This window comes from Spirulina sp. CCNP1310 (assembly GCF_034932185.1).
Lineage (GTDB): Bacteria > Cyanobacteriota > Cyanobacteriia > Cyanobacteriales > Spirulinaceae > Spirulina.
The window spans coordinates 1-52,811 of the sequence record NZ_JAYGHW010000097.1 but is presented as its reverse complement, the minus strand read 5'-3'; the positions used below and the strand labels follow the sequence as shown (position 1 = coordinate 52,811).

The window sequence follows — 52,811 nt, the reverse complement described above, 5'->3', positions numbered from 1 at the left end:
GGATGGCTTTGTTTCGGATAAACTGGACTGTTCTCACCGCCTCGTCTATGGCGCTGAATTGCTGGGGCTTTCCGTAGGCTTTAAACTCTAGTACAATCATGGCTATATCCTAGCACACAATATAAGCTGCCCTGCAAGGACGGCGACTAAAGTCGCCGTGTCGTCTTTCATCCCCGCGCTAAAGCAACGGGGCTTTCAGACTCCCGCACTATTTTCGTAAGGATAACGGAAAGGAGCCGTGTCGGTAATCATAATTCCCTGATATCCCTGTTGCCAAAAAGACCATTGATCAGACCAGCCCACACCCGGAATCCAAGCGGGTAAACATGCACCTTCCGAGGGAAATTGAGTATGACGGCGAAAAGATGCAATGGATTTGCGGATCAAGTCTCTGGATTTTAAATTGCCCACAAATGTAATAAAGTTACCCTGGTTGGGATAAAACCAATTCAGAATCGAAGGATATTGTTGGCTACCGGGTACGTCTGAAAAATAACCCATCGTTTCCAGACTGAGCATGGCCACAACCTTTTCCTGTTGCGGATCAATTTGTTTAGCATAAACCAAGCTGCCCATATTCTCTGTCCAAAAGAAAGGCGGTTCCTCATTGGTAAATTCAACAAAGCGAACGGTACGCTTGGGGGATTTTTGCGCGAATATCTTCGCTAGCTCCAATGTAGCGGCTACCCCTGTACCATTATCATTAGCACCAACACTCGCAAACACTGAGTCATAATGAGCACCAACGATAATCACTTCATTAGGTAACTCAGTCCCTTTTTTTTCAACTGCTAGATTGTAATAGGTCTTGTCATCAATTGTGTAGGCTTGCTCAGTGACTTGATAACCGGATTGCCCTAAAGCCGTTTCTAAAAATGCCTTAGTTGCATTGAGTTGATCGTATTGGTTGGCATTTCTGGGGCCAATTTCAACCGCAATTTTTTGAATATCCTGTTGTAATAAATTTTCCAGCGTTATTTCTGCTGGCTGTAACGGGGGCAACGGCCCTTGATAACTGGCTCCAGGCATCCACAAAACCGTTGACCAGAGCCAAAGCAATCCCATCATTAAGATCGCCAAAAGGATTGCCAGGCGAATCATGGCAGCTTTGCTAGCCAACCGGATGCTCACTTTTTTCCTGTTCAGAGATTCACCCATGACTGACAGACTTTATGGATAACATCGCCTATCTAACACATAAATATGGCAGTGTCAAACTTTGATCAAGGCTTGGATTCAAACCCGTAGGCATCCCGGACAAAATAGAGGGGGCGGGCTTTCACTTCTTCATAGACGCGGCCCAAGTACTCGCCAATCACCCCTAAGGTAATCAGTTGAATGCCGCCAAAAAATAACGTTGTTACCATTAATGACGCATAGCCCGGCAAATCTACCCCAAAAATTAGCGTCCGCAGGATTAAGAACCCTGCATAGAGCAATGCCAACACAGAAATAAATAGGCCCAAATAAGTCCAAACTTTCAGAGGTAACGTACTAAACGAGGTAATTCCATCGAGGGCGAAATTCCATAACTTCCAATAGTTCCAAGTGGTTTGCCCCATCAGACGGGGATCGCGATCAAAGGGGATGGCAATTTGGCGATAGCCCACCCAGGCAAACATCCCTTTCATAAACCGATTCCGCTCCGGCATTTGCTTTAATGCTTCCACCACCCGCCGATCCAAGAGGCGAAAATCTCCGGTATTGGGGGGAATATACACCGGACTCATGGAGTCGATGGTTTGATAAAAGGCGTTGGCGGTGAACTTTTTCAGCCAGGTTTCCCCTTGGCGCGATCGCCGCGTCGCATAGACCACATCGTACCCCTCCCGCCATTTTTCCACCAAGATCCCGATTAATTCTGGGGGATCCTGGAGATCCGCATCAATGGGAATCACCGCTGCACCTGTGGCGTAGTCAATTCCCGCAGTGAGGGCGATTTCTTTGCCGAAATTGCGGGAAAGATTCACCACCTTAATCGCTGGGTTGCGCTGATGATAGGCGATTAAGGCCGCGAGGGACTGATCTTTGCTGCCATCATTGACACAGACCAACTCATAGGTGAACTGTAAGGGCTTCAACACCTGCTCTAAACGTTGAAACAGTGTGTCGAGGTTGTCTTGTTCGTTGTAAATCGGGATGACAATCGAAAGCTCAACATTCATAGTTTTTGAGCGAAGGAGTGAGGAGTGAGAAGTGAGGGGGAAATCTCAATTTCACTCCATCCTCTTTTCTCTATCCTCTTTTCTTCCTAAAAGATCAACCTGTGCAACTGATGAGTTGCCCTAAGCTTGCCATGGCCCGGTGGGTAATGGGCAAACTATCAATCACCATCCCCGTACACAACAGCATCATATACAGGATGGAGTATTTAAACGTTGCTTTGGCTAAGGGTAAATCTGTGGGGTTGCGGTATAGTTGCCAGACTTTTTTGAGGAAGCTGAGGCCGAGGAAGGTGGCGATCGCCCCATACAATGCCCCCAACACCCCCAAAGGATAGATCAACAAAAACGTACAGGGAACCACCAACAGCGTATAGAGCAAAATCTGCTTCACCGTCTCCGCTTCCCCCGCCACCACCGGCAACATCGGTACATTCACCTGGGCATAATCTTCCCGAATCATCAAGGCCAACGCCCAAAAATGGGGGGGAGTCCAGAGAAAGATAATCGCAAACAATAGCCAAGCAGACCAACTCAGATCCCCCGTCACCGCTGCCCAACCGACAAGGGGAGGAATCGCCCCCGCTGCGCCGCCAATGACGATATTTTGGGGACTATTGCGCTTGAGAATATGGGTATAGATCACCATATAAAAGGCAATGCCGGCCATGGCCAGTAAGGCACTGAGGAGATTCACCCATACGGCTAAGAGGATGAAGGAGGCTAACCCTAGGGCGATCGCAAAAATCAAGGCATGGCGGGGCTGCACCCGGCCCGAAGGAATCGGTCGCTTCCGGGTGCGCACCATATCGTAATCAATATCTTGGTCGTAAATACAATTGAGGGTTTGGGCCGAAGCTGCCGCCAATGTGCCTCCCAGCAATGTCACCAACAGCAGTAGCGGGTCAACGCTGCCCTCTGAGGCAATCCACATGGCCGCTGCGGTGGTGATCAGTAAAAGGGGAATAATCCGAGGCTTGGTGAGTTGAAAATAACTTTTCAAAACAGCGTGCCAGTTCTCGTGTTTCGGGGTGTAGCTTGTCCCAATCATGAAATTCTGTCCTTACGTGGTTGTATTGAATTGAGGGGGAGGAGTTGGTGCAAGCCGGGAGTTAAGGGGCGGGGGTCAGATCCCGCCAAGCAAAAACAGTGAACAGAACGATCGCCCCTAACAATGCTGCGCCAACGGCTTGATGGGTGACGGTGAGGGGTTCTACTTGCAGATGGAGGCGATAGGTTCCTAAGCCCACAAGGGCTTGCACCGCAACGAGTATCCCGGCGGTCGTGGCCAGTTTTCGCAGGCGGGGATGGAGGGCGGGGGTGCGCAGGGCCAAAATGACGATCAGCACCGTGATCACGGTGGCAGGAATTACGCCTAAAAGGTGACTATTCATCACGCCGCACCGTTGGGCCCCATTGAGGCATTGGTGAAGGGCCCATTGGGAGGCCACTAAACCGCCGAGCAGGCTCTGGCCATAGATTAACCCCGTGGCCACGATGCCCAAGCTGCGAAGTTTGTGGGCAGTTCCCATCGGTTGATAGGGTTGGAGGGCGGCCCCAATCACCAATAGTGTGCAGAAAAGGAGAAGGGCAGTGCCTAGATGGGCGGTGACGATATCAAAGCGGAGCATTTGGGTGACGGTGAGGCCCCCTAAAACCCCTTGGAAAAGGATTAACCCCAGGGCGAAGGCACTGGCCCAGGGGAGCCAGGTGGGGAGATCCCGCCGCCACCAAACAGACATCCCCAGGAGGGCGATCGCGCTTAAACCCACCAGGGCCGCATCGAGGCGATGGAACCATTCTAAAAAGACTTGCAGGTTCATCTGTTGGGTGGGAATCAGTTGCCCGTAACACAGGGGCCAATCGGGGCAGGCAAGACCGGCGTTCATGACCCTGGTGGCACTGCCAATGGCCATCAGCAGGAAAACGGCGATCGCCATTTTCCAGACAAAACGCCGTATCCACACTTGAGGACTGGCACGCTCCGGATCGGGCGTTAACGCAGGGGCGGCTTGAAAAACAGAATCCGTCATGTCGGCAGAATGTAACAGTGCGTTTACAAACTATAGAGTTTGGACTCAGCAATTACCGATACATTGACTACGGTCAAATGGTCGGGGCTGAGGGAGGTTCAACCCTTGGAGGGGTTGATTTCCTTAACACTGTAACGAGGTTCTTTAATTTGGGCGCAGGTTTTAACAAAATTTGCGGGAATGGGGGATGCTCAGGGGCGATCGCCTAACCATGGAAATGATCGGTGCGAAAATGCTGGAGAGCTTGGGTATCGCTGAGATCGTATTGCAGCGGGGTGATCGTGATGTAGCGATCGCGGATCGCCTCGACATCGGTGGGAATATCGGGATCAACGCCACAATGGGGGGGTTGCTCCACATCCTCCACCACCTCCCCCGCTAACCAGTAATAGCCTTTCCCACGGGGATCATAGCGTTGTTCAAACTGCTCAATATAGCGGCGCAATCCCTGGCGCGTCACTCGCACCCCGGCAATCTCTGCCTTGGGAACGGGGGGAATATTAACGTTTAATAACATTGGGTGAGGCAGGGGATCAGCTTGGAGTTGGGCCAAGAATTCCACGGCAAAATCCGCAGCGACGGCAAAATCCTGATGGGCAAAGCTGCATAAACTGAAGGCCAAGCTAGGAATCCCTTCAATGGCCCCCTCCATGGCCGCCGAAACCGTCCCAGAATACAATACATCGGTTCCTAAATTCGCCCCCTGATTAATCCCCGACAGGACAAAATCCGGCGGCTGGGGCAAGAGGGCGCTGAGGCCCAACTTCACACAATCGGAGGGTGTGCCAGAACAGGCCCAAGCTTGGATCGAGGGATGGTAAACATCGGCTACGGGGTCAACGCGGATCGGTTGATGGATGGTTAAGCCGTGGCCGGTGGCGGATCGTTCGCGATCGGGGCAAACCACGGTGATGGTATAGCCTGCATCGGCCAACCGATTGGCGAGGGTACGCACCCCCAGGGCCAAGATGCCATCATCATTGCTAATTAGAATGCGACAATTTTCCTGCATGATTTTCTTCCCGTTCCGGCTTCACGAACTGATTCTTAGGATAACGGGCGATCGCCCTTGGGCCATGGCCATTCTTCATTCCCCCGTTGTTTCGGCCCCGCCAATCGCTACACTAGAGGGCGGGCCACCTTGAATTCATTTATCCATCCTCCATAATGTCTGGTTTAGAAACGCAATTACAAGCCTTAGCCACCGAAGCCACCGCCGCGATCGCCGCCGTCAGCGAGTTAGACGAACTCGAACAGCAACGGGTGGCCTATTTGGGCAAAAAGGGGAAACTCTCGGAAATCCTGCGGGGGATGGGGAAGCTCTCCCCTGAGGAGCGGCCCAAAATTGGGGCGATCGCCAATGATGTTAAAAACACCATTCAAACGGATTTAGACCAGAAGCGCGATCGCCTCGAACAGGCCCACATTGCCGCCCAACTGGCCGCCGAAACCCTCGATGTCACGATGCCCGGCGTAGCCGCCCCCCTGGGTAGGATCCACCCCCTCAACAGCATCATCGACCGGGTGATCGAAATCTTCGTCGGCATGGGCTACACCGTCGCCGAAGGCTACGAAATGGAGAGCGACTACTACAACTTTGAAGCCCTCAACACCCCCCCCGACCACCCAGCGCGGGATATGCAAGACACGTTCTATCTCCCCGACGGCAACCTATTGCGGACTCATACCTCCTCAGTCCAAATCCGCCACATGGAAAACCATGAACCCCCCTTGCGGATCATCGCCCCCGGCCGCGTCTACCGTCGCGATACCGTCGATGCCACCCATTCCGCCGTTTTCCATCAGGTGGAAATTCTCGCCGTGGATAAAGGGTTAACGTTCACGGATTTAAAAGGGACGCTCAAGGAATTTGTGCGCCAAATGTTTGGGGAGGAATTGGCAATGTTATTCCGGGCCAGTTATTTCCCGTTTACGGAGCCTTCCGCTGAAGTAGATGTGCAATGGGAGGGAAAATGGTTGGAGGTGTTGGGCTGTGGGATGGTTGATCCCAATGTGTTAAAAGCGGTGGGCTATGACCCGGAAATTTATAGCGGATTTGCCGCCGGTTTAGGCGTGGAGCGATTCGCGATGGTGTTGCACCACATCGACGATATCCGCCGCCTCTACAGCAGCGATCTCCGCTTTTTGCGCCAATTCTAATGGGATTAATGCAAATCTCCGCCCCAAATATCGCGAACGCGGTAGATGGGGCGGCCTTGGGATTCGTGGTAGGTACGCATGAGCAATTCTCCTAATAGGCCGATGCTGAAGAATTGCACGCCGATGGAAATGAGGATAACAACGAGGATCAGGAGGGGGCGATCGCCTATCTGTTGGCCCAAGCCAAATTTTAAAACTGTTAAATAGAGGCCCAAAGCAATCCCTAAAAACGTCGTAATAATTCCCGCAAAGCCAAAAACGTGCATCGGCCGCGTTAAAAACCGTTTCATAAAAAAGATCGTCATTAAATCCAACACGACCCGAAACGTTCGCCCCAACCCGTATTTACTTTTGCCATAGCGTCGTGCTTCATGATGTACGGGTAATTCGGCAATTCTCGCCCCTTCGATAAAGGCCAAAGCGGGTAAAAAGCGGTGTAATTCTCCATATAAATTCAAATCCGCCACCAATTCCGTCCGATAAGCTTTGAGGGAGCAGCCATAGTCATGCACCCGCACGCCGGTAATCCGGCCAATCAGCCAATTGGCAATTTTTGAGGGTAAAAGCCGGGTGAGGGCAGCATCTTGGCGGTTTTTGCGCCAACCGCTGACCAAATCATAGCCTTCTTCTAATTTGGCTAAGAGCAGGGGGATATCTTGGGGATCATTTTGTAAATCACCATCTAAGGTGACAATCGTTAGCCCCTGAGCATAGTTGAAACCGGCGGCCATGGCGGCGGTTTGGCCATAGTTGCGGCGCAGGACGATCGCCCTTAGGTAGGGATGGGTTTGGGTCAGTTCCCGCAAGCGTTCAGTGGAGCCATCGGTGGAGCCGTCATCAATACAGAGGATTTCATAGCGGAGGCTGGTGGCTTCGAGGCTGGAGGCGATCGCCCTGATCAACATCGGCAAGCTCTCGACTTCGTTATAAATCGGCACAACGACGGAAACATCAGGGGCTAAGGGGGAAACAGGCATGGCAATGATCACAGGGGCCGCTCTCTACTGTACTCCATCGTTAGTCTGGGGATACCATAGGGGGGAAGTTGATCAAAATTTTAGGATAGGCGTGGGGAGGGCAGAGAATTTTTGTGCCTCCGGCAGGCTTACGCCAATGCCCCTACGGGGGTTTTGACGTTGAAAGTTTTGGAAATGAGGAAAAATCATGATTGCTGCTAAGGAAAATTTGCCCATATTCACCCCGGAAGAATATTTTGCTTGGGAAGAAAAGCAGTTAGAAAAGCATGAATTGATTGATGGTCGTGTTTATCTCCTGGGTCAAGTGGATGCGATGACGGGGGGCAGCGTTAACCATAGCCGGATCGCTGTTCGATTAACAACAATATTTGATCGCCATGTCGATCCAAGTGGTTGCATAACAGGTAATTCAGATCTACGGATTAATCTTCTGGGTACGAATGATTATACCTATCCCGATGTCAGTGTCACTTGTGATGATCGAGATCAAACCACAACCCAATATATTCGCTATCCTTGCTTAATTGTTGAAGTTCTCTCGCCTAGCACGGAAGCCTACGACCGAGGCGGCAAATTTCGCAGATATCGCCAAAACCCAGCCCTCATCGATTACCTATTAGTGAGTTCCACAAGCGTTGCCATTGATCTTTATCACAAAAATGATGGGGGTGACTGGTTGATTCTCAATTACAAAGCGGGGGATATGATCGCACTCAAAAGCATTAATCTCAGTTTCCCCATTGAGCAAATTTATCGCGGCCTGAATTTAACAGAAATGCTGCCCGTTGACTGATGATCTGTGGCGGGGGCGAAAAATTTTTCGCCCCTACCGATGTAAGGTTTGGATGAGCCAAGCTAACCCCGCGCCTAGGGCTTCGGCTAGGGTATTGCTGAGGCGAAATAGACCAATGGGGAGCAAAAATTGGGGCGATAATAGCCCCACCGCCACTGATTCAAACACCCCTAACCCCCCCGGCGCACCGGGCAACACCAACCCCAACACCCAAGCCACGGCAAACCCACTGATCACCTGGGGAATTTCCGCCCCCTTGAGCGGGATCAGGGCTAGAATCGTACAGAGAAAACCGAGCGATCGCCCCCCCACAAATACCAACTCCCCCGCCAACGGCCCCCAAGGATAAGCCCGGATTTGCAACGGTTGAGGACTGAGGCGACCTAACACCCAATTGAGGGGGCGGGGGTGGAGCGTGGAGAGGAGAGTGATGAGGAGGGGGATTTGCCAGAAGCCCAGACCCCCCGGCCAAGTGAGCAGCGCGAGGAGCAACGCCGCCGCCGCCATCAGCAAGGGTTCTGTTAACGTGGCCACCGTTGCCCCGGCTAATGGTACGCCTTGGCCTTGGGCCGCCTGGATGCGGCCGTAGAACTGCCAAACATTGCCGGGGATGTATTTGGCGATCGTTGTCGTTAGATAGGTGCGAATCGCCCAAAAGGGGGAAAGGGGCGCAGGAGTAAAAGGGGCGAGCAGCCAGGCCCAGACCCAACCGGCCCAGGCATGGCTCAATAAGGTCAGTGTAAAGCCCAGGGCCAACCAAGGCCAACGCAGATCCGAGAGGGAGAGAGAGGCGATCGCCCCTCCATGGCGGCGCACTGTGGCCACCAGGAAAAAAAGCGCCACCCCCAAAATTAGCCCTCGAATCAGCCCCTTAGCCCAACCCTTCACCTAGGCTAAAGAAGCCTTATAAGCGGCCCAACTACCGAACTCGGAGACATCGGGGAATTGCTGCTCCTCAATCAGGGCTTGGGGGTAAAGCATGGCGATCGCCTCCGTACCATCCTCCAACGTCACCGGCCCCGGATAAAGGTTTGGCGGTTCATTGGCCAGCAGATGGTCATACTGGGCCGGGGTCATGGCGTAGAGTTCCCCTGCCAAGGCAATGCCCCCGGTTTCGACGGCGTAGACCCCCGGATGCTGATCATTCACGGAATGGAGACGGTAAAGGGGTTGAGTTTTGATCGGTTGGAGAAATTCGGTATCGGCGATCGTGCCGTGATCCGGCTGACCCCGCAGGGCCGAGCCGCAAATAAATACCCGGATGATCTCAGAATCGCTCATGGTGCATTGGTGAAAAGATTTCTCCAGATTAGCGAAAAAGCGGCATAGAGCCGACCCCTAAACCACCTGAAGCGCAATTTTTCCCATTGCCGATCCCCCTTCCAGCACCCGATGGGCCGCAGCGGCTTCACTGAGGGGAAAGGTTTGGGCTAAATGGATTTTTAAATCCCCCTGATCAAACCACAGCGCACATTGCCGCAGGATTTCCCCTTGATGGCATTGGGCTTCGAGATCCCCCGACATCATCGGTGTGAGCATTAATTCCAAACTAATCCGCAGATTGCGCTGGCGAGCCGCCTTCAACGTCCCTGCTTCTAAATTTGGTTCTAAAATCGTCACCAAATCCCCATAGGGCCGCACCGCCGCCACCGTCTCAAAAAACGTTTTGCCCCCCACCGTATCAAAGGCCACATCCACGCCGCGCTCCTCTGTCCAAGCCATTACCGCCGCCGTCACATCGGTTTGGGGATAGAGGATCGTTTCATCGGCCCCCAGTTGGCGGGCGAGGCGGGCCTTATCCGGTGTGCTGACGGTGGTGCAAACCTTGGCCCCCTTGAGTTTCGCCAATTGGATCGCGACATGGCCCACACCACCGGCCCCGGCTTGTACCAGTACCGTTTGACTCCCTTGCAAGCAGGCGCGATCATACAGAGCCTCCCAAGCCGTGATTAAGACCAAAGGGGCCGCCGCTGCTTCGGCAAAGGTTAACGACTGGGGTTTAGGGGCGGCAAAATGGGCAGGAACGATCGCATATTCAGCATAATTCCCACTGTTCCCCATCCCTATACCGCCATAGCAATAGTAAACCGCATCACCGGGGCGAAAGTCCGTCACTGCTTCCCCCACTGCTTCCACGATTCCTGCCCCATCACAGCCTAAAACAGCGGGCATTTGATCGGGGTAAAATGTGCCTCGTTGCCGCAATTTTGTATCAATGGGATTCACCCCAGCGGCGTGGATTTTGACGAGCAATTGATCCGGTGCAGTAATTGCCGGTTTGGGTATGTTGTCAGCGTAGAGGACATCAGGGCTACCGGGTTGATTAAAGAGGATGGCTTGCATATTGGGGAAGGAGAGAGAAGTGAGTAAAGAGTATAGTGCAAAGTTGTAGTCCTGTAGGGGCGAAAAATTTTTCGCCCTTTCGCCCCTACGCAGATCAACTCCCCACTCCCCACTTCTCACTTCCCACTTCCCACTTCTCACTTCCCACTTCCCACTTCTCACTTCCCACTTCCCACTTCTCACTTCCCACTTCCCACTTCTCACTTCCCACTTCTCACTTCTCACTTCCCACTTCTCACTCCTCACTTCCCCCCCCACCAGCCGATCAAAAAAAGAGCCTGAGTTTGTCGCCAGAAAATCATCCGGGTTTGGGGAATGAATGCCCCCGCTACATAGGCGGCGATAATTTGGGCGATGACGGTGGCGATCGCCGCCCCCGCTCCCCCATAATTCGGAATCAAGAGCAAATTTAACCCCACATTCACCGCCGCCCCCAACGCCGTCATCACCGCTGAAAGCGTCATCAATCCCTCAGTGGTGAGCCAAGTTTCCCGCGCCACACCGGAGGACACAAACACCCCCGCCCAAATATGGATGGTTAACACCGTAGCCGCTGCGCCATAGTTGGGGCCATAGAGGAGATTAACCACCCAAGGGGAGAGTAATGTAATCGGAATGGCGACGGCATAACTGATCACCGCCATCAGGTTAAACATTTTTTGAATGCGCCGCAAATATACCGTTTGCCCCTCGGTTTTGCCCTGGACGACGGCGGGAAAAATTGAGTTAATGATCGAAATGGGAATGAAATACCACAGTTCGGAAATTTTCACCGCAGCGGAATAAATCCCCACGGATTCCGCCCCCTGCATTTGTGCCAACATGACCTGATCAATGCGCATATAAATAATGATCACAATCCCGGATAAAATCAGCGGCCAGCTATCTTTTAATAACTGTTTAGCCCGTTGCCCCCGTAATCGCCATTGTTGTAACCCTTCGCCACTGCGTTGATAGGCGATCGCCAACCCGATGCCGGTCAATGCCTGCTCTAGGGCGAGAATGATCATAAAGGCGATCAGGGGTGCTCCGGTCTGAATCATCACCACTTTCAACAGCGTAATCGTCAGATAGACAGCGTTACGAGTCCACACCACATATTTCGAGGCAATTTGGGATTGAAACCAATATTCCACCACATCCATGGCCCGAAAAGCAGAACCCAAGGCATAGATTCCCACCAAAATTTGAGTTTGCTGCTCTTCAGGTTTAAGGAAGAAGACGACAGCGACAACCAGGATTGTGGCGAGGGAGGAGGCAATGGCTTTTAAAACGAAACCCGTCCCTAAAATTTCCCCTTTTTGCTCACTATCCTGGGCTAAATCCCGAACCATAATATTATCCAGTCCCAATTTTGCCAGAGGTGCAAATAAACCCACCATCGCTAAAACATAGTTATACAGCCCAAAATCCGCCGGCCCCAAATACCGCGCCACCCACACCCCAACGAGTAACCCCAACACCATTTGCAGAATTTTTTCACTAAAGAGCCAGGCGGTATTACCAAGAATTTTTTGAACGTAGGGGCTAAAGGATTTAAGCATTAAAGTTTTTGGGTAAACATCAATAAAATGCTATATTTTGGATTCTATTTTACTGGTTTTTTCGATAACTGGGTTCCGAGAAGAGCAAACAGGAGCAGGAGCCGGGAAGCTGGGAAGGTGGGGCGATCCGGCTGTGGGGTGTTGTGGAGTGGGGTGATCGGATGGATGGGTGTAGGGGCGAAAAATTTTTCGCCCTTCTTTGCTCTCTTGGGATAAAATCAGATCATCGCGTTCTCTGTGTCCTATGCGTCAATGTCTTAATCCTACCTGTTATCATCCAAATCCTGAAGATTACCAGTTTTGTCACCAGTGCGGGAATCCGTTGTTACTGCGGGGCCGGTATTGGGCCAAGGGTATTATTGGTCAGGGAGGGTTTGGGCGAACTTTTTTAGCGGTGGATGAGGATAAGCCCTCGAAGCCTTTTTGTGTGATTAAGCAGTTTTTTCCTGAAAATATTGATCCGGATACGCTGGAAAAGGCAATAGAATTGGTTCAGCAGGAAGCGCAGCAGTTGGAACTGTTGGGAAAACATCCACAAATTCCGGAGTTATTGGCTTTTTTTGAGGAAAATCATCAGCAGTATTTGATTCAAGAGTTTATTGATGGGGTGACGCTGAAGCAAGAGTTAGCGGCTCAAGGGGTTTTCTCGGAACCACAAATTCGCTCGTTGTTGGTGGAGTTGTTGGTGATTTTGGAGTTTATCCATGGGCAGAATGTGATTCATCGGGATATTAAACCAGAAAATATTATCCGTCGGCAGGGGGATCAAAAGTTAGTTTTGGTGGATTTTGGGGCGGTGAAGGTGTTGAATCGGGAGGAGGGAACAACGACGGGAACGAAGATCGGGTCGGCGGAGTTTTGTGCGCCGGAGCAGGCGATGGGTAAGCCGCGATTGAATAGTGATCTTTATAGTTTGGGGCTAACCTGTTTGTATGTTTTAACACAACAGATGCCTTCTGATTTGTATGATGCGGTTGAGGGGGAGTTGTGTTGGCGGGATCATTTGGTGGGGAATTTGGTGAGTGATGATTTGGGGAAGGTGTTGGATAAGTTGATCGAAACGAGTGCGAAAAGGCGTTATCAATCAGCATCAGAGGTGTTAAAAGATTTGCATGGTTTGGATGCTGTGGTTGATTCACCGATTGATCAGGCGTTGGCGATGTTATTAAATCGCAAGGTTGTTGATGTTCAACCGCAAGCTGTGTCTACACCGCAAGTTTCTGCACCTCCTGCTAGTGTGTCTCAGTCTAAAGTTGTTGCAAAAATTGACGAGTCTTTACCTAACAACAAAATTTATCACTACGAGATTATTACGCTCAATGAGGAAGGGGAAATCGCGGAGCGGCGTAAGGGTGAAAATTATGGTTATCTTGAAACAACCGCAGGCTTAAATATAGAAATGGTGCGAATTCCTGCCGGGGAATTTATTTTCGGATTACCTGATAATGGAGATGTCAACACATACACGGGCGGCCCTCGATATCGCGTGACAGTACCTGAATTTTGGATGAGCCGCACCGCGATCACCCAAGCACAATGGCAAATTGTTGCAAAAATGCCTGAAGTCGTACATGATCTTAAGCCTAATCCTGCTTATTTTTCACGCAAAAACAATCCTGTAGAGCAGGTGAGTTGGGAAGACTGTATTGAATTTTGTTTGCGTTTAAATCGAGCTAGCCATAAGCCTTACCGTCTTCCTAGTGAAGCTGAATGGGAATATGCTTGTCGTGCCGGAACAACTACCGCTTTTTACTTTGGCCTTACCCTGTCTTCTCGATGGGCAAATTATCATGGATTGGCAAACTATAGTAGCAATAATAATAAAAGAAAACATGAAGAATATCGGAATAAAACAACTCCTGTCGGTAGCTTAAATGCACCTAATGCCTGGGGACTCCACGATATGCACGGGAATATCTGGGAGTTTTGTTTAGATGATTATCATCAGGAAGGTATTCCAACAGATGGAACAGCCTGGATAGACAATGAAAATCATTGTCTCAATAGTATAGATTGGTTGAAAGGTTTATTAAAGAAAAACTCAACAAGTAAACTACGACGTGGTGGCTCTTGGTGTAATAGTATGACAGACTGCCGATCTGCTAATCGAAGTGCTTGCAGCCGTGATGGTAAGTACCAAGAAACTGGTTTTCGGGTTGTTGTTGCTAAAATTCTTTAAGCTAGGCTATTGTAGGGGTGCAACGCTTGCACCCCTCTCTAGGGAATTGGGGGGATGCGATCCGCCCCTACAGTTGGGGAAAAGAAACCGGGTTTCTGTTAGGTTTTCCCTCGTTACTTGGCTCTGCCCAGTAATGCCCTCCCGGAGGCTCCGCCTCCAGGCGGCAGAGCCGCCCAATGCCCGCGCCACGGCAGAGCCATGGCACGAGAAGCGAGAGGTAGACTATTTTTGCGATCGCATCTACCGACAACCTACGATAAATCCAGCGTGTTACGAGTTAAAAACACCACATAGAAGCAAAAAATACTCGTCACCCCAATTAACCCCGTTTCCGTTAAATTGGTCAAAATTGTATAGGTTAATAAAATTAACGGTAAACCCGCATAGGGCATCTTTTCTTGACCCAATAAAATAATCGCCTTAATCAACGCATTCACCATTGATGCCAAAAATAAAAATAATCCAACATAACCTAAATCTACCACCAAATCCATAAACCCATTGTGAGAATGGGGCGGCGCAAACTGCGTTTTTGCGACAATGATATCCCGCGAAGGATTATCAATCCCATTCCAAGGCTGCCAAAATCCATCAATGCCATAACCCAATAGTGGCCGTTGATTGATTTTACGGATAATCAACGGCCAAAAATCTGTTCTTCCCGTTAACGTTAAATCTTTATTGAGTGTATCTACCACAATAAATTCTAGATTTTCAGTCACCAAAATTACTAAACAAATACTGACAATCAAAAATAAAACTACTGAAGTAAATGCCCATTGGGTTGGTAAGGTTTTTAACGTTCCCAAATAAAACCACAATGCCATTAAACACACCACAATTACCTTACTCGCACCACTGCCTCCCTGTTCCATCGCAATTAGGGCTAAAAAAGTCATAAATGCTGAAAAATATCGCTGTTTAGACTGATAGATACTGTTCACAAACCAGAGAATTGTACTCAATGCCATTAAAAAACAGAAATGATTTTTATGGCCGTTAATGCCAATCCAAGCCCCATCTAAATCACGCCCCACCGAGGGCTGACCAATGCCATAGACAAAGGCTAAAATCACTAAGGCTCCGGTAAACCATTTGAGGATGCTGAATAAATCAGGCCAGGTGAAACGATAACCAATGTACATGGCAATGATGGCAGTTTCGACAATGACTAAACTGGTGCGCAACGTTGTGATTGGGTCATTCGACCAGGTGGCAGAGAGGAGAATCCAGAGTAAAAAGAGATGCAAAAAAGGAGCTTTGATCAATAAAATACTCCAAGCTTGCAGGCTTTTTTTGAGTGTATATTGCAAAATAGGCGCAAGTAGGAGGAGGGCGATCGCATAGGCCCCCACCTGAGCAATCATCGTCGGCGGCGTAACGTAAACATTGCTTAAAACACGGGGATGGAACTTATCCAGGGGGCTGATTGTAATCCCCGTTGCGCCGGAGATGATGATTAAAAAAAATACCACCGCTGCTTTTTCCGCAGCTAAGGTGTAGCGGAGTTGCTGGCTAAATGTGTGAAAGGCGATCGCCCCAAATATCCCCGCCATCATCGCCAACAGCAACAAAACCAGCGGATCAGTGAGGATTGCTTTCATGGGAGGAGTGAGGAGTGAGGAGTGAGGAGTGAGGAGTGAGGAGTTGAGAGCTTGCGCTTTCTTTGCTCTTTCTTACCCTACATTTGCCAATGCTGAATGACATCCTTTTGCCATTGCTGCTCTAGCTCTGGCTCACTAACGTGATCCCGCTGTAACAGCACCACCCCTTCTTGATAGCGGATTAACCCGTAATTTGTTGCCATCCGCTCCTGCAACCAAGGGATATATTGGGCGAGGCGATCGCGATCGTCCACAAAAGCCCCTTGATACTGAGCCAATTGCTGGAGATCGACGACGATATAGTCCACATCAATCACCACATCCTGATCATTTTTCACTTGCCAAAAGGGCAACCCCAACATTTCCCGACGGTTGGAGAGGTGGGGAATGAGGATATTGGAGGCGGTGACGCTGGCATTGGGGGGAATTGCTTTGAGGGTTTCGTTCAACACCGCAGCATGGGGCCACTGCGTCCAAGGGGGGGCGGCGACCCAAGGCGTGACGGAATCGGGGATGAAAAACGAGAGGGCGCGGTGGGGATTGGCACTGATCGTGAACACAATCGAGAGGGCAATACACCCCTGCCAAGCCCGTTGGATCCATCGCTTTTTCGCCCAATGGGGATGGGCATCCCACCAGAGAATCGCGCCGTACCAAAGGCCGGGGACAACCGCCAAGGCATAGCGCATATGCACCGCCAAGCCCCAAGGGTCATCCCGTAGGAAAATGACGCTCAGGGGGCAGAGGATTAAAATCCAGGTGGTGGGGGCGAGGAAGGGGAGGAGGGCGAGGGGTAGCCCTTGGGTGAGGAGATAGTTAAAGGTGAGATCGAAGGGGGTGAGGAGTTGCTGGAGAAGCCGGACGGGATTGCGGAGGATCCTGATCAGGAGTTCAAGGCTAGAGGTGCGATCGCCCTCCACGAAAGAAGCAAAATGAATCACCAGGAACCGCTGGGCCACATCATCGGAAAACAGGGGCATGATGTAGGTGGTGACAATCACCGCATAGCTAAAACTGACGAGGCAGGCGATCGCCCCCACCCACACCTGCCGCCGACTGACGAGCAAATACAACCCCACGGAAAACACCACAATCGCCGCATCTTCCCGCACCGCCAACACCAACCCCCCCCACAGAGCAAACCAACCCCAAGCCCGCTTTTCCAACGCCCAAAATAGCCCAAACATAAACAGCGGCAACTGGCAAAGGTCTTGAAAATTCCCTAAGGTTGGCCCCGCTACCGCCCGGCTCGTGTAGAAGCCAATCATTAACAACAGGGCAAGATGGGGGGGCAGCCGCAACCGGGCCAGTTGGTAGAGCATCAACCCCCCAGCGGTGATGATGCCTACAGCTAAGATCAGCAAAATTGTAGAATTGCGGGCGATCGCATAGATCGGCAGCCACAACAGCAGCGCGGGGGTAAAATGTTGCCCCAAACGGCGATAAGCCACCTCTGGCATCGGGTGAGAAATGGATTCAATGGCAGAGAGGGAGCTTTGAAACCAGCGGCCCTGAAGGCTGTTCCAAAAGACCTGGTTAAAAATCCCTTGGTCAAAGGAGGTATAGGAGGGCAAATAGCTATGGTGGCGATGGAGCACCAACACCGCCATAATCGTAAAAAATAGGCCCGCTGCCGCCAAACTACCGCGACTAAAAGCGTGATCAAACCGTGGAAACCTCAATAGCTCTGCCCTCATACGACTCAATTCCCCATTAAACCAACTCAATTTCGATTTGGGGAACTCGCCAGATCTCCGGACTAGAATGCCATGGGATGGCCATACCTATGCAAAAATGGGGACTGAGCCAAGGAAAACTGTCATCATTCTGGCGGCTGATTCATCCTAGGGAGGAGCAATAAAAAGTTTATGAACGTTGGCGATCGCATCCGTGTCAAAACATCTGTCGTGGTTTATCATCACCCAGAACATAAAAAAGAGGCCTTTGATATTCAAGGGTTAGAGGGGGAAGTGATTGCCCTCGTAACAGAATGGCAAGGGCGGCCCGTCAGTGCCAACTTTCCTGTTTTAGTGAAGTTTGGTCAAAAATTTCGGGCCCACCTCCGGGAAGATGAGTTTGAAGTCCTTTAGGGATCGCTGATGGAGGGGCGAAAAATTTTTCGCCCCTACGCCGATCATTGTGATTGAGCATTTAGTCCGCTCCCCTCCGCACAAACCACCCAAACAAATTCACATCCCGCCGCAATCGCTGTAATTCCGCTTGGTGTGCTTGAGCGGTTGCTCGATACCATTGGCAATGGGCCTGAAAATCTTGGCGATATTCCACCTCGCGGCGAAATTCCTGAGCGAGGGCATGGGGGGCAAAAAAACCCACAGCCGGCGGTGGGGTGGGCAAAATAAAGTGAAAGGGATCAGCCATATCGCACCACGGTGAACTGATTCCATCTAAGCACATTGACCCAGTTGATGTCGGAGCAAAAGGTTTAATTTTTGCGCCCCAAAGCCCACTGTTCCCCGTTCCCCGTTCCCCGTTCCCCATTCCCCATTCCCCATTCCCTCAACTCAAAATTGTCGGCAACACCTCCTCCGATGTCCCGTTGGGTTGTGCCGGAATCGAAAAATAAAAGGAACTGCCCTGCCCGACGGTACTTGTCACCCAAATATCACCACCGTGGCGCTGGACAATTTCTCGACAAATGGACAGCCCTAGACCTGTTCCCCCTTTTTCCCGCGAATCGGAAGCATCCACCTGTTGAAACCGGCCAAAAATGGCCTCACATTTATCCGCTGGAATCCCCCGGCCTTGGTCATGGACGGAAAAAATCACTTGATCTTCATCGGGGGTGACATTGAGCCAAATGCTGCGATCGCGCTCGGAAAATTTAATCGCATTGCTGATTAAGTTCGTCAGCGTCTGCAAAATTTGATCCGGGTCAACCCAAACATAGATCGAGAAAGGCGGTTGGCCCGCCACCGTCCCCTCCGGCAAGGGATAGGTGGCAAACCGTTGGCGATCGCATTCTAAACAGAGGGTAATTTGGTTCTGCTCCGCCATCGAAACCATCGCCTGGGCCGCCTGCTGGATCAGTTCCAAACCATCACAGCGGCGTTTAAGGATTTTAATCCGCCCCGATTCAATCCGCTCTAGATCCAGAATGTCATTGAGGAGCCGCGTCAGGCGATCGGTATTATTCACCGCAATATCGAGCATTTGCTGCCCCTTATCCGACAGTTGCCCCAGGCGGCCCGTCGCCAGTAGCCCCAGGGAACCGCGAATGGAGGTTAACGGCGTGCGCAGTTCATGGCTAGCAATGGAGATGAATTCATCTTTCATCTGTTCAATGGCTTTCCGTTCGGTAATATCCATCAGGGAGAGCAAATAGGCCCGTTTGCCATACCAATTGATCGCCACCGATCGCATCTCCACAATACATTGCCGCCCCTGAGGATGAACCAGACAAATTTCCGTGGGATCGCCGTGGGCCGTCGGAGCAGCCAGATCCTCGCGATTCCAAACCCGTTCACCACTGGGAATCGGAATGCCCAAATCAAAATCCAGTAATTCCTGAGCCGAACGCCCGAACAATTCCGCCGCCGCCGTATTCGCAAAGTCAATGCGTCCCAGATGGTTGCAAACCACAATCCCATAGGCATTACTTTGAATCACCCGATGGAGTTGGGCCTCACTTTCCCGCAGGGCGGTTTCCGCTTTGGTGCGCTCGGCAATTTCCTGTTGGAGTTCAGCGGTGCGCTCCACTACTCGTTCCTCTAAATGGTGCAATAACTGGGCTTGGGCGACGGCAATCCCCAATTGATCCGCCAGGGCGGTGAGTAACTTGATTTCATCCTGTTGCCAGTAGTGGGGGTCGTGGCATTGTTGCACCAAAATACTGCCCCAAAGGTTTTGCTGGATGAAAATGGGGACGAGGAGTTGCGATCGCACCGGAAACCCCCCAAAGGTCAGCACCGGCTGAACATCCCCCACTGCTGGTGTTGCGGTGTCATGGATGGCAACATAGGGGTTGACTGCCAAGATCTGACAGGGAATGGTGGCGGATTGCAATCCCACCGGATGAATTCCCGTTAAGACGGATTCTTTAATCACCCTACCCCATTGCTCCGATTCACATTGCAGAATCGCCACCCGATCTGTTTGGAGAATTTGCTGCACTTCCCAAACAACGGTTTGCAGGATTTCATCCAAATCCAAAGATTGGCGGACTTTGAGGGTGAGTTCGGAAAGCAATTGCGATCGCTCATAGGCCCGTTTCAATTTCGTTTCCGCCTCAATGCGGGCGGTGATATCAATGCCCACGGAAACCGCCGCTTGATTTTCCTGATACTTCTGGGCCACCACCAAATAATGGCGGGTTTGATCGCGAATTTGCACATCCACCACCTGCGATCGCATCCGATCCGGCCCTTCAAACAAATTTTGTAACAACTCTTCAAACTGTGAGCCTAAATTCAAAAAGCCCAACCGCTGCCCCATAAAAGCCTGGGGTTCCACATCAAAGGCGCTGGCTAATTGGTGATTCACCCCGAGATAGTAAAGTTCTTGGGACTGTTCTGAATCCATTTCTTCAAAACGACCAATCCAAGACACAAACCCCGGCACGGCATCCAACACCGCTTGCAGTTGTTCCTTGGCCTGCCAGATCACCCGCTCCGACCGTTGCTGCTCAGTAATATCGAGGGCAATGCCTAAAATTTGCTCAATGTCCCCCTCCTCATTCAACAGCGGCACATAGGTAATCATAAACATCAGATGCCCTTGGCGCGGCACAGCAAACGTACATTGCCCCGATTGAATCGACCGCTCCGCCACCGCTTTTTCCAACAGGGGAACGTAGGCTTGGGTGATCGGGTCGGGGAAGAGTTCCCGATCAGTGTGGCCGATCATGGCATCCCGTTGAAAGCCGAGGGTTTTTAAGGCTTGGTGATTGACAAACCGATAGCGGAGATGGCGATCGTAGATCACGAACATATTGGGGATGTTATCCACCGCCAGACGGAACCGAGCCTCGGAGCGGCCTAATTCCGCTTCTGCTTGGATGCGATCGCTAATTTCCGCCCGCAGATTTTCATTCACCCGCCGCAGTTGCGCCGTCCGCTCAATCACCCGCTCCTCCAGTTCGGCCGCCAGGGTTTGTAACTCTAATTCCGCCTCAATCCGCGCACTAATATCCCGCGCCACCCAGATCACGCAATCATTAGGCAAGGGGGAAATATTCGCCGCAAACCACACCGATCCCGTTACCAGTTGGAGGCGATATTCAAACGTCAGCGTCAGTTGATTGCTTAAAACCTGTTGGATCGGCTCCCAAAAGGTATTGACTTCATGGGTTTGGGGGAAAAATTGCTCAAAGGTTGCTTCAATCACCGCATTGCTATTTTCAAACAACCGGCCGTAATTGGTGGGCATCACCTGCACCTCCTGACGGTGGGCATCCACCACCAGGACTAAATCCGTCATCGCTTCAAAAATGCCGCGAATTTCCTGCTCACTGTGGCGGAGTTTTTGGGCAATCAGCCGGTCTTCCGTTACATCCCGGGCCACCCACACCACCCGATCCGCCGACAGGGGGGATAGACGAGCATCAAACCACACCAGATCCTGCTGTTCATGGCGTTGGTATTCCACCTTAGTGGTTTTTTGTTCATCTAAGGTATGGGCGATCGCCCCCTGTAACTGTGCCGCCACATCCGGCATTAATTCCTGTAGCGTTTTCCCCAAAAGTTCACTGGGGGACAACTGCGCCGCTGCTTGGGTGGGGGCAATTTTTAAACAGCGGCCCTGGCGATCGCGAATCACAACCAAATCCGTCATCGCCTGAAAAATTGCCCGCATCTCCTGCTCCGAAGCCGCCAAAGCCTCCTGGGCCCGCTTCTGATTGTCGATATTCTCCACCATGCCAAAGACAAACTGCACCACCCCATCCTGCATCGCCCCACAGAGGATCAGCCGCCCCCACACCTGCCGGCCATCCGCCCGCAGATATTCCTGCTCCACCTGATAATGATTAATCTCCCCCCGACCAATAGCCGCTAACTGTTGGAGAATCCGCGACTGATCCGCTGCCCCCAAACAATTGGTGCAGAGGGTTTGATAGAGTTCTGACCCCTCATAGCCGAGGAACTGTTGAAAAGCCCGATTCGTTTTTAAAATCCGGCCATCGGGTTGGGCGACAAAAATCCCCAAACCGGCATTTTCAAAAATGAGCCGAAACCGCGTTTCACTGGCCCGCAACGCATCCTGGGCCCGCCGTAGACTGAGATGATGGCTCACACGCAACAGCACCTCTTCCCGATGAAACGGCTTGGGAATATAATCAATGCCCCCCACCCCAAAGGCCCGCGCCTTATCCGCAGGATGATCCAGCGCTGAGATGAAAATCACCGGAATATGGCGGGTGTGGGGATCCGCTTTTAACTGTTCACACACCGTAAAGCCATCCATCTCCGGCATCATGATATCCAGCAAAATCAAGTCCGGTTGTTTCGCCTGCACCGCCGCTAAGGCGGCTTGGCCACTGCGGGCGGCTCGCACTTGATAACCATGCTTGACTAAAATTTCCGTCAGTAATCGGAGATTAGCGGGTGTGTCATCGGTAACGAGAATATCCCCAGTAGCATGGGTCGCAACGGATAGGGCCATAGATTTCACTAAATCGCAAGCAGAACTGGAATCCTGAAGACATTAACCCCCCAATATAACGATTCGCTTGGGTATATCCTGACTCACATCCTGACGATAAGCCTTGCTCATCAGGAGGGTCGGGGCGAAAAATTTTTCGCCTGATGTACCCATTGGTTTTAAGGACGATGGATCTAGGGGCAAATCTCATTGTCGCAAGTTCCGGGTCTTTCTTCTAAACAACTCGGCATTCTGGTTTATTTTCCGGATCAGGGGGATGGATCAGGCGGGTTCGGGGCTGGTGGTGGCCGGTTGGTGTTGGGTGCGCAGTTGGCCACAGGCGGCATTGGCTTCTAAACCACGGGAATAGCGGATGCTGTTTTCGATGTGGTGTTTGTGGAGAATGTCGCTGAATTGTTTGATTTGTTTGGCTTGGGGCCGTTTGTAGTTGGCTTCGCTGATGGGGTTGTAGGGGATCAGGTTGACGTGGGTTTGAAAACCTTTGAGATGTTGGGCGAGTTCATGGGCCTGTTCGGGGCGATCGTTTACGCCGGCCAGGAGGATATATTCAAAGGTAAGCCGTCGTTTTGTGGTTTTGACGTAGTACCGGCAATCTTCGAGGAGCTTGGCGATCGGGTAGTTTTTGGCGGTGGGGATCAGTTGTTCCCGTAAGCTCTGGTCGGGGGCGTGGAGGCTGACGGCGAAGGTGATTTGCAGTTGATGTTCTGCCAATTCTTTAATTCGACGGGGTACACCCACAGTGGAGACGGTGAGCGATCGCCCCCCAATGCCCACATCTTGGTTTAATTGCTGGAGCGATCGCACCACGGCTTTTAAATTTAACAAGGGTTCTCCCATACCCATATAGACCACATGGCTAACCCGGCGGCCAAAATCCTGCTGCACCGTTAACACCTGATCCACAATTTCATGGGCGGCTAAATTGCGGGTATAACCCCCTTTACCTGTGGCGCAAAAATCGCAATCCATGGGGCAACCCACTTGGGAGGAAACACAAACGGTGAGCCGTTTTTCCGTAGGAATACCGACAGTTTCAACAATTAAGCCATCGGCTAATTGCAGTAAATACTTACGGGTTTCATCGGGGGCTGTGCGGCAATGGGCGATCGCGGAGCGGCCAATGGGATAATCGGCTAATTTTTCCCGCCAAGCCTTGGGAAAAACGGTGATGTCGAGGAGCGATCGCGCTCCTTTTTGATAGAGCCATTGGTGGAGTTGTTTGCCCCGATAGGCGGGTTGGTCTTGGGTTTGTACCCAAGCAGTGAGTTCTTCGAGGGAGAGGGAGAGGAGGGGTTGCGTCATGGGTTGAGGAAGGATGGATCCCCCCTGCCCCCCTTAAAAAGGGGGGTGTAGAGAGGAGTTGATGATAGATCGGGTTGAGTCTCTCGTGCCATGGCTCTGCCATGGCATGGGCTGTGGGCGGCTCCGCCGCCGGGGTGGAGGCAGAGCCTCCGGGAACACATTACTTGGCAGAGCCAAGTAACGAGGGGTGATTAACTCGTGCCATGGATCTGCCATGGCGCGGGTTGGGGGCGGCGAAAAATTTTTCGCCCCTACTCCAGGCTAGCGAGGTGAATCCCCTGATGGCTAAATTGTGTCACCCAAAAATCGAGATTTGGATCCTTTAACAGGTTGGCGGTTTTGGTTTTTACCGCTTCGGCATGGTCTGGGGATTCACACAGGGCAAACACGCTAGGGCCAGAACCGGACATCATCGCCCCCTTCGCTCCAGCGGTTAACAACGCTTGGCGCAGTTGGTTAACGGCGGGATAGGTGGGTAAAACCACCGCTTCGAGAGCGTTCTCCAAATGGGCCACCATGGCGGCTAAATCCCCAGTGGCGATCGCCCCCACCATCGGCCCTGCATGGATGCGTTGGGCGCGGGCCGCTTGCTCATCGGGGTGTTGAATATATTTTTGGCTAAATTGTTGGCGATAGGTTTGATAGGCCCAAGGGGTCGAAATCGCCAGATTGCGATGTTTAGCCAACACTAACCAGATCGGCTCTGGCGGACTATGGATAAAATCCAACTGTTCCCCCCGGCCGGTGGCGATCGCCGTCCCTCCCGTCACACAAAAGGGCAGATCCGATCCCAACTGGGCCGCCAAGGTTTGTAATTCCCCTTGGGTTAACCCCAAATTCCACAACAGGTTCATCCCCACCAACACCGCCGCCCCATCGGCAGACCCCCCCGCTAAACCGGCGGCCACGGGGATCTGTTTTTCAAGGTGAATTTTCACCCCTCCATAACTGGCAAAGGCATCGGGAAACCGTTCACTGATCAACTCTGCGGCGCGATAGGCGAGGTTATCGCGGCCGCTGAGTTGAGGATCATTGCAGGTGAGCAGATGGCTGTTACTGTGGGTGCGATCGAGGGTGAGGCGATCGCCTAAATCAATACTTTGCAACACCATCACCAACTCATGGAACCCATCGGGGCGATCGCCGATGATTTCGAGATAGAGATTGATTTTGGCCGGAGCAATGAGGGTGTACATCAGGGAGTAGGGAGAAAAGACATTATAGGGAATCCGCTTAGTCAGATAGTGTAAGGCTGTAGGTCATGGAGGGGCGAAAAATTTTTCGCCCCTCCGTCAATTAGCACTACAACTTTCCACTGCCCATTGCCACGAGAGCATCACTCAACGCCACCCATTGGGCAACGGCGATCGCTTCGGGGCGGGCATCGGGATTAATCCCTAACTGGGTGAGTAATGGGGTGAGGGCTTCGGGATCGATGAGGGCTTTGATATTGTTGCGGAGCATTTTGCGCTTGCTGCTGAAGGCTTGCTTAATCAGCATCGCTAAATGTTCCGGTTGTTGGGCCGGTTGGATTGGGGGGCGGGGGGTGAGGCAAACCACGGCGGATTCTACCTTTGGGGGGGGTTTGAAGGCTTGGGGGGGGACGGTGCAAATTAGTTTTGTCTCGGCTAAATACTGCATCCGCACCGATAGCACCCCAAAGGCTTTAGAGCCGGGAACGGCACAGAGGCGATCGGCAATTTCCCGCTGTACCAATAACACGATCCGCTCATAGGCTGGCGTAACGGGTTGGGCGATCGCCCCGATCAGGTATTCCAACAGCGGGCCGGTGATGTTGTAGGGAATATTGGCCACCACTTTATTCGGGGCCTGGAAACGGGGATGATCCGCCAAAGCTGCCCCTAAATCGAGATCGAGAATATCCCCCTCAATCACCAGCAAATTCTCCACCGGGAACCGCTTCGGCAACTGGCCACAGAGGACGGTATCAATTTCCACCCCCACAACGGCGGCAACTTTGGGCAGGAGCCGCTGGGTGAGGGAGCCAGTGCCAGGGCCCACTTCGAGAAGGCGATCGCCTTCCCGCAACCCCGCCGCATTGACAATCGCATCCAGCACCGTTTCTGAGCGGAGCCAATGTTGAGCAAACCGTTTCCGGGGGCGCACCATTAGGCCGTCACCTGGGGAAAATTACGCCGCAGTTCCGCCAATTCATCCCGATGGCCTCGCACCTTGACGCGGTTCGTCGTCCCCGCCTCCACTTTCAGCAATACTTGCTCAACGCGGGCCGCCCGCTGCCAATAGAAGTAACCCGCCAAGGGGGCCAACAGGGCAATCCCCACGCCCCAATCCCCCACCATGGGAACCAAATAGGAGGCCACAAACCCCAAGCAGGCTAAACCAATGGCCGCTAACAGGGAGAGCAACACCGCTAAAAAGATGCTAGGCCGCACAAATCCCTCAAACGTGGCTTGACCCGTTTCGTCATCGAGGGCAGTCAACCGATAGGCCCGCCCTTCAAAATAGGTCTGCATCGCCAGAAACAACTGCTCTGGCGATTGGCTGGCTTCCAGTTCAATCTGCTCGATCCGCTCCTTAATCGAAGCGCGGATAAAGAAAAACAGCCCCATCATCAAGAGGACGGTGAGCAGAAGGGTGGAGGAGGTAACGGCGGATTCCATGTTAGGCGGTGGGGGCAAGGGAGGCGAGGGGATCGGCGATCGCCTCACTGGGGGCAGTAAATTCGCCAGTGAGGACAAATTCTAGGCGTAATTTTAACCAGGTCATAAACGAGGCATCGGTGGTAATCACCGCTGCTGCGGGTTGGGGGCATTTGGCTTTCACCGCTGCCAATTCCGGCGCATCGAGGAAGGCGGGTTCTTTGACGAGCCAAAAGTCAATTTCTTTGTTGTGCTCGCCATAGTAGCGGGTGCGCTCCTTGAGGACTTCGGCGAAGGGTTCTTCTTCGAGTAAAAATTTTTGACTGGCGAGGACGTAATAGTAAGTTGTCATAGTGGATTGCTAAAAATGGAGGTCAAAGGATCAGGTTTTTGCCCCAAGGACAAAAACGCCATCCTCCATTGTTGCGGATTCTGGCCCCATTGGGGGGATTTTCCCGCTTGTAGGGGCGAAAAATCTTTCGCCCTAGGGGGGATCCAACTCCGGCTAAGGCCGTATGATCCCCCCGGCTACGCCGACCCCCTTTATAAGGGGTTAAATTCTCAGAACCCCCCTTTTTAAGGGGGGCAGGGGGGATCCTGACAAGCCGGGATCACCTTTTGCAAAATTTGCGGCGTGACCTGATCCGTGATCACCACCTTACCGATTTCCGTCGGCAGGATAAACCGCACCTTCCCCGCCGCCACCTTCTTATCTAGTTGCAACGTGGCGATCATTTCCAGGGGATCGAGGAAAGCAGGGATTTTCGTCGGTAGGCCCGTTTTCGTGATTAACGCATCTTGACGCTTCGCCGCAGCGGTATCCCAGAGATCAAGGGCGATCGCCAACTGTCCCGCCGCCGCCATGCCGATGGCCACCCCTTCCCCATGGTTCACCAACTTATACCCCGTTAAACTTTCCACCGCATGGCCCAGGGTGTGGCCATAATTCAAGATCGCCCTTAACCCCGATTCCCTTTCATCTTTCCCCACCACATCCGCCTTCGCCTGGCACGATCGCACTAAAATCGTTTCCAATAACGCCAAAGGCAACTGATGGACGCTTTGCAACGGCCCCGCCGCCTCCAACTGGGCAAACAAATCCCGATCCCAAATCACGCCATACTTAATCACCTCCGCCATCCCCGCCCGAAATTCACGGGGGGGCAGCGTTTTCAGCACATCGGGATCGATGTAGACGAGTTTCGGTTGATAGAATGCGCCGATTAGGTTTTTGCCCTGGGGATGGTTTACGCCGGTTTTGCCCCCCACGGAAGCATCCACCATCGCCAATAGGGTGGTGGGAACCTGCACAAAGTTAACCCCCCGTAACCAAGTGGCCGCCGCAAACCCCGTCATATCCCCCACCACGCCGCCCCCCAGGGCTAGGAACGTTGAAGAGCGTTCGAGGCGATGCTCTAGGGCCGCGTCGTAGATTTTTTGGATTGAGTTGAGAGTTTTGTAGCGTTCGCCTGCGGGGATCAGGTGAGTAGCAACGGAGAACCCGGCAGCATTGAGCGATCGCCGCACCGTTTCCCCATAATACTTTTCCACCACCCGGTTAGAAATCATCAACACTTTCTGTCCTAATCCCAACGGTTTGAGAGCCGCACCAATGTCACCGAGGGAGCCGGGGGCGATCGCAATATCGTAGGCAGTTTCGGGGAGATTGACAGAGAGAACAGCGGCCATAGGAAGGGGTAGAATGAAAAACGGCATCAATAGATCGGCCCTTTAGTTTAGTTTATTTTTTGGAGAAACCCCTATGGCAGTTGTGGCATATTTCGGTATTTTGGCGGTCTTCACGGCGATCGCCATCGTCCTGTATAAGGGCTTCCGGGCCGTGGGTTTGATCTAAGCGGTCAACGGATGGGGGCGAAACATTTTTCGCCCCTACACCAATTTGTCATCCCCTATTCCCCATTGCCCATTCCCTTCCACCATGTCTGACCTCGCCACCGAACTCCACCAAGCCGTCGAATGCCGACGCAACTTCGCGATCATCTCTCACCCCGACGCAGGGAAAACCACACTCACGGAAAAACTCCTGCTCTACGGGGGAGCCATCCACGAAGCGGGGGCGGTGAAATCCCGGCGGGATCAGCGCAAAGTCACTTCCGACTGGATGGAAATGGAACAACAGCGGGGCATTTCCATCACCTCAACGGTGTTGCAATTTGCCTATAACCAGTATCAAATTAATCTGCTGGATACGCCGGGCCACCAAGATTTTAGTGAGGATACCTATCGCACCTTAGCCGCCGCCGATAATGCGGTGATGTTGGTGGATGCGGCCAAGGGGTTAGAGACGCAAACCCGCAAATTATTTGAAGTGTGCAAACTGCGATCGCTCCCCATTTTTACGTTTATTAATAAGATGGATCGCCCCGGTCGGGATCCTTTGGAATTACTCGATGAAATTGAGCAGGAATTAGGCTTGCAAACCTATGCGGTGAACTTTCCCATTGGCAGCGGCGATCGCTTTAAAGGGGTTTATGACCGCCGCAAGCAGGAAGTTCACCTCTTTGAGCGCAAAGCCCATGGTAGTAAGGCCGCCACGGATACGGTTTTCGATATTAATGATCATTGGGTTAAAGATGTTTTAGAGCCGGATTTGTATGCGGGATTGAAGGAGAATTTAGAAATTCTTGACGAAATCGCCCCAGAGTTTGATCTCGCACAAATCCACGCCGGGAAAATGACCCCGGTGTTTTTTGGTAGTGCGATGACCAATTTTGGTGTACAGCTTTTCCTCGAAGCCTTTCTCGATTACGCCATGAAACCGGAGGCCCGCACCTCTAACCAGGGGGCCATTGATCCCACCTATCCCGATTTCACCGGCTTTGTGTTTAAACTGCAAGCCAATATGGATCCCAAACACCGCGATCGCGTCGCCTTCATTCGTGTCTGTACCGGCAAATTTGAAAAAGACATGACCGTCAGCCATGCCCGCACCGGCAAAACCGTCCGCCTGTCCCGACCGCAAAAACTCTTTGCCCAAGGGCGAGAATCCCTCGATGTGGCCTATCCGGGGGATGTGATTGGTTTAAATAATCCGGGGGTGTTTGCCATTGGTGACACGATTTATCAGGGTAAAAAATTGGAATACGAAGGCATTCCTTGCTTTTCCCCAGAACTTTTCGCCTATCTCAAAAACCCCAACCCCTCTAAGTTTAAACAGTTCCACAAAGGGATTACTGAATTACAAGAGGAGGGGGCGATTCAAATCATGCACGCCGCCGATGAATTTAAGCGGGATCCGATCCTCGCTGCCGTGGGTCAATTGCAGTTTGAAGTGGTGCAGTTTCGCCTCATGAATGAATACAACGTTGAAACCCGTTTAGAACCCTTGGGTTATACCGTTGCCCGCTGGGTGACGGGGGGCTGGGAAGCGTTGGAAAAGGCGGGACGATTGTTTAATACGATGGTGGTAAAAGATCTATGGGATCGCCCCGTTTTGTTGTTTAAAAATGAATGGAATTTACAGCAAATCATCGGCGATCATCCTAAATTACAATTGAGTGCGATCGCCCCCGTCGGCTCCGGCCTCCAACCCACCGCCTAAGTAGGGGCGAAAAATCTTTCGCCCCCACCACCCAATCTGATCAAGCAGATTTGATCTTAAAACCCCATTCGCGAGGCTCAATCCTGTGCATCCCGTCAACCTCCCCTACTTCGACCTCATCCTCAAGGCCCTAGCCGCTGGGGATATTCCCATCACCACCGCCTTTGGTCGCCATATCCATTGGGGCTACTGGCCCGAACCCCCCCGCCACACCCCCACCCCCGAAGAATTCGCCCAAGCCGCCGAACAACTTACCCATGAAGTCTATAACGCTGGTTTAGTCACCCCAGGGCAGCGGGTATTAGATGCTGGTTGTGGGTTTGGGGGGGCGATCGCCAGCCTCAATGAAAACCTCACCGGGATGGATCTCACCGGCTTAAACATCGACCCCCGCCAACTGGCCCAAGCCCAAGCCAAAGTCACCCCCGCACCGGGCAACAATATCCAATGGGTGGAGGGGGATGCCTGCGCCCTACCGTTTCCCGATGCCTCCTTTGATCGGGTATTAGCGGTGGAATGTATCTTTCACTTTCCTGATCGTCGTCAGTTTTTCCAAGAAGCCTGGCGCGTCCTCAAACCAGGAGGATACTTAGCCCTATCGGATTTTGTGCCTCAACTTTGGCTCATCCCCTTCTTAGAATTAGGGTCAGCTTTTCAATTTAAACCGGGTTTTTATGGTGGGGTCAATGTGCGTTATGCAGTGGAAAACTATCGCGCCTTAGCCGCCGATCTTGGCTTCAAGCCCCACCTCGAGCGCGACATTACCCAAAATACCCTCCCCACCTATGATTTTCTTTTTGATTTGGGGGGGAAAAAAGGCATCGATTGGTCGCAATGGAGCGCCTTTTATCAAACCCTCCAAATCACTCTAGCCAGCCGCCTCCATTGGATCAAATACATGGTTTTAGCCTATCAAAAACCTGAAAATTGATCTCTGTTACCCTCACCAACTCTCTTGACCTCACCCTAAATCCCTCTCCCAGAGCGGGAGAGGGACGTTGAGATCGTTTTGTTTAACCCGTGAACAAGCTATAACGCTCTCCCCCTCACCCTTGAGAGCAGCATGATCTCAAAATATTAACCGGGAGACTAGGCTTGCTAATCTCCCGGCTTTAGTGCTGTGGCGGTAGCCATAAAGTCTAAGCCTTTAACCATTGACAATAGAGCTTGCCGTTGGCATCGGTACGCCATTGGGCTGTCAACTTCGGTTGGTGCGGTTGTCCTGGGATGGATTGCCAGAGGGGTGCAATTTTAATCACGGTTGTGGATTGGGGGGCTTGGAGCGTGGTCATGGCAACCTCCTTGAGAACTGCATTCAGGTTTGAGGGAATGTTAACGGCTCGTTAATCTCTTCTTAACCTTAATTGTAGCCGGATTAATTTCCAGGAAACGTGAGGGGGATCACACTTTTAACATTTCGTCACCTCCGAATCCCCCTAGCTAACCCAACCCCCTGGATCTGAGGGTTAAGCCGGGCCTCCATGGGCAAGCAGGGATCTGCCGGATCTGGGCGATCGCCATTCCCCCCGCCTAAAATTGCCAACAGAACTCCTCCCATCCCCCTCCCATGTCCTCCCTCCCCCATCGCTGTACAGCAGCCCTCGTCGCCAGCCTCTTCACCACCGCCACCGGCTCCCTTTACCTCGCCTTTCCCAGTTGGGCCGAGGATGCCGATGAGCTACCCAAATTTCAGTTTGAATCCTCAGATCCCGTGTTTTTTGAGTTGCCTCCCCCACAAGTGGAGGAGGAACCCTTTACGGAAATTCGGATTGAACCGGCTCAACCCTTACCCCCTCCCACCGTTGCGCCCGAACCGGCCCAACCCCTACCCCCTCCCACCTTTGATCCTGAAAACCCTCCTCCTACCGGCTATAACCCCCCACCCTATCAAGACTCCCTCAATAATGAATTTAATCGCTATCGTTTGGGGATTGGCGATGTGATTACAATTAATGTTGTTGGTTTTCCGGAGTTTAATACCCAGGCGATTTTGGATTTAGAGGGCCAGGTGTTAATACCGATTTTGGGCTTAGTGCGGCTGCGGGGGATGACATTGCCGGAAGCCGAAACCTTGATTAGTTATGAATTGGGCGATCGCTACCTCCGCAACCGCCCCGATGTGATTGTTAACCTCAGTGGCCCCCGTACTGCCTTGGTGACGGTGACGGGGGAAGTGGTGGAGCCGGGATTTTATGAATTGCCCCCCGGATCTAGTCCCTTTGATGCCCTCTTTCGGGCGGGGGGGAGTACCCAACAGGGGGATCTGCGCTCGGTGTTGGTGCGCCGCACTTTGCTCGATGGCACGGTGATTGAGCAAACCCTTGATCTGCTTACGCCGCTCCAGGGGGGGCAACCTTTGCCGCCGATGTTTTTATTGGAAGGGGATGCGGTGATTCTCTCGCGGTTGGCGCTGGGGGAAGATCAAAATTACGATCGCCGCCTTGCTTCGCGCTCCAATTTAGCCCAGGCCCGGATTACGGTGCGGGTGTTGAACCATCCCGGCCAGGGGTTGGGGGCCTTGGAACTGGCCAACGGCAGCACGTTCCTCGATGCCCTCACGCAGATTTCCCCCAATCCCACCGATGCGAATTTGAGTGCTGTTGCCTTGATGCGTTTTGATCCCGAACAGGGGCGGCCGGTGACGCAAATGCTCAATGTCCGTCAAGCGTTAATGGGGGATCTCTCCCAGGATGTGCCTTTAGAGGATGAGGATGTGATTGTGATTGGGCGATCGCTCATTGCCCGGATCAGCTATACCCTCAATTTGTTTACGCGCCCCTTTCGGGATATCTTGGGCTTCTTGCTGTTTTTCCGGGAAATTAGCGATAGCGCTGATACCCTCTTTAGTCCCTAAGTTGTTATGGCTGACCCCTACGCTTGGTTAACCCCTGCCCTGAAGACGATCCACCGCGCCCAATGGCATCGCACCGTTCAAACCGTGGCAGGGAAGGCGGGGCCGGTGGTGGAATTGGGGGGGCAACGGGTGATTAACTTTGCCAGTAATGATTATTTAGGGTTAGCGGGGGATGAACGGCTGATCACGGCGGCGATCGCCGCCACAGCGGCCTATGGCACGGGTAGCACCGGCTCCCGCCTCACCAGTGGCCATCGGCAACTGCATCAGGATTTGGAGCGGGCCATTGCCGATCTCAAACAAACGGAAGAGGCGATCGTCTTTAGTTCCGGCTATCTGGCCAATTTGGGAGCGATCGCCGCTGTTGTCGGGCCAAGGGATGGGGTGATGGGCGATCGCTATAACCATTCCAGCCTCAAAATGGGGGCGAAACTCAGCGGTGCAACGGTATACGAATTTCCCCATGGTGATCTCGCGGCCTTAACCCAATTGTTGCAAGAGCATCGCCATCAATATCGCCGTTGCCTGATCACCACCGATAGCGTCTTTAGTATGGATGGGGATCTGGCCGCTGTGCCGGAATTATTGGCGATCGCTGCCCAATATGAAGCGATGCTGCTCATCGATGAAGCCCATGGAACGGGGGTTTTTGGCCCCCATGGGGCGGGCGTTGTCGAGCATTTTGGTTGTACCGGCCAGCCTTTAATTCAAGTGGGAACATTGAGTAAAGCCCTAGGGAGTTTGGGGGGCTATGTGGCCGGTTCAGCAGAATTGATCGATTTTTTACGCAACCGCGCCCCCAGTTGGATCTATACCACCGGCCTTTCCCCCGCTGATACGGCGGCGGCCAAAGAGGCGATCGCCCTCCTCCACCGCGAACCCCAACGCCGCGCCCAACTCTGGCGCAATGTTGACACCGCAAAACAAATCCTCAGCCAATCCTTCCCCCTCCTGCCCTCCGCCTCCCCCATTCTCTGCGCCCAACTCCATAGCCCCGCCCAAGCCCTCGATTTAGCCGCTCAATTGCGCCACGGGGGGATCTGGGTTCCCGCCATCCGTCCCCCCACCGTTCCCACCAGCCGATTGCGATTTTCGATCATGGCCAGCCACGATGCAAACCATTTTCAGCAATTAAAGCAGGGGATTGGGAGTCTCAGCCCTAGGGCGAAAGGAAAAGAACAATGTTAATCTAGTGCTGAGGAGCTTACCGACTCCCCGATTTTTCCATCTTGCGTGCAGCGGGGAAATTTTTGTGATTGCTGTAACCTTACTCCATCCCAGTCAATCTGTCCCAGTTCAAAGTTGGGTTTTTAGTGATCAGAGCACTATTAACCTCGGACGAGGCAGTCAAAATGACATCGTGCTTTATAGTGCCGTGGTGTCCCGTCGCCATGCGATCTTAACCTATGAAAATGGGCATTGGAAGTTGATCAATCAAGGCACAAATGGGGTTTATGTTGATGGCGCACAGATCCGTAGACCTGTGCTAGTGAAAGATGGCATGGTGATTCGGTTCGGGGAATCGGGGCCGAAACTGCTGCTGCGATTGGGGATGGTGGAGGATGACAGCCTCGGTAAAGTGGTGAAGGGGCGATCGCTCACACCACAAGCGGTGGAACATTTAAACATTCAAGCCGATTTAAAAGAAAAACTCAAAACCCCCAAACAAGATAAATCCACATTCCTCGAGTAGGGGTGAAAAATCCTTCCGGTAAGGATCATTTCATGAGAAGAGAGGATAGAGAAGAGAGGATAGAGGGATGTTCAACCTCCTCACTCCTCACTCCTCACTCCTCACTCCTCACTCCTCACTCCTCACTCCTCACTCCTCACTCCTCACTCCTCACTCCTCACTCCTCACTCCTCACTCCTCACTCCTCACTCCTCACTCCTCCTACATCGGCGGCGGGGGCGGGGGGAATAGGCCCGCAAAGGCGCTCACTTGGGCCGCCGGTTGCCAACTGGCCATCCCCGTACACCACACCATCGTATCGGGGGTTAAACCCTGCTGCATCAACTGTTGAACATCGGCGGGGCCCACCTGCTGGCCATTTTTGGCCATATACCATTGGGTGGTAGGAATCGGCGGCGGCGCGGCGGCCACTGGCGGCGGTGGGGGAGCCGCTTGGGGTTGCATGGCGTTGGCCATCTGTTGCCCCATGGCCATGCCCATGCCCATGCCCATCGCAGGATTCGCTCCCCCTGGCTGTTTGCCCATATTGCCGATCGCCTCGGCCGTTTGGTACTGGGTATAATCCTGAAGATTCCCCAATAGCCCCATGGAGGAGCGTTTATCAAGGGCCGCCTCCACCTCAGGGGGTAGGGAAATATTCTCAATCATCAACTGGGCAATTTCCACCCCCAAGGGGGCAAAATCCTTTTGGATCGCCTCCTTCGCCTGATCCCCCATCGTCCGATAATGGGCCGCAAAATCCAGTAAGGCAATCCCCGATTGAGCCACCCAGGTGGTGACAGAAGGGACAATCACATCCCGAAGATGGTCGCTAATTTCATGCACCTGAAACAGGCCATCGGTGCCGATCACCTTTTCCAACAACAGGCGGGGATCAGAGACGCGAATACTATAGGAACCAAAGGCGCGAATCCGTACCGGCCCCAGTTCACTATCCCGGATCATGATCGGGTTGGCGGTTCCCCATTTTAAATTGGGAAAAATGCGGGTGCTGAAGAAATAAACTTCGGCCTTAAAGGGGGAATCAAACCCATATTTCCAGCTTTTTAAACTGGTGAGAATCGGCAAGTTACGGGTATAGAGTTCAAATGTTCCTTCCGTGAACTCATCCGCCACAGAACCTTCATTGACAAACACCGCCTTTTGACCGGGGCGGACGATCAGCTTTGCCCCCTGTTTGATTTCGTTATTGTGGCGTTCAAACCGATAGGCGATTGTGTCATTGGTATTATCCAGCCACTCAATCACATCAATAAATTGACCTTTAAACCAGCCCATATTTAATTATGCTCCATTTGGGGTGATGGGATTGCAATTGAGGGATTAAATCCCTGGGATTTCAGAAACGAAACTTTCCAATTCTTCCACAGCAAATCGGGTCATTTCCTGCCAGTCTTCTACGGAAAAATCGTAGCCGAGGGCCTGGGCCATCTCCACAAAGGCCTCAGGGTTGGGGGCTTCGTTGAGGCGATCGCGCAAACTCGGATCCGCTTGAGCCGCTTGAAACAAACGCTTAACTTCGATTTTGGCCATAGGAGGGATGGGATAAAAATTCTCTTCTCACGCTAGCAAAGTTAAATCCGGGGCCGCAAACTTCCTCGAACCGGGGCGGATGTTTGTCACAATCGTTCACAAACTCCCCCGTCTCTGCCGGGAATCTGGGAAAATTAAACCTCAAACCTCGATTGATCTTGTCTATCCCTACCGCCATGACTGCCCCCACCCATCAAAAAGCCAGAGCTATGAAACCCGGTAGCCGTCGCCCGGCCAAGGAACTCTGTAGTGAGTGCGGCCTGTGCGATACCTACTATATCCATTATGTGAAAGAGGCTTGTGCCTTTCTGAATCAGCAGATGGCAGATTTGGAGGCTCTGGCCCACAATCGTCCCCGTGACCTGGAGAATCCCGATGAACTCTATTTTGGCGTGCATCAGCAGATGTTTGCCGCTCGCAAGACGGAACCCATTGCCGGGGCGCAATGGACGGGGATTGTCAGTGCGATCGCCTGCGAAATGCTCACTCAAAACCTCGTGGAAGGCGTGGTCTGTGTACAAAACACGCAAGAAGACCGCTTTCAACCGATGCCAGTGATTGCCCGCACGCCGGAGGAAGTCCTCGCCGCCCGTGTCAACAAGCCCACCTTATCCCCCAACCTTTCAGTTTTGGAGCAGATCGAGCAATCGGGGTTAAATCGGCTGTTAGTGATTGGCGTAGGCTGTCAGATCCAGGCGTTGCGGGCGGTGGAAAAGGAATTGGGGCTAGAAAAGCTCTATGTATTGGGTACGCCCTGCGTGGATAACGTCAGCCGCGCCGGTTTACAAAAATTCCTCGACACCACGAGCCGCTCCCCCGATACCGTTGTCTATTACGAGTTTATGCAGGATTTCCGGGTGCATTTCAAGCATGAGGATGGCTCAACGGAAACCGTCCCCTTCTTTGGTTTAAATACAAAGGAACTCAAAGATGTGTTTGCCCCCTCCTGTATGAGTTGCTTTGATTATGTCAATGGCTTGGCGGATTTGGTGGTGGGGTATATGGGTGCGCCCTTTGGTTGGCAGTGGATTGTGGTGCGCAATCAGACGGGGCAGGAAATGCTGGATTTAATCCAAGGGCAGTTAGAAACGCAGCCGGTGGGGAGTGGGGGCGATCGCCGTGCCGCTGTGCAGCAGAGTATCCCCGCCTATGACAAAGGCGTAACCCTGCCAATGTGGGCCGCGAAGTTAATGGGGGTGGTGATTGAGCGCATTGGCCCGAAGGGGTTGGAATATGCACGATTTTCCATCGATTCCCATTTCACGCGCAATTACCTCTATGTGAAGCGGAACCATCCGGAGAAGTTGGCGGATCATGTACCGGAGTTTGCGCGGCGGATTGTGGCGCAGTATCAGTTACCGGATTAAAGGATCGCAATTTCTGAAGTGATGGGGGAGATCCCCCTTAATCCCCCTTAAAAAGGGGGAGAGTGATCCCCCTTAATCCCCCTTAAAAAGGGGGAGGTCGAGTTCTTAACCAGATTAAGCCATGAATGCAGTTGAAATTGAGGAGGCGGTTTCACGGTTAGCGGAAGCTCCCTTTGATGGGGGGGAGTTTCCCTATGCGTTTTTGGAGGCGTTTGGCAATAAGACGACGACGATCAAGCGGTTGAAAAGTGGTAGTTCCAATCAATCGGATTTGGGGGGGGTGTTGCAGCGCAACAATATCCACATCAAGGTTTGTGGTGTGGGGGAGGTGGGGGCGACGTTGGCAGCGTTGCGGGACAGTGGAGCGACGGCGCGGCAGAAGGTGAAGTTCATCCTGGCGACGGATGGGGTGGATTTTGAGGCGGAGAATGTGTTGGATGGGGAGACTGTGGCCTGTGCCTACCCCAGTTTTGCGGATCATTTTGGCTTCTTTTTACCGTTGGCAGGGATTACGACGGTTCGGCAGATCCGGGAAAATGCCTTTGATATTAAGGCAACGGGGCGGTTAAATCGGCTTTATCTGGAGTTGGTGAAGGGGAATCCGGATTGGGATACGGAGGCGCGGCGGGAGGATTTCAATCATTTTATGGCGCGGTTGATTTTCTGTTTTTTTGCGGAAGATACGAATATTTTTCACGGTGAGGGGTTGTTTACGGAGACGATCGCCCAGATGACGGCGGGGGATGGGTCGAATACGGGGGAGGTGATGTCGGAGTTGTTTCGGGCGATGGCGACTCCGGTGGGGGAGCGGGTGGGGTTACGGGGTTGGGCGAATCAGTTTCCCTATGTGAATGGGGGGTTGTTTGCGGGGGGGGTGGATGTGCCGCGTTTTAGCAAGGTGGCGCGATCGTATTTGCTTCATGTGGGGGGGTTGGATTGGCGGCGGATTAATCCGGATATTTTCGGGTCGATGATTCAGGCGGTGGCGGATGAGCAGGATCGGGCGGCGTTGGGGATGCACTATACGAGTGTGCCGAATATTTTGAAGGTGCTGAATCCGTTGTTTTTGGATGATCTGCGGGGTCAGTTGGCGGCGGCGGGGGAAAATGGGCGAAAGTTGTTAAATTTGCGGCAACGGTTGGGGAAGATTCGGGTATTTGATCCGGCTTGTGGGTCGGGGAATTTTTTGGTGATTGCGTATAAGGAGATGCGGGGGATTGAGGCGGAGGTTAATCGGCGGCGGGGGGAGGGCGATCGCCGTTCTGAGATTGCGTTAACGAATTTTCGGGGGATTGAGTTGAGGCATTTTGCGGCGGAGATTGCGCGGTTGGCGTTGATTATTGCGGAGTATCAGTGTGATGTGTTGTATCGGGGGGAGATGTTGGCGTTGGCGGAGTTTTTGCCGTTAAAGAGTGAGAATTGGGTGACTTGCGGGAATGCGTTGCGGTTGAATTGGTTGGAGTTGTGTCCACCGACGGGGAGGGGGGTGGAAATCCGGCGGGATGATTTGGATTTGTGGCAGGAAATGAAGGATGAGGCTGAGATTGAGTTTGAGAATGAGGGGGGAGAGACTTATATTTGTGGGAATCCGCCATTTTCTGGATTTAATGCACAAACCCCAGAGCAAAAAATAGATCTAAAAGAAACTCTTAGGTTCACAAAAGATCATAAGTATTTTGACTATGTTTCGGGTTGGTTTTATAAGTCCGCAGAATGTTTAGGTTATTTTAATGCGTGTGCATTTGTTTCGACTAACTCTATTGTTCAAGGCGTTCAAGTTCCCATTCTTTGGAAACCTATATTTGATTTGGGAGTAGAAATATATTTCGCTCATCAAACATTTGTTTGGAAAAATAATGCCGCAAATAATGCAGGAGTTTTTTGTGTAATAATTGGACTAACAAAAACCAAGAAATCCAAAAATATTTTTGGGGAAGGTTTTCAAAAAGAGGTATCAAATATTAATGCTTATCTCACTGATTCCAGTAATGTGTTTGTAAATAGAAGTCAAACGCCAATATCATTGTTGCCGCCTATGTCTACAGGAAATATTGCGTATGATGGTGGGAATTTAATAATTTCAGAGCAAGAACGCGAAGATTATATTAAAAAGAATCCAGCACTCAGAGATGTTATAAGACCATTGACAGGATCAAAAGAATTTATTCGTGGTGAACGGCGTTCGTGCATATGGATTACTTCAGAAGATCGGCTAACGGCTGAAATTGAATCTGCTTTTGCTGATCGCTTTAATGCAGTTCGTATGTCAAGACAAAATGGTGGAAAAATTGCAAAAAATTATGCTCATATTCCTTATCGCTTCTATATGACAAATGAAAGCAATGGATACCAAATTTTAGTCCCTCGTGTATCTTCTGTTCGACGAGAGTATTTGCCAATCGCATATCTTACTCAAGATTACATAATATCTGATTCTGCACAAGCAATATTCGATGCACCTTTATGGTTATTTTCGTTAATTGGTTCAAAAATACACTTGGCTTGGGTTCATGCTGTAAGTGGCAAACTAAAAGGAGATTTTAGATACTCTGCGATTATTTGTTACAACACCTTCCCCGTCCCCACCCTCACCACCCAAAACAAAAAAGACCTCACCCGCTGCGCCGAAGACATCCTCCTCGCCCGCGAACAATACTTCCCCGCCACCATCGCCGAAATGTACGACCCCAAACACATGGATAGCCACTACCCCCTCGTCCGCGAAGCACACAACCGCAACGACGAAACCCTAGAACGCATCTACATCGGCCGCCGCTTCAAAAACGACACCGAACGCCTCGAAAAACTCTTCCAACTCTACACCCAACTCACCCCCCAAAAACCCCCCACCCCCCCAAAAACCAAAAAAACCAAACCCAACAATTCAACTTAATAAACCAAACAAGCAACCCTTCCATCACCATCATTTCAATGGACACACTCATTCTCGAAATTCGTCAAAAATTCATCAAAGATCAAATTGAGTTTTCTAAACACGCTCTCGATCAATCCATCTTGCGAAAAATCCGAGTACAAGAAATTAGAGAGGCAATTGCCAATGGAAAAATAATCGAAAACTATCCACAAGATAAATACGGGCCAAGTTGTTTTTGGTTTAACCGTCGCAAAACGTCCGATCCATATTCAGTGTAGCTATCCAAGTCGTCCACTCGTTAAAATCATTACAGTGTACGAACCTAATTTCCAAAACTGGGATAATAACTTTACCACAAGGAGAATGAGTAACAATGACAACTAACTGGCAAGAAACACTCATCGAAAAACAAGTGACATACACTTTAAATTTGAACGGTCAAATTTTCATCATTGAAAATGTTCCCGCTCGCGTCAATGAAGAAACAGGTGAGCAATTTTTCTCACCATCAACTGTAGCGCATTTACAAGAGACAATTTTAAGTAAAAATCAACCCGATCATTTTATTAAAGTTCCCGTTTACAACTACTCACAAAATTTACCCTAAAGTAGTAAAGTGGGCATTGCCATACAATGACCCCCTAGCCAAACACCCCACTGTACCTGAATCCTTACATCATGACAGCCGCCGAAAAACTCTATCAACTCATCCAAACCCTCCCAGAAAGCCAAATCAACGAAATTCTCCACTTTGCCCAATTTCTTCAACAAAAACAACCCTCTCCCCCCCCCGCCATCCCCCCCGGAACCCTAACCGGACTTCGAGGCATTGCCAAACATCCTGGCACAGCACCCAGCGATGATGAACTACAAACAGAATACATAAACTATCTGACCCAAAAATACCAGTAAACCTACCCGTGAAAGTTCTCATCAAGACTTTATCGATAGCAACATTCCTGTTTACTCTTCCACCGAAATTATCAACCAGCTTTAGCGAAAAAATTACATCGGCCACCGCTTTGAAAATGATAGCGTTTGCGTAGCGTTCCCGCAGGGAAAACGCCTCGAAAAACTCTTCCAACTCTACACCCAACTCACCCCCAAAAAACCACCCCACTCAAAACCAAATCATGAACTTAACCCTACAACCCGTTTTAAAATTTCTAAAACAAGATCTCACCCAACTTTATGGCGATCACCTCATTCAACTCATCCTCTTTGGTTCCCAAGCCCGTGGAGATCACGAACCAGAATCAGATATTGATGTCCTCGTCGTGCTGCAATCACTCACCAATCCCGGCGAAGAAATCAAACGCACCGGCAAAATTGTCGCCGCCCTCTCCCTACAATATGATGTCGTCATTAGCTGCCTTTTCATGACAAAAACCGACTACCAAACCCGCAACAACGCACTACTTCGCAATATCCACCAAGAAGGAATTCTGCTATGACCAACGAGCAACAAGAACTTCTTCTCAAAGCCCAACAAAGCCTAGAAGCAGCAAAACTTCTCCTTTCCAATCACTATCCAGACTATGCAGCATCCCGCGCCTATTACACCATGTTCTACATTGCCGAAGCCTTTTTAGAAAGTAGAAAACTTTCCTTTTCTAAGCATTCTGCTGTCATTGCCGCATTTGGTCGAGAATTTTCTAAAATAGGGCTAGTTTCACCAGAGTTTCACCGCTTCTTAATTGAAGCCCAAGAACTTCGCACCACTGGCGACTATGGACAATTCAACGCCGTCACCATTGACCAAGCCACAGAACAAATTGACCGCGCCGAACAATTTTTAAACCTGGCTATTCAGGCGATCGGCACAATTTAACGAAACCCTCGAACGCATCCACATCGGCCGCCGCTTTGAAAATGATAGCGATCGCGTAGCGTTGCGAAGCAAATCGCCTCGAAAAACTCTTCCAACTCCACACCCAACTCACCCCCCAAAAACCCCCCACCTCCCTTAAAAACAAAAAATCCAAACCATAATAGCTGCATCAACCCATTCACTATTCATAGCCTTAATCCAATGATCCAAATTCAAATCAACCTACCCGAAAGTGCCTTCTCTGCACTCCGCAGCACCCCAGACGAATTTGCTCAAAAAATGCTCATTGCCGCCATAGTTAAATGGTACGAAGTCGGCATAATTTCCCAATCCAAAGCCACCGAAATAGCAGGAATTAGCCGTCAAACTTTCCTGCAAGCACTCGATCAACTTGAAGTTTCTCCATTCCAAACCACCGTAGAAGAATTAATCGAGGAAGTTAATCGTGGTTAAATCTTGGGTCGTCAATGCCTCACCCATCATCAGCCTAACCAAAATTGATCGCATTGATTTACTCAGTAAACTGTGTGATCAGATCATGATTCCTCAAGGCGTTGCCGATGAAATTAGTCTAGGAGGCTATACCGATAGTGCTGTAAATTGGCTTCAGCAGTCAGGCCAAGCATTCATTCAGCCTGCACCAGAAATTGACTCAAGGATCGCCACTTGGGATCTAGGTTTAGGAGAAAGTCAGGTCTTATCCTGGGCAATTCAGAATCCTAGCTATGAGGCAATTATTGATGATCTAGCCGCACGAAAAACAGCCAAAATTCTCCAGATTCCCGTTCGAGGTACTTTAGCTGTAGTCGTACTCGCAAAGCAAATGGGATATATCTCATCTGTAAAGCAGGATTTAGAGAACCTTATCCAGGTAGGTTTACGCATTAGTCCCGCTCTACTTGGGCAGGCGATCGCCTTGGCAGGAGAGCAATAATACTATCAAATCCCAGGCGACGGTTTAAAAATGACAGCGATCGCGTAGCGTTGCGAAGCAAATCGCCTTGAAAAACCCTTCTAACTCTACACCCAACTCACCCCCACACCCAACTTTGCCCTTGCTGCTATGAATAAAGCCATCGCCGTCCCCGCCGTCTCCGTCACCTACGCCCAAGCTGGCACATCCACCCAACCCAATGAATTGGGGATGCGCCCCATGCAAGAACGGGCCTACCAAAAACGTGGCGAACAATACCTGCTGATTAAATCCCCCCCTGCCTCCGGTAAAAGCCGCGCCCTGATGTTCATTGCCCTCGATAAACTCCACCATCAGGGGTTAAAACAGGCGATCGTCGTCGTTCCAGAACGATCCATTGGGGCCAGCTTCCACAACGAACCCCTCACACAATTTGGGTTTTGGGCTGATTGGCACGTTGAACCCAAGTGGAACCTCTGTGATGCCCCCGGCGGTGATAATGGCGGCAAAGTTGAAGCCGTTAAAAAATTTCTCGATAGCGATGCCAAAGTGCTGGTTTGTACCCATGCCACATTCCGCTTTGCCATCGATAAATTTGGCATCGCAGCCCTCGATCATCGCCTCATTGCCGTCGATGAATTTCACCATGTTTCCGCCAACCTCGATAATAAATTAGGGGATCATGTCCGCCAACTGATCACCCGCAACAAAACCCATATTGTTGCCATGACCGGCTCCTACTTTCGCGGTGATGCCGAAGCCGTCCTCCACCCTGAAGATGAATCCCGCTTTGAAACCGTAACCTATACCTACTACGAACAACTCAACGGCTACCAATACCTCAAACAACTGGACATTGGCTACTATTTTTACGGCGATCGCTACACCGATGCGATTATGGAGGTGCTCAATCCTCAGGAAAAAACAATCCTCCATATCCCCAACGTCAACTCCCGCGAAAGTACTAAAGATAAAATCAAAGAAGTTGAGCACATTCTTGAAGAATTAGGGGAATGGCAAGGCACAGATCCAGACACCGGCTTTCAACTCGTGAAAACCCCCGACGGCAAGATCCTTAAAATTGCCGATCTCGTTAACGACGACCCCAACAAACGGGATCAAGTATCAGCATCCCTCAAAGATTCAACCCAAAAAAATAACCGCGATCATGTTGATCTGATCATCGCCCTCGGCATGGCTAAAGAAGGATTCGATTGGATTTGGTGTGAACACGCCCTCACCATCGGCTACCGTTCTAGCCTCACGGAAATCATCCAAATCATCGGCCGTTCCACCCGCGATGCTCCCGGCAAAACCCGCGCCCGCTTCACCAACCTGATCGCTGAACCCGATGCCAGCGAAGAAACCGTCACCGAAGCGGTGAATGATACATTGAAGGCGATCGCCGCCAGCCTGCTCATGGAACAAGTCCTCGCCCCCCGCTTCGACTTCAAACCCAAACGCCCCGAAAACGAACCCACCCCCGGCTTTGATTACGGTGCAGAAGGCTATGATCCCAGCAAGTGCAATGTGGGTTTTAATTCCACAACAGGGGAAATTCAACTGGAAATTAAAGGGTTAGTGGAACCCAAGAGTCCAGAAGCCCAACGCATTTGCCGCGAAGACTTAACGGAATTGGTGACAGCTTTTGTTCAGGATAAACCCAGCCTGGAACGGGGTCTATTCGATGAAGAAATGGTTCCGGAGGAACTGACCCAGGTGCGGATGGGCAAAATTATTAAAGAGAAATACGCCCATTTAGAGGCAGAAGATCAAGAAGCGGTGCGACAACAGGCGATCGCCGCCCTCAATCTCGTTCAACAAGCCAAACAAACCGCCAACGAAACCAGCGAAACCTATAATCTCCTCCCCTCTCCCAGGTTGGGAGAGGGGCCGGGGGTGAGGGAAGAGCAGGAAGCCCCTCAAAATACCGCCCTCATCGATGGAGTACGGCAGTTTGCCCTCTCCGTCACAGAACTAGATATGGATCTAATCGATCGCATCAACCCCTTTGGCGAAGCCTACGCCATCCTCGCTAAATCCATGAGCGAAGAACGCTTAAAACAAGTAGCCGAGGTGATCGCCGCCAAACGGATCGCCATGGATCTCGACGATGCGCGATACTTGGCGCAACGCGCCCTACGCTTCAAACAAGAAAGAGGCCGACTGCCCTCCCTCACCGCCGCCGATCCCTGGGAAAAACACATGGCCGAAGGCATCGCCTTTCTACAACGCAAAGTTAAGGAAGACCAAGATCTTTAGGATTTGTATAATTGAATGAATTCATGCCCTCATCCCCCAGCCCCTGCTCCCAAAGTGGGGAGCAGGGGAGCCGGAGGGTATCGCTGCTCGATGTTGCTGCCATGACCCTCGCCCTCGAAAAACCTACCCCACCCCAATCCAGCCACAAACCTGCCACCTGGCAGGACTATCTGGCGATCCGGGACAATCCCGCCCTAGACTGGCAAAGAATCTCATTTTATCAAGGGTGGTTGTGGGTAGAGATGGGTAAAGAAGGGCCAAATCACGCCGCGTTCAGCGACCTAATGACGATGATTTTTGGGTTTTGGGTCTTCCTACACCCCGAAGTCGTTTTACAATCCTATGGTCGCTGCCTGATCGAATGCCCCGATACCCACGCCTGCGCCCCGGATCTCGTTTTATACAAAGGCGACAACATCCCCAAATGGCAACCGGGGGAGCCGCGCCGCATCAGTACGGAGCGTCACCGTTTACCGGATTTAGTGGGGGAAATTGCCGATACTACCCTCAGCCTTGATCTTGATGAACAGAAGCAACTGTACGCCAGTTTAGGGATTCCGGAATATTGGGTGATTGATGTGAAAGGCTGCCGGATTTTTGCCTTTGGCTTGGGGGAGGATGGCCGCTATGGGGTGATCGCCCAATCGCAGATCCTCACCGGGTTGGACATTGCCCTCCTCGAACAAACCCTAGAACGACTGAATCAAGAAACCAACACCGCCGCCGCCAACTGGTTTCGGCAACAGTTAGCAAACCATGGCTAAATCTCTGCAATCGACTACCGATGAGGATTTGGCCCTATTGGGTGAACTGGGGATCGACCTGGCCCCCGAACCCTTGGCTGACTATTCCCCCAGAGAGGAGCGGATCATCGCAGGCTTTGAGGAAATTGAGCGGTTTGTCTTGGCACAGGGTCGCCTGCCCCAACAGGGGGAAGACCGGGATATTTTTGAGCGGCTCTATGCTGTGCGGTTGGATCGCCTCCGGGAATCGGAGGAATGCCGTACCCTTTTGGAGCCTTTCGACCCTCACCACCTGCTCACTGCCACACCGGACATCAGCCCCAGCCCAGCAATAGACGTTGAGGCTCAAGATGATCAGGCCCTTCTCGCCGCCCTAGGCCTTGATACCACCGCCAATGAGATCACCCAACTGACCCATGTGCGTTCCCGCCAAGAAATTAAAGCCGCCGAAGAAGTGGCCCAGCGCAATCCCTGTCTAGATTTTGAGCAATTTCAACCCCTCTTTAAACAGGTGCAGCAGGACTTGAAAAGCGGCGCAAGGGCAACGCTCAAATATCAGGACAATGCCCAAATTAATCGCGGCGATCTGTTTATCCTCAAGGGTCAGAAAATCCTCGTGGCAGCAGCGGGGGAAGTCTTTACCACCGATTCCGGTTTGCTTAATCACCGTCTGCGGGTGGTGTATGACAACGGCACCGAAAGTGATTTGTTGATGCGATCGCTCCAACGCGCTTTAAACAAAGATAAAACGAGCCGCCGTATCACCACCCCCGATCTCGGCCCCCTCTTTTCTCAAACTGCCCTAGCTCCCCAAGGGGAAGGGGAGCTAGATAATTTGACATCCTCCCCGGATGACCTGCCCAGCGGCTACATTTATGTGCTTAGAAGCCAATCCGATGTTCCCTTCATTGCCGAAAATCGATCCGTGATCCACAAAATCGGCGTAACAGGGGGAAATGTTAAAAAGCGTATCGCCAATGCCAAGCACGACCCCACCTATCTCCTCGCGGATGTGGAAATTGTCGCCACGTTCAAACTCAGCCATATCAACCCTAAAAAGTTGGAGACCCTGATCCATCGGTTTTTGAGTGCTACCCGCTTAGATGTAGAACTACAAGACCGCTTCGCGATCCCTGTCAACCCCAGAGAATGGTTTCTTGTTCCCCTAGAGGCTATTGAGGTGGTGATTGAAAAAATCAAGGATGGAACCCTTGATCAATTTCGCTATGATCGCGCCACCGCAAGTCTGACACGGCTTTAACTGAGTCAATGGTTGACAGTTCCCCCCATCCCCCCAATGTCGCCAAAGGGGGACTGGTAAGGCTTGGCCGGCTTCCCCTCCTACCATGGTGAGGAGAGGACTGAGGGGGTAAGGGGGTAGAGAGATGCACTTTTAAGGCGGGAACGATGTCAAAATTGGGCCACACCGTCATAAACTTGTCTTGGAGAGTCAAATACTGGCAGTCAAGAGGTTTTCCGTGAAACGAGTATTAGGGATCATACTGGGTGGCGGTGCAGGTACTCGCCTCTACCCCTTAACAAAACTAAGAGCAAAACCCGCAGTTCCTCTCGCCGGAAAATATCGCTTAATCGATATTCCAGTGAGTAACTGCATTAATTCCGGCATTGATAAAATTTACGTCCTGACGCAATTTAATTCCGCGTCCCTCAACCGTCACCTCAGCCGAGGCTACAATTTTTCTAGCATTAGTGATGGTTTTGTGGAAGTGCTTGCGGCCTATCAAACCCAAGAGCATCCTGATTGGTTTCAGGGGACAGCGGATGCGGTACGTCAATACCTGTGGTTATTTCGGGAATGGGATGCGGATGAGTTTTTAATTCTCTCCGGGGATCATCTCTACCGCATGGACTACAGCCACTTTATTCAACGTCATCGCGAAACGGGGGCTGATATTACCCTGTCAGTGATTCCCATTGATGAGCGGCGGGCTTCTAGTTTTGGTCTGATGAAAATTAACGACAACGGTCGCGTTGTGGACTTCAGTGAAAAACCCAAAGGGGAAGCCCTTAAAGCAATGCAGGTGGACACCACCACCCTTGGTTTAAGTCCAGATGATGCCCGCCAAAAACCCTATATTGCCTCCATGGGCATTTATGTGTTTAAGCGGCAAGTCTTGATTGATTTACTGGAAAAAAATGCCAGCCAAACGGACTTTGGTAAAGAAATCATCCCTGGGGCTGCCGCTGATTACAATTTGCAGGCCTATTTATTTGATGATTATTGGGAAGATATCGGGACGATTGAGTCTTTCTTTGAGGCTAATTTAGCCTTGACGATGCAACCCAAGCCCGCTTTCAGTTTTTATGATGAGCAGGCCCCGATTTACACGCGATCGCGCTACCTACCCCCCACCAAGTTACTGGATTGCGAAGTCAAAGAATCGATTATTGGCGAAGGATGTATTCTCAAAGAATGCAACATCAGCCATTCGGTTTTGGGGATTCGTACCCGGATTGAGTCCGGTTGTAAAATTGAGGATGTTCTCGTCATGGGGGCAGACTACTATGAACCTTTTGCCGAGCGGCAAAACATCAACGATTCTAAACAAGTCCCCATCGGGATTGGTGAAGGTTCAACGATCCGCCGGGCGATTATCGATAAAAATGCCCGCATCGGTCAAAAGGTGTTAATTCTCAATAAAGACCGGGTGGAAGAAGCTGCGCGTGAATCCGAGGGCTTCTATATCCGGAGTGGCATTGTGGTTGTACTTAAAAATGCTGTGATCCCCGATGGTACGGTGATCTAATCCCAATCTGGCTGGAGCATTTCCGTAACCTGTGCTAACGGTGGGCGATCGCCCACCGTTTTTTTAGATCAGATTCCCCCGTACAACGGAGAAAATTTGTGATAGCGTTAAGGGCAAGATCCTCCCTGCTGTGTATGACGTTAAACCCCCATGGCCCTGTTGAAACCCAAATCCATCATCCCTGTGACAAAAACCAAACGCCCCCGCAAAATTAGCCTCTGGATTGAGCAAGCCCTCGCCATCATTGCGGCCCTCAATTTATGCTTGGTTGTGTTTGATTTAAGCTATGTTTCTATGCGAAACTTTTGGCTTCAGGGGCGGGTGCGGTTTATTGATATGAATATTGGCGCATTTACCTATCGTTTTCCCGAAGAGCCGGTAACGATTTTTAGCTTACCTGTTGCGGATTGGTATGATTGGGTGAAGGGGATTGAACCCTACCGAGATACAGAAGCATATTTAGCAGATTTTGAAAACTTTAAAGAGACACTGATTCTCTATAACCTAGATTCGCCCGAAGTTGAGAAAACCCTGGCGATCCTCCGAGAAAAAAGTGATGAAATGATTGATACGAATCCCTTCCAAGTTGCCAATAAAACGGGAACATTGGAGCGGATTAAAAACATCATGCGAGATCATATTGGTGATGATTCAGCCAAAGAGTCTTTTCAAACTTTTTGGAGTTTAAGTTATTTAAAGTCTCGCAATGTTAACGAAGAACTCCGTTTCTTTGAGCGTAAAATCCAGCCCCTGATTGAAACAAACTTTTTTCGGCCCGTGGGCGAAAATGGTGAGCCGGTTGATAATTTCGGTCTGATTGACTTTCCCTTTACGGCGTTGTTTTTGGTGGAGTTCCTCGGCCGGACTTGGGTGATTAGTCGCCGTCGCAAAGGGGTAAGCTGGCTGGATGCAATGCTGTGGCGTTGGTACGATGTGATTTTATTCATCCCCATCCCCCACTGGATGAATATGGTGCGCCTGTTGCGGGCTGTGCCGACGCTGATCCGCCTCCATCAATCTCACTTGGTGGATATGATTAAAATTAAGCGGCAGATTAGCCAAGGGTTTGTGGCGAGCATCGCTGAAGACCTCACCGAGGTGGTGGTGGTGAGTTTGCTCAATCAAGTGCAAGGTTCCGTGAAACGGGGTGAATTGACGGATTTTCTCGCCCAACAGCAGAAAAATTCCTATATTGACCTCAACAATACCAACGAGATTGCCGAAATTATCCGCTTGGTGGCCCAGGTGACGATTAACCAAGTGTTACCGGCAACACGCCAGGATCTAGAAGCGCTGATGGACTATGGGATTCGGAAGGCGATCGCCGATGTCCCCGCCGCCCAGCAGATGCAACGGCTACCGGGGGTGATGCAAATGCAAGAGACCATCACCAAACAGGTGATTCACCATCTTTACGATGTGATCTATAGTCAACTGCAACAACTGCTCACCGTTGATCCAGAGTTTGATGCATTGATTGAACAGTTGGCTGAAACCTTCACCAATTCAATGCGCAATGAAATCCAAGCCCAGCAAAGTATTGATCGGGTTGAATATTTACTGATCGCCCTCATTGATGAAATTAAAGTCAATTATGTCCAACGCCTTTCCCAGGAAGATGTGGAGGATTTAATGGATCAAACCCGTATGCTACGCCAAGCTGCCCAGACAGAGGTTAGTTAGACGAGATTTGCGATAAACGCTGTTAAAATGGGTGCATCTTAAATATGGGAGAGGATTAAAGTCCTCACAACGAACGCTGACAAAGGTTTGTGGTGACGACGGCAGTCCTTCTCAGTCTCACTTGATTGTACGCTTGGAAGAGTTCTGGTCTCAGTTATGTCGTTTTCTTCGATATTGCAATTTATTTTAGGCGTGATTACGGGGTTGATTCTGCTGTTGGCCAGTGGCACGGCGGCGGGTTATTACTTTTTGAGCCGGATGGTTGTGATCCCTGAGCGGCCGGTGTATTCAGAAGAACGCCCCACGGCCTCACCGCCGGCAACAGATCCCGAAACGGACAATGGGCCAGAGCCAGAAACCGCCGCTGAATCCCTAGAGCCAGAATCGCCAACGGAGGAACTCGAACCGGGGGCCTATCGAGCAACGGTGACTTGGCCCGATGGCTTGAGTTTGCGCTCAGAGCCGAATGGTGAGAGTGAATCCATTAGTGGGCTGGCCTATGATCAGGAAATCATTATTTTAAAAACCAGTGAGGATGGCAATTGGGAGCAAGTGCGCTTGCCCAATAGCGATCGCACCGGCTGGGTACGGGCGGGGAACTCCCAAGCCATTGAGGATTGACATCGAAAAAAATCCCTCGCTGGTAGGGGGCGAGGGGAATGGATCTAGGCGGCGGTGGCTTTCGGCTTCACGGTTGGGGGAGAATTTTGGAGATCTTGGAAAATCCCCAGGAGGCGATCGCCCCAATATTTCACGTCGTAGGTGGTGACGGTTTCATACATCTGGGCCATCCGGGCCTTTTGTTCATTTTCCGGCATTGCAATGGCCCGCTCAATGGCACTATCCATCTGGGTTTGAGAATAGGGATTCGTGAGGATCGCCTCCGGCAATTCCACCGCTGCCCCGACAAACTCCGAAAGCACAAGCACACCTGTATCATTTTGGTGGGCCACCACATATTCCTTCGCCACCAGATTCAACCCATCCCGCAGCGGTGTCGTCCAACAAACATCGGCAAGTTTGTAATAGCACATTAAATCAATGGGGTTGAGGGGTTCCGTGAACAACAGCACCGGAGTCCAACCCAATTGAGCAAAGCGGCCATTAATCCGCCCCACCAACTGCTCAATTTCCGTTTGGGTGGTTTCATAGATCCGCATCCCGCTGGCAGGGGTAACGCAGGTGACGAGAAACGTCACTTGGCCGTGGAGATCCGGGCGACGCTCCATCAACCGCTCATAGGCCAGGAGCATTTCCTGATTGCCCTTGACGTAATCCACCCGACCGGCGGCAATCAGGAGCTTGCGATCGCCCAACTCCGCCCGCATTTGGGCCAGGCGCTCCACCGCTTCCGGTTGAGCCAACACCGACTGAATATGTTTGGGGTTCGTCCCCACCGGGAAGGCATCAATATGGACGGTGCGCCCTTCGTAGCGCATTTGCGTCACCATTTCCGGCTCCGCTAGGGCCGTGCCGGTACGGGTGAGGTGTTGCGGGGGATCCGCCCGTTTAATAATGCTCACTTCCCGCAAACTCCGGGCCACATGGACAAAGTTTTCCGAGTAGCGCGGCACATGGAACCCCACCACATCGCAACGGAGCAGGCTATCGACGATCTGCTCCCGCCACGGCAGAATATTAAACACATCCACCGCTGGAAACGGCGTATGGTGGAAAAAGGCAATCTTAGCATCAGGCTTCAGTTGGCGGATATAGTAGGGGGCCAACCAGAGGTTATAGTCATGCACCCAGATCAGGGCATCATCGGCAGCTTCTTGGCAAGCAGCTTCCGCAAAGAGGCGGTTAATCCTTTGGAAGTTTTCCCAATCGGCGGATTCATCGCTAAAGTGCCAAGGGAAGGAATGGAGGATCGGCCAAACCGATTCCTTCGAGGTGATGTGATAAAAATGCTTCACCTGCTCGGCTAACAGGGGAATCCGTAAAACGCTGTAGTGATTTTCCTCCTCCACCTGAACACGGGCTTGGAAATCCGTTTTCTGTTCAGCGCTGACCTGTTTCCAAGCCACCCAAGTGCCTCGATTCACATGGCCAAAAAAGCTTTTCAACGTTGGCATAATCCCGTTGGGGCTTTTTTTCGGGCGGTAGTGAACCTGGCCATTTTCAATGACTTCATCATAGGGTTCACGGTGGTATAGGATAACCAGGGAGGATTTCATGGGTTGGGTTTGAGAATCAGAGTAGGGAGAGGGCGGTTTCCATCCCCTCAACAGGGATAAAATCGGCTCAATCTACCCCAATATCCTTGATCCCCCAAATTTACGAATCTTTCCCCAGGCTTAAATCCCAAGGATCCATCTCTACCATGGGATAGAGGACAGCCACTTCCCCCTTCCCCCTTCCCCCTTCCCCCCATGCCCACAGAGTCAGATT

The 52,811-nt window shown here is 51.5% G+C and carries 48 protein-coding genes and 2 pseudogenes; 25 read left to right on the top strand and 25 right to left on the bottom strand.

What is annotated here, in order from left to right; translation table 11 throughout:
- From VB712_RS20580 to surE, 6 genes and pseudogenes are all read right to left on the bottom strand, one after another.
- A pseudogene (locus VB712_RS20580) lies at nt 1–100 on the bottom strand (RNA-guided endonuclease TnpB family protein); the annotation flags it as partial.
- 95 nt (nt 101–195) lie between these two features.
- Nucleotides 196–1,158: a M28 family peptidase gene (locus tag VB712_RS18715; protein ID WP_323257536.1), complete on the bottom strand. Its 963-nt coding sequence runs from the start codon at nt 1,156–1,158 to the stop codon at nt 196–198.
- Nucleotides 1,159–1,223: 65 nt separating this feature from the next.
- Nucleotides 1,224–2,165, bottom strand: coding sequence for a glycosyltransferase family 2 protein (locus VB712_RS18710; protein ID WP_323257534.1), 942 nt, complete (start codon nt 2,163–2,165; stop codon nt 1,224–1,226).
- A gap of 94 nt (nt 2,166–2,259) precedes the next feature.
- The gene (locus VB712_RS18705; RefSeq protein WP_323257532.1) at nt 2,260–3,213 is read right to left on the bottom strand and encodes a heme o synthase; all 954 of its coding nucleotides are present in this window, start codon (nt 3,211–3,213) and stop codon (nt 2,260–2,262) included.
- A 61-nt stretch (nt 3,214–3,274) separates the two neighbouring features.
- A complete protein-coding gene (locus tag VB712_RS18700) occupies nt 3,275–4,195 on the bottom strand; it encodes a heme A synthase (RefSeq protein ID WP_323257530.1) in 921 nt (306 codons plus the stop codon).
- A 205-nt stretch (nt 4,196–4,400) separates the two neighbouring features.
- A complete protein-coding gene (surE, locus tag VB712_RS18695; protein WP_323257528.1) occupies nt 4,401–5,207 on the bottom strand; it encodes a 5'/3'-nucleotidase SurE in 807 nt (268 codons plus the stop codon).
- Between the two features lie 155 nt (nt 5,208–5,362).
- Here surE and pheS point away from each other — a divergent pair, with 155 nt between their 5' ends.
- On the top strand, nt 5,363–6,355 hold the full coding sequence (pheS, locus tag VB712_RS18690; protein WP_323257526.1) for a phenylalanine--tRNA ligase subunit alpha: 993 nt from the start codon (nt 5,363–5,365) through the stop codon (nt 6,353–6,355).
- Nucleotides 6,356–6,360: 5 nt separating this feature from the next.
- Here pheS and VB712_RS18685 read toward each other — a convergent pair whose 3' ends face one another.
- Nucleotides 6,361–7,332: a glycosyltransferase family 2 protein gene (locus VB712_RS18685; protein WP_323257524.1), complete on the bottom strand. Its 972-nt coding sequence runs from the start codon at nt 7,330–7,332 to the stop codon at nt 6,361–6,363.
- A 187-nt stretch (nt 7,333–7,519) separates the two neighbouring features.
- Here VB712_RS18685 and VB712_RS18680 point away from each other — a divergent pair, with 187 nt between their 5' ends.
- Nucleotides 7,520–8,125, top strand: a complete 606-nt coding sequence (locus VB712_RS18680) for a Uma2 family endonuclease (RefSeq protein ID WP_323257522.1) — start codon at nt 7,520–7,522, stop codon at nt 8,123–8,125.
- Between the two features lie 33 nt (nt 8,126–8,158).
- On the opposite strand, the gene VB712_RS18675 is transcribed toward VB712_RS18680, so the two are convergent.
- The 4 genes from VB712_RS18675 to VB712_RS18660 all read right to left on the bottom strand — a co-directional run bounded on the left by VB712_RS18675 (nt 8,159) and on the right by VB712_RS18660 (nt 12,012).
- Entirely contained in the window at nt 8,159–8,968 is an 810-nt protein-coding gene (locus VB712_RS18675) for a UPF0104 family protein (RefSeq protein WP_323257520.1), read from the bottom strand.
- Nucleotides 8,969–9,013: 45 nt separating this feature from the next.
- Nucleotides 9,014–9,406 carry a gamma-glutamylcyclotransferase gene (locus VB712_RS18670; protein ID WP_323257518.1) on the bottom strand — a complete coding sequence of 131 codons (393 nt, stop codon included), beginning with the start codon at nt 9,404–9,406 and terminating at the stop codon, nt 9,014–9,016.
- A 57-nt stretch (nt 9,407–9,463) separates the two neighbouring features.
- On the bottom strand, nt 9,464–10,468 hold the full coding sequence (locus VB712_RS18665; protein WP_323257516.1) for a zinc-dependent alcohol dehydrogenase family protein: 1,005 nt from the start codon (nt 10,466–10,468) through the stop codon (nt 9,464–9,466).
- Nucleotides 10,469–10,710: 242 nt separating this feature from the next.
- Complete coding sequence (locus VB712_RS18660; protein ID WP_323257514.1) at nt 10,711–12,012, bottom strand: flippase; 1,302 nt, start codon at nt 12,010–12,012, stop codon at nt 10,711–10,713.
- A gap of 244 nt (nt 12,013–12,256) precedes the next feature.
- On the opposite strand from VB712_RS18660, the gene VB712_RS18655 reads away from it, so the two are divergent.
- Nucleotides 12,257–14,191 (top strand): bifunctional serine/threonine-protein kinase/formylglycine-generating enzyme family protein, encoded by a 1,935-nt coding sequence (locus VB712_RS18655; RefSeq protein WP_323257512.1) that lies wholly within the window; start codon nt 12,257–12,259, stop codon nt 14,189–14,191.
- Between the two features lie 251 nt (nt 14,192–14,442).
- Here VB712_RS18655 and VB712_RS18650 read toward each other — a convergent pair whose 3' ends face one another.
- Nucleotides 14,443–15,795, bottom strand: coding sequence for an O-antigen ligase family protein (locus VB712_RS18650; protein WP_323257510.1), 1,353 nt, complete (start codon nt 15,793–15,795; stop codon nt 14,443–14,445).
- Between the two features lie 77 nt (nt 15,796–15,872).
- Entirely contained in the window at nt 15,873–17,492 is a 1,620-nt protein-coding gene (locus VB712_RS18645; protein WP_323257508.1) for a DUF2079 domain-containing protein, read from the bottom strand.
- Between the two features lie 171 nt (nt 17,493–17,663).
- Here VB712_RS18645 and VB712_RS18640 point away from each other — a divergent pair, with 171 nt between their 5' ends.
- Nucleotides 17,664–17,885, top strand: a complete 222-nt coding sequence (locus VB712_RS18640; RefSeq protein WP_323257506.1) for a ferredoxin-thioredoxin reductase variable chain — start codon at nt 17,664–17,666, stop codon at nt 17,883–17,885.
- A gap of 61 nt (nt 17,886–17,946) precedes the next feature.
- Here VB712_RS18640 and VB712_RS18635 read toward each other — a convergent pair whose 3' ends face one another.
- The 8 genes from VB712_RS18635 to aroB all read right to left on the bottom strand — a co-directional run bounded on the left by VB712_RS18635 (nt 17,947) and on the right by aroB (nt 28,025).
- Nucleotides 17,947–18,174: a hypothetical protein gene (locus tag VB712_RS18635; RefSeq protein WP_323257504.1), complete on the bottom strand. Its 228-nt coding sequence runs from the start codon at nt 18,172–18,174 to the stop codon at nt 17,947–17,949.
- A gap of 138 nt (nt 18,175–18,312) precedes the next feature.
- Complete coding sequence (locus tag VB712_RS18630; RefSeq protein WP_323257502.1) at nt 18,313–22,413, bottom strand: PAS domain S-box protein; 4,101 nt, start codon at nt 22,411–22,413, stop codon at nt 18,313–18,315.
- Between the two features lie 261 nt (nt 22,414–22,674).
- Nucleotides 22,675–23,715, bottom strand: coding sequence for a 23S rRNA (adenine(2503)-C(2))-methyltransferase RlmN (gene rlmN / locus VB712_RS18625; RefSeq protein WP_323257500.1), 1,041 nt, complete (start codon nt 23,713–23,715; stop codon nt 22,675–22,677).
- Nucleotides 23,716–23,966: 251 nt separating this feature from the next.
- A complete protein-coding gene (gene ispE / locus VB712_RS18620; protein ID WP_323257498.1) occupies nt 23,967–24,911 on the bottom strand; it encodes a 4-(cytidine 5'-diphospho)-2-C-methyl-D-erythritol kinase in 945 nt (314 codons plus the stop codon).
- Between the two features lie 106 nt (nt 24,912–25,017).
- Nucleotides 25,018–25,842 (bottom strand): 16S rRNA (adenine(1518)-N(6)/adenine(1519)-N(6))-dimethyltransferase RsmA, encoded by an 825-nt coding sequence (gene rsmA, locus VB712_RS18615; protein WP_416236397.1) that lies wholly within the window; start codon nt 25,840–25,842, stop codon nt 25,018–25,020.
- A 2-nt stretch (nt 25,843–25,844) separates the two neighbouring features.
- Nucleotides 25,845–26,357 (bottom strand): cofactor assembly of complex C subunit B, encoded by a 513-nt coding sequence (locus VB712_RS18610; protein WP_323257494.1) that lies wholly within the window; start codon nt 26,355–26,357, stop codon nt 25,845–25,847.
- Between the two features lies 1 nt (nt 26,358).
- On the bottom strand, nt 26,359–26,688 hold the full coding sequence (locus VB712_RS18605) for an MgPME-cyclase complex family protein (protein ID WP_323257492.1): 330 nt from the start codon (nt 26,686–26,688) through the stop codon (nt 26,359–26,361).
- A gap of 224 nt (nt 26,689–26,912) precedes the next feature.
- Nucleotides 26,913–28,025 carry a 3-dehydroquinate synthase gene (gene aroB / locus VB712_RS18600; protein WP_323257490.1) on the bottom strand — a complete coding sequence of 371 codons (1,113 nt, stop codon included), beginning with the start codon at nt 28,023–28,025 and terminating at the stop codon, nt 26,913–26,915.
- A 73-nt stretch (nt 28,026–28,098) separates the two neighbouring features.
- Between aroB and VB712_RS18595 the strand changes: the two genes are divergently transcribed.
- From VB712_RS18595 to VB712_RS18585, 3 genes are all read left to right on the top strand, one after another.
- A complete protein-coding gene (locus tag VB712_RS18595; protein WP_323257489.1) occupies nt 28,099–28,191 on the top strand; it encodes a cytochrome b6-f complex subunit PetL in 93 nt (30 codons plus the stop codon).
- Between the two features lie 84 nt (nt 28,192–28,275).
- Nucleotides 28,276–29,898 carry a peptide chain release factor 3 gene (prfC, locus tag VB712_RS18590; RefSeq protein WP_323257487.1) on the top strand — a complete coding sequence of 541 codons (1,623 nt, stop codon included), beginning with the start codon at nt 28,276–28,278 and terminating at the stop codon, nt 29,896–29,898.
- Nucleotides 29,899–29,983: 85 nt separating this feature from the next.
- Nucleotides 29,984–30,829, top strand: a complete 846-nt coding sequence (locus tag VB712_RS18585) for a class I SAM-dependent methyltransferase (protein ID WP_323257485.1) — start codon at nt 29,984–29,986, stop codon at nt 30,827–30,829.
- 208 nt (nt 30,830–31,037) lie between these two features.
- On the opposite strand, the gene VB712_RS18580 is transcribed toward VB712_RS18585, so the two are convergent.
- The gene (locus tag VB712_RS18580; RefSeq protein ID WP_323257484.1) at nt 31,038–31,190 is read right to left on the bottom strand and encodes a hypothetical protein; all 153 of its coding nucleotides are present in this window, start codon (nt 31,188–31,190) and stop codon (nt 31,038–31,040) included.
- Nucleotides 31,191–31,465: 275 nt separating this feature from the next.
- On the opposite strand from VB712_RS18580, the gene VB712_RS18575 reads away from it, so the two are divergent.
- The 3 genes from VB712_RS18575 to VB712_RS18565 all read left to right on the top strand — a co-directional run bounded on the left by VB712_RS18575 (nt 31,466) and on the right by VB712_RS18565 (nt 34,445).
- On the top strand, nt 31,466–32,752 hold the full coding sequence (locus VB712_RS18575) for a polysaccharide biosynthesis/export family protein (RefSeq protein WP_323257482.1): 1,287 nt from the start codon (nt 31,466–31,468) through the stop codon (nt 32,750–32,752).
- Nucleotides 32,753–32,758: 6 nt separating this feature from the next.
- Entirely contained in the window at nt 32,759–33,940 is a 1,182-nt protein-coding gene (gene bioF / locus VB712_RS18570; RefSeq protein ID WP_323257480.1) for an 8-amino-7-oxononanoate synthase, read from the top strand.
- A gap of 64 nt (nt 33,941–34,004) precedes the next feature.
- A complete protein-coding gene (locus VB712_RS18565; protein WP_323257478.1) occupies nt 34,005–34,445 on the top strand; it encodes an FHA domain-containing protein in 441 nt (146 codons plus the stop codon).
- A 201-nt stretch (nt 34,446–34,646) separates the two neighbouring features.
- Here the strand turns inward: VB712_RS18565 and VB712_RS18560 are convergent, their stop codons facing one another.
- Nucleotides 34,647–35,723 carry an SPFH domain-containing protein gene (locus tag VB712_RS18560; RefSeq protein ID WP_323257476.1) on the bottom strand — a complete coding sequence of 359 codons (1,077 nt, stop codon included), beginning with the start codon at nt 35,721–35,723 and terminating at the stop codon, nt 34,647–34,649.
- A gap of 45 nt (nt 35,724–35,768) precedes the next feature.
- The gene (locus VB712_RS18555) at nt 35,769–35,978 is read right to left on the bottom strand and encodes a Nif11-like leader peptide family natural product precursor (RefSeq protein WP_323257474.1); all 210 of its coding nucleotides are present in this window, start codon (nt 35,976–35,978) and stop codon (nt 35,769–35,771) included.
- 176 nt (nt 35,979–36,154) lie between these two features.
- Here VB712_RS18555 and VB712_RS18550 point away from each other — a divergent pair, with 176 nt between their 5' ends.
- The 15 genes and pseudogenes from VB712_RS18550 (at nt 36,155) to VB712_RS18480 (ending at nt 51,041) form a co-directional block, all read left to right on the top strand.
- Entirely contained in the window at nt 36,155–37,345 is a 1,191-nt protein-coding gene (locus VB712_RS18550) for a Coenzyme F420 hydrogenase/dehydrogenase, beta subunit C-terminal domain (protein WP_323257472.1), read from the top strand.
- Between the two features lie 121 nt (nt 37,346–37,466).
- A complete protein-coding gene (locus VB712_RS18545; RefSeq protein ID WP_323257470.1) occupies nt 37,467–40,238 on the top strand; it encodes a class I SAM-dependent DNA methyltransferase in 2,772 nt (923 codons plus the stop codon).
- A gap of 38 nt (nt 40,239–40,276) precedes the next feature.
- Nucleotides 40,277–40,604: pseudogene (locus VB712_RS18540) on the top strand (DUF4258 domain-containing protein).
- On the top strand, nt 40,594–40,827 hold the full coding sequence (locus VB712_RS18535) for a YgiT-type zinc finger protein (RefSeq protein WP_323257466.1): 234 nt from the start codon (nt 40,594–40,596) through the stop codon (nt 40,825–40,827). The pseudogene VB712_RS18540 and the gene VB712_RS18535 overlap by 11 nt, the downstream one beginning before the upstream one ends.
- Before the next feature lie 71 nt (nt 40,828–40,898).
- Nucleotides 40,899–41,132, top strand: a complete 234-nt coding sequence (locus VB712_RS18530) for a DUF2281 domain-containing protein (protein WP_323257464.1) — start codon at nt 40,899–40,901, stop codon at nt 41,130–41,132.
- A 221-nt stretch (nt 41,133–41,353) separates the two neighbouring features.
- On the top strand, nt 41,354–41,674 hold the full coding sequence (locus tag VB712_RS18525; protein ID WP_323257462.1) for a nucleotidyltransferase domain-containing protein: 321 nt from the start codon (nt 41,354–41,356) through the stop codon (nt 41,672–41,674).
- Nucleotides 41,671–42,051 (top strand): HEPN domain-containing protein, encoded by a 381-nt coding sequence (locus VB712_RS18520; protein ID WP_323257460.1) that lies wholly within the window; start codon nt 41,671–41,673, stop codon nt 42,049–42,051. The genes VB712_RS18525 and VB712_RS18520 overlap by 4 nt, the downstream gene beginning before the upstream one ends.
- Nucleotides 42,052–42,252: 201 nt before the next feature.
- Nucleotides 42,253–42,504, top strand: coding sequence for a UPF0175 family protein (locus tag VB712_RS18515; protein ID WP_323257458.1), 252 nt, complete (start codon nt 42,253–42,255; stop codon nt 42,502–42,504).
- A complete protein-coding gene (locus VB712_RS18510) occupies nt 42,497–42,985 on the top strand; it encodes a DUF3368 domain-containing protein (RefSeq protein ID WP_323257456.1) in 489 nt (162 codons plus the stop codon). The genes VB712_RS18515 and VB712_RS18510 overlap by 8 nt, the downstream gene beginning before the upstream one ends.
- A 129-nt stretch (nt 42,986–43,114) precedes the next feature.
- Nucleotides 43,115–45,226: a DEAD/DEAH box helicase gene (locus VB712_RS18505; protein ID WP_323257454.1), complete on the top strand. Its 2,112-nt coding sequence runs from the start codon at nt 43,115–43,117 to the stop codon at nt 45,224–45,226.
- 101 nt (nt 45,227–45,327) lie between these two features.
- A complete protein-coding gene (locus VB712_RS18500) occupies nt 45,328–45,990 on the top strand; it encodes a Uma2 family endonuclease (RefSeq protein WP_416236396.1) in 663 nt (220 codons plus the stop codon).
- Nucleotides 45,983–47,230, top strand: a complete 1,248-nt coding sequence (locus VB712_RS18495) for a GIY-YIG nuclease family protein (protein WP_323257450.1) — start codon at nt 45,983–45,985, stop codon at nt 47,228–47,230. The genes VB712_RS18500 and VB712_RS18495 overlap by 8 nt, the downstream gene beginning before the upstream one ends.
- Before the next feature lie 217 nt (nt 47,231–47,447).
- The gene (locus VB712_RS18490) at nt 47,448–48,737 is read left to right on the top strand and encodes a glucose-1-phosphate adenylyltransferase (protein ID WP_323257448.1); all 1,290 of its coding nucleotides are present in this window, start codon (nt 47,448–47,450) and stop codon (nt 48,735–48,737) included.
- Between the two features lie 150 nt (nt 48,738–48,887).
- Nucleotides 48,888–50,420, top strand: a complete 1,533-nt coding sequence (locus tag VB712_RS18485) for a hypothetical protein (protein WP_323257446.1) — start codon at nt 48,888–48,890, stop codon at nt 50,418–50,420.
- A gap of 156 nt (nt 50,421–50,576) precedes the next feature.
- Complete coding sequence (locus tag VB712_RS18480; protein ID WP_323257444.1) at nt 50,577–51,041, top strand: SH3 domain-containing protein; 465 nt, start codon at nt 50,577–50,579, stop codon at nt 51,039–51,041.
- A 44-nt stretch (nt 51,042–51,085) separates the two neighbouring features.
- Here the strand turns inward: VB712_RS18480 and ggpS are convergent, their stop codons facing one another.
- Nucleotides 51,086–52,597: a glucosylglycerol-phosphate synthase gene (gene ggpS / locus VB712_RS18475; RefSeq protein ID WP_323257443.1), complete on the bottom strand. Its 1,512-nt coding sequence runs from the start codon at nt 52,595–52,597 to the stop codon at nt 51,086–51,088.
- Between the last annotated feature and the right edge of the window lie 214 nt (nt 52,598–52,811).

Coding starts and splice junctions, on each gene's coding strand:
- rlmN (WP_323257500.1), bottom strand. CDS start 23,715: ATGACGCAACCCCTCCTCTCCCTCTCCCTCGAAGAACTCACTGCTTGG.
- VB712_RS18705 (WP_323257532.1), bottom strand. CDS start 3,213: ATGATTGGGACAAGCTACACCCCGAAACACGAGAACTGGCACGCTGTT.
- ggpS (WP_323257443.1), bottom strand. CDS start 52,597: ATGAAATCCTCCCTGGTTATCCTATACCACCGTGAACCCTATGATGAA.
- VB712_RS18670 (WP_323257518.1), bottom strand. CDS start 9,406: ATGAGCGATTCTGAGATCATCCGGGTATTTATTTGCGGCTCGGCCCTG.
- prfC (WP_323257487.1), top strand. CDS start 28,276: ATGTCTGACCTCGCCACCGAACTCCACCAAGCCGTCGAATGCCGACGC.
- VB712_RS18535 (WP_323257466.1), top strand. CDS start 40,594: ATGACAACTAACTGGCAAGAAACACTCATCGAAAAACAAGTGACATAC.
- VB712_RS18655 (WP_323257512.1), top strand. CDS start 12,257: ATGCGTCAATGTCTTAATCCTACCTGTTATCATCCAAATCCTGAAGAT.
- surE (WP_323257528.1), bottom strand. CDS start 5,207: ATGCAGGAAAATTGTCGCATTCTAATTAGCAATGATGATGGCATCTTG.
- VB712_RS18485 (WP_323257446.1), top strand. CDS start 48,888: ATGGCCCTGTTGAAACCCAAATCCATCATCCCTGTGACAAAAACCAAA.
- VB712_RS18500 (WP_416236396.1), top strand. CDS start 45,328: ATGACCCTCGCCCTCGAAAAACCTACCCCACCCCAATCCAGCCACAAA.
- VB712_RS18525 (WP_323257462.1), top strand. CDS start 41,354: ATGAACTTAACCCTACAACCCGTTTTAAAATTTCTAAAACAAGATCTC.
- ispE (WP_323257498.1), bottom strand. CDS start 24,911: ATGTACACCCTCATTGCTCCGGCCAAAATCAATCTCTATCTCGAAATC.
- bioF (WP_323257480.1), top strand. CDS start 32,759: ATGGCTGACCCCTACGCTTGGTTAACCCCTGCCCTGAAGACGATCCAC.
- VB712_RS18545 (WP_323257470.1), top strand. CDS start 37,467: ATGAATGCAGTTGAAATTGAGGAGGCGGTTTCACGGTTAGCGGAAGCT.
- VB712_RS18580 (WP_323257484.1), bottom strand. CDS start 31,190: ATGACCACGCTCCAAGCCCCCCAATCCACAACCGTGATTAAAATTGCA.
- VB712_RS18560 (WP_323257476.1), bottom strand. CDS start 35,723: ATGGGCTGGTTTAAAGGTCAATTTATTGATGTGATTGAGTGGCTGGAT.
- VB712_RS18515 (WP_323257458.1), top strand. CDS start 42,253: ATGATCCAAATTCAAATCAACCTACCCGAAAGTGCCTTCTCTGCACTC.
- VB712_RS18685 (WP_323257524.1), bottom strand. CDS start 7,332: ATGCCTGTTTCCCCCTTAGCCCCTGATGTTTCCGTCGTTGTGCCGATT.
- VB712_RS18480 (WP_323257444.1), top strand. CDS start 50,577: ATGTCGTTTTCTTCGATATTGCAATTTATTTTAGGCGTGATTACGGGG.
- VB712_RS18700 (WP_323257530.1), bottom strand. CDS start 4,195: ATGACGGATTCTGTTTTTCAAGCCGCCCCTGCGTTAACGCCCGATCCG.
- VB712_RS18640 (WP_323257506.1), top strand. CDS start 17,664: ATGAACGTTGGCGATCGCATCCGTGTCAAAACATCTGTCGTGGTTTAT.
- VB712_RS18610 (WP_323257494.1), bottom strand. CDS start 26,357: ATGGAATCCGCCGTTACCTCCTCCACCCTTCTGCTCACCGTCCTCTTG.
- VB712_RS18495 (WP_323257450.1), top strand. CDS start 45,983: ATGGCTAAATCTCTGCAATCGACTACCGATGAGGATTTGGCCCTATTG.
- VB712_RS18575 (WP_323257482.1), top strand. CDS start 31,466: ATGTCCTCCCTCCCCCATCGCTGTACAGCAGCCCTCGTCGCCAGCCTC.
- VB712_RS18665 (WP_323257516.1), bottom strand. CDS start 10,468: ATGCAAGCCATCCTCTTTAATCAACCCGGTAGCCCTGATGTCCTCTAC.
- VB712_RS18555 (WP_323257474.1), bottom strand. CDS start 35,978: ATGGCCAAAATCGAAGTTAAGCGTTTGTTTCAAGCGGCTCAAGCGGAT.
- VB712_RS18715 (WP_323257536.1), bottom strand. CDS start 1,158: ATGGGTGAATCTCTGAACAGGAAAAAAGTGAGCATCCGGTTGGCTAGC.
- VB712_RS18650 (WP_323257510.1), bottom strand. CDS start 15,795: ATGAAAGCAATCCTCACTGATCCGCTGGTTTTGTTGCTGTTGGCGATG.
- VB712_RS18710 (WP_323257534.1), bottom strand. CDS start 2,165: ATGAATGTTGAGCTTTCGATTGTCATCCCGATTTACAACGAACAAGAC.
- VB712_RS18660 (WP_323257514.1), bottom strand. CDS start 12,012: ATGCTTAAATCCTTTAGCCCCTACGTTCAAAAAATTCTTGGTAATACC.
- VB712_RS18635 (WP_323257504.1), bottom strand. CDS start 18,174: ATGGCTGATCCCTTTCACTTTATTTTGCCCACCCCACCGCCGGCTGTG.
- VB712_RS18530 (WP_323257464.1), top strand. CDS start 40,899: ATGACAGCCGCCGAAAAACTCTATCAACTCATCCAAACCCTCCCAGAA.
- VB712_RS18645 (WP_323257508.1), bottom strand. CDS start 17,492: ATGAGGGCAGAGCTATTGAGGTTTCCACGGTTTGATCACGCTTTTAGT.
- pheS (WP_323257526.1), top strand. CDS start 5,363: ATGTCTGGTTTAGAAACGCAATTACAAGCCTTAGCCACCGAAGCCACC.
- aroB (WP_323257490.1), bottom strand. CDS start 28,025: ATGGCCGCTGTTCTCTCTGTCAATCTCCCCGAAACTGCCTACGATATT.
- VB712_RS18630 (WP_323257502.1), bottom strand. CDS start 22,413: ATGGCCCTATCCGTTGCGACCCATGCTACTGGGGATATTCTCGTTACC.
- VB712_RS18595 (WP_323257489.1), top strand. CDS start 28,099: ATGGCAGTTGTGGCATATTTCGGTATTTTGGCGGTCTTCACGGCGATC.
- VB712_RS18550 (WP_323257472.1), top strand. CDS start 36,155: ATGACTGCCCCCACCCATCAAAAAGCCAGAGCTATGAAACCCGGTAGC.
- VB712_RS18520 (WP_323257460.1), top strand. CDS start 41,671: ATGACCAACGAGCAACAAGAACTTCTTCTCAAAGCCCAACAAAGCCTA.
- VB712_RS18505 (WP_323257454.1), top strand. CDS start 43,115: ATGAATAAAGCCATCGCCGTCCCCGCCGTCTCCGTCACCTACGCCCAA.
- VB712_RS18680 (WP_323257522.1), top strand. CDS start 7,520: ATGATTGCTGCTAAGGAAAATTTGCCCATATTCACCCCGGAAGAATAT.
- VB712_RS18605 (WP_323257492.1), bottom strand. CDS start 26,688: ATGACAACTTACTATTACGTCCTCGCCAGTCAAAAATTTTTACTCGAA.